The organism is Actinomyces denticolens, assembly GCF_002072185.1.
GTDB classification, from domain to species: Bacteria; Actinomycetota; Actinomycetes; order Actinomycetales; family Actinomycetaceae; genus Actinomyces; species Actinomyces denticolens.
Map to the genome: position 1 here is coordinate 1,264 of NZ_MVIW01000025.1, position 41,639 is coordinate 42,902.

The 41,639-nt window shown below is 70.0% G+C and carries 31 protein-coding genes, 1 tRNA gene and 1 CRISPR repeat array; of the genes, 15 read left to right on the top strand and 17 right to left on the bottom strand.

Annotation, left to right across the window (positions count from 1 at the left end; translation table 11 throughout):
* Positions 1 to 218: hypothetical protein (locus B1H55_RS13100; RefSeq protein ID WP_205635516.1), on the top strand; the 218-nt coding region annotated here is incomplete at its 5' end.
* Positions 219 to 266: 48 nt separating this feature from the next.
* Complete coding sequence (locus B1H55_RS08280; RefSeq protein ID WP_073453812.1) at positions 267 to 1,034, top strand: DeoR/GlpR family DNA-binding transcription regulator; 768 nt, start codon at positions 267 to 269, stop codon at positions 1,032 to 1,034.
* 26 nt (positions 1,035 to 1,060) lie between these two features.
* On the opposite strand, the gene B1H55_RS08285 is transcribed toward B1H55_RS08280, so the two are convergent.
* The 8 genes from B1H55_RS08285 to B1H55_RS08320 form a co-directional block, all read right to left on the bottom strand.
* Positions 1,061 to 1,447, bottom strand: coding sequence for a DUF1304 domain-containing protein (locus tag B1H55_RS08285; protein ID WP_077240375.1), 387 nt, complete (start codon positions 1,445 to 1,447; stop codon positions 1,061 to 1,063).
* Positions 1,448 to 1,542: 95 nt separating this feature from the next.
* Entirely contained in the window at positions 1,543 to 3,339 is a 1,797-nt protein-coding gene (locus tag B1H55_RS08290) for a subtype A tannase (RefSeq protein ID WP_077240376.1), read from the bottom strand.
* 165 nt (positions 3,340 to 3,504) lie between these two features.
* Positions 3,505 to 4,185, bottom strand: a complete 681-nt coding sequence (locus tag B1H55_RS08295) for a DUF1345 domain-containing protein (RefSeq protein WP_231952846.1) — start codon at positions 4,183 to 4,185, stop codon at positions 3,505 to 3,507.
* A 118-nt stretch (positions 4,186 to 4,303) separates the two neighbouring features.
* Positions 4,304 to 5,728 (bottom strand): class II fumarate hydratase, encoded by a 1,425-nt coding sequence (fumC, locus tag B1H55_RS08300; RefSeq protein WP_077240378.1) that lies wholly within the window; start codon positions 5,726 to 5,728, stop codon positions 4,304 to 4,306.
* Positions 5,729 to 5,898: 170 nt separating this feature from the next.
* On the bottom strand, positions 5,899 to 6,615 hold the full coding sequence (locus tag B1H55_RS08305; RefSeq protein ID WP_073453821.1) for a response regulator: 717 nt from the start codon (positions 6,613 to 6,615) through the stop codon (positions 5,899 to 5,901).
* Positions 6,612 to 7,949, bottom strand: a complete 1,338-nt coding sequence (locus tag B1H55_RS08310) for a sensor histidine kinase (RefSeq protein ID WP_073453824.1) — start codon at positions 7,947 to 7,949, stop codon at positions 6,612 to 6,614. Before B1H55_RS08310 ends, B1H55_RS08305 begins: the two co-directional genes overlap by 4 nt.
* Before the next feature lie 273 nt (positions 7,950 to 8,222).
* A tRNA-Met gene (locus tag B1H55_RS08315) sits at positions 8,223 to 8,296 on the bottom strand.
* 173 nt (positions 8,297 to 8,469) lie between these two features.
* A complete protein-coding gene (locus tag B1H55_RS08320; RefSeq protein ID WP_077240907.1) occupies positions 8,470 to 11,868 on the bottom strand; it encodes a UPF0182 family membrane protein in 3,399 nt (1,132 codons plus the stop codon).
* Between the two features lie 166 nt (positions 11,869 to 12,034).
* Between B1H55_RS08320 and B1H55_RS08325 the strand changes: the two genes are divergently transcribed.
* Positions 12,035 to 12,643 carry a PPA1309 family protein gene (locus tag B1H55_RS08325; protein ID WP_073453898.1) on the top strand — a complete coding sequence of 203 codons (609 nt, stop codon included), beginning with the start codon at positions 12,035 to 12,037 and terminating at the stop codon, positions 12,641 to 12,643.
* Between the two features lie 36 nt (positions 12,644 to 12,679).
* On the opposite strand, the gene B1H55_RS08330 is transcribed toward B1H55_RS08325, so the two are convergent.
* On the bottom strand, positions 12,680 to 14,176 hold the full coding sequence (locus B1H55_RS08330; protein WP_077240379.1) for a zinc-dependent metalloprotease: 1,497 nt from the start codon (positions 14,174 to 14,176) through the stop codon (positions 12,680 to 12,682).
* 189 nt (positions 14,177 to 14,365) lie between these two features.
* On the opposite strand from B1H55_RS08330, the gene B1H55_RS08335 reads away from it, so the two are divergent.
* A complete protein-coding gene (locus B1H55_RS08335; RefSeq protein WP_240494183.1) occupies positions 14,366 to 15,586 on the top strand; it encodes a YlbL family protein in 1,221 nt (406 codons plus the stop codon).
* A gap of 112 nt (positions 15,587 to 15,698) precedes the next feature.
* On the opposite strand, the gene B1H55_RS08340 is transcribed toward B1H55_RS08335, so the two are convergent.
* Positions 15,699 to 17,243: a rhamnulokinase gene (locus B1H55_RS08340; RefSeq protein WP_077240381.1), complete on the bottom strand. Its 1,545-nt coding sequence runs from the start codon at positions 17,241 to 17,243 to the stop codon at positions 15,699 to 15,701.
* A 283-nt stretch (positions 17,244 to 17,526) separates the two neighbouring features.
* On the opposite strand from B1H55_RS08340, the gene B1H55_RS08345 reads away from it, so the two are divergent.
* Positions 17,527 to 18,507: a hypothetical protein gene (locus B1H55_RS08345; RefSeq protein ID WP_077240382.1), complete on the top strand. Its 981-nt coding sequence runs from the start codon at positions 17,527 to 17,529 to the stop codon at positions 18,505 to 18,507.
* Here the strand turns inward: B1H55_RS08345 and B1H55_RS08350 are convergent.
* From B1H55_RS08350 to B1H55_RS08380, 7 genes are all read right to left on the bottom strand, one after another.
* Entirely contained in the window at positions 18,462 to 20,576 is a 2,115-nt protein-coding gene (locus B1H55_RS08350; RefSeq protein ID WP_080461680.1) for an ATP-dependent helicase, read from the bottom strand. The genes B1H55_RS08345 and B1H55_RS08350 overlap by 46 nt on opposite strands.
* 64 nt (positions 20,577 to 20,640) lie before the next feature.
* On the bottom strand, positions 20,641 to 21,765 hold the full coding sequence (nudC, locus tag B1H55_RS08355) for an NAD(+) diphosphatase (protein ID WP_080461681.1): 1,125 nt from the start codon (positions 21,763 to 21,765) through the stop codon (positions 20,641 to 20,643).
* 258 nt (positions 21,766 to 22,023) lie between these two features.
* Entirely contained in the window at positions 22,024 to 22,938 is a 915-nt protein-coding gene (rbsK, locus tag B1H55_RS08360; RefSeq protein ID WP_077240383.1) for a ribokinase, read from the bottom strand.
* 3 nt (positions 22,939 to 22,941) lie between these two features.
* Positions 22,942 to 23,988, bottom strand: a complete 1,047-nt coding sequence (locus B1H55_RS08365; protein ID WP_077240384.1) for an aldose 1-epimerase family protein — start codon at positions 23,986 to 23,988, stop codon at positions 22,942 to 22,944.
* 3 nt (positions 23,989 to 23,991) lie between these two features.
* The gene (gene fucP / locus B1H55_RS08370; protein ID WP_077240385.1) at positions 23,992 to 25,413 is read right to left on the bottom strand and encodes an L-fucose:H+ symporter permease; all 1,422 of its coding nucleotides are present in this window, start codon (positions 25,411 to 25,413) and stop codon (positions 23,992 to 23,994) included.
* Positions 25,410 to 26,072, bottom strand: coding sequence for a deoxyribose-phosphate aldolase (gene deoC, locus B1H55_RS08375; RefSeq protein WP_077240386.1), 663 nt, complete (start codon positions 26,070 to 26,072; stop codon positions 25,410 to 25,412). The genes fucP and deoC overlap by 4 nt, the downstream gene beginning before the upstream one ends.
* A 241-nt stretch (positions 26,073 to 26,313) precedes the next feature.
* Positions 26,314 to 27,288: a sugar-binding transcriptional regulator gene (locus B1H55_RS08380; RefSeq protein ID WP_077240387.1), complete on the bottom strand. Its 975-nt coding sequence runs from the start codon at positions 27,286 to 27,288 to the stop codon at positions 26,314 to 26,316.
* 101 nt (positions 27,289 to 27,389) lie between these two features.
* Between B1H55_RS08380 and B1H55_RS08385 the strand changes: the two genes are divergently transcribed.
* The 10 genes from B1H55_RS08385 to cas2e all read left to right on the top strand — a co-directional run bounded on the left by B1H55_RS08385 (position 27,390) and on the right by cas2e (position 38,649).
* Complete coding sequence (locus B1H55_RS08385; protein WP_077240388.1) at positions 27,390 to 28,745, top strand: cysteine desulfurase family protein; 1,356 nt, start codon at positions 27,390 to 27,392, stop codon at positions 28,743 to 28,745.
* Between the two features lie 14 nt (positions 28,746 to 28,759).
* Positions 28,760 to 29,053 carry a type II toxin-antitoxin system Phd/YefM family antitoxin gene (locus B1H55_RS08390; protein WP_197702459.1) on the top strand — a complete coding sequence of 98 codons (294 nt, stop codon included), beginning with the start codon at positions 28,760 to 28,762 and terminating at the stop codon, positions 29,051 to 29,053.
* 415 nt (positions 29,054 to 29,468) lie between these two features.
* Positions 29,469 to 32,432 carry a CRISPR-associated helicase/endonuclease Cas3 gene (locus tag B1H55_RS08395; RefSeq protein WP_080461682.1) on the top strand — a complete coding sequence of 988 codons (2,964 nt, stop codon included), beginning with the start codon at positions 29,469 to 29,471 and terminating at the stop codon, positions 32,430 to 32,432.
* A complete protein-coding gene (gene casA, locus B1H55_RS08400; RefSeq protein ID WP_077240389.1) occupies positions 32,429 to 34,087 on the top strand; it encodes a type I-E CRISPR-associated protein Cse1/CasA in 1,659 nt (552 codons plus the stop codon). The genes B1H55_RS08395 and casA overlap by 4 nt, the downstream gene beginning before the upstream one ends.
* A 182-nt stretch (positions 34,088 to 34,269) precedes the next feature.
* Positions 34,270 to 34,788 carry a type I-E CRISPR-associated protein Cse2/CasB gene (gene casB, locus B1H55_RS08405; protein WP_420866436.1) on the top strand — a complete coding sequence of 173 codons (519 nt, stop codon included), beginning with the start codon at positions 34,270 to 34,272 and terminating at the stop codon, positions 34,786 to 34,788.
* A 1-nt stretch (position 34,789) separates the two neighbouring features.
* The gene (gene cas7e, locus B1H55_RS08410; protein WP_077240391.1) at positions 34,790 to 35,920 is read left to right on the top strand and encodes a type I-E CRISPR-associated protein Cas7/Cse4/CasC; all 1,131 of its coding nucleotides are present in this window, start codon (positions 34,790 to 34,792) and stop codon (positions 35,918 to 35,920) included.
* The gene (gene cas5e / locus B1H55_RS08415; RefSeq protein ID WP_077240392.1) at positions 35,920 to 36,633 is read left to right on the top strand and encodes a type I-E CRISPR-associated protein Cas5/CasD; all 714 of its coding nucleotides are present in this window, start codon (positions 35,920 to 35,922) and stop codon (positions 36,631 to 36,633) included. Before cas7e ends, cas5e begins: the two co-directional genes overlap by 1 nt.
* Positions 36,624 to 37,313 (top strand): type I-E CRISPR-associated protein Cas6/Cse3/CasE, encoded by a 690-nt coding sequence (gene cas6e / locus B1H55_RS08420; RefSeq protein WP_077240393.1) that lies wholly within the window; start codon positions 36,624 to 36,626, stop codon positions 37,311 to 37,313. Before cas5e ends, cas6e begins: the two co-directional genes overlap by 10 nt.
* A gap of 2 nt (positions 37,314 to 37,315) precedes the next feature.
* Complete coding sequence (cas1e, locus tag B1H55_RS08425) at positions 37,316 to 38,263, top strand: type I-E CRISPR-associated endonuclease Cas1e (protein ID WP_077240394.1); 948 nt, start codon at positions 37,316 to 37,318, stop codon at positions 38,261 to 38,263.
* Positions 38,257 to 38,649, top strand: coding sequence for a type I-E CRISPR-associated endoribonuclease Cas2e (gene cas2e / locus B1H55_RS08430; RefSeq protein ID WP_077240395.1), 393 nt, complete (start codon positions 38,257 to 38,259; stop codon positions 38,647 to 38,649). Before cas1e ends, cas2e begins: the two co-directional genes overlap by 7 nt.
* 56 nt (positions 38,650 to 38,705) lie before the next feature.
* Positions 38,706 to 41,602: a CRISPR direct-repeat array (repeat unit 28 nt; unit sequence GTGCACCCCGCGTATGCGGGGATGATCC).
* Positions 41,603 to 41,639: the final 37 nt, after the last annotated feature.

Genomic DNA, 41,639 nt, shown 5'->3' on the forward strand with positions numbered 1-41,639 from the left:
CAGTGGGAGTAGAAGTCACGGGCCTCGTCGAGGTCGGCGACCCAGATGGCGACGTGGTCGAGGTGCGGCATGATCATTCCCTTTCTGATGAGTCAGACGCCGTCAAAGACCAAACGATCATCTTGTCAACGACGGCTTTTCTTAGTCATTTCGACGGATTGGCTACCCGCCTTGCCGTTGACCTTCACGATAGAGGAGCATACGATCATCGTCATTGATCGTTACAGAGCAAAACGATCATCTTGGCGTCTGCATTGCGGGGAAGAATGACTGATACGCCGAACGAGAGGCGCCGCGCCATCCTGAGGGTCCTGAGCCCCACCACGCCCCACAGTGTTCAAGCGCTCTCCCGACTGACCGGAGTCTCAGTGGTGACGATCCGCCGAGACCTGACCGAGCTCGCCCACGAGGGCCTGGTCACCCGGGTCCACGGCGGGGCCCTGCGCGCCCCTCGACGCGGCGCGGCCCGCCCGGCGGCGATGCGTCGCAGGCAGGATGTGGAGATCAAGCGACGCCTGGCGCAGGCCACCGCAGAGCTTATCGACGATGGCGAGGCGGTCATCATGGACTCCGGCACGACCTGCGAGATGGTGGCGGAACAGCTGGCTGGCCGCGACATCCGCGTCCTGTGCCTGTCCCTGGGTGCAGGAGCCGCACTTGCCTCGGTGCGTGGCGCAACCGTCACGATCGCGGGCGGCCCGATCGATCCCGAGTCTCTCTCCCTGTTCTCCGCCGAGGCCGTCGATGCCGTACGGGCCTTCCGGGCCGACGTCGCCGTGCTGTCGACCTGCGCCGTCTCCGTCCACGACGGCCTGACGGTCATGGAGTCCGACGACGCCATGGTCAAGCGCGCCATCATGGCCTCCTCCACCCGGCGCATCCTGCCGACCGCACCGAGCAAGATCACCCAGACCAACACCTACCGCTTCGGCCGCCTCGAGGACCTCGACACGCTGCTGACGACCAGCCAGATCGACCCCGACACCCTCGATGAGCTACGAGGGGCCGGGGTCGACGTCGTGCTGTGTGACTGAGTGCGACGAACCGCGTTGAGGTCGGCTCAGCCGAGCAGCGCCGCAGTGGTAAGGACGACGGCGAGCAGCGGGAAGGCTCCCTGCTTGGCAGCAGCGGCGCGATGGGGCGCCGATGCCAGAGCCAGGACGATGGCCGCCGCCATCATCGCCCCGGTGCCGGCCAGGACTAGGGACGCACCGATCGCCAGGTGTCCCATCGCTACCAGGACCACCCCGATGAGTGCCTGGAGTGCGAGGAAGAGGTTGTAGAAGCCCTGGTTGAAGGCGTAGAAGGCGTGGGGCCGGGCCTCCTCGGGGGTGCCGCCGAAGGTCTTACGGGCAAGCTCCCCCTCCCAGGCGATGGACTCCATGTAGAAGATGAGGACATGGAGGGCGGCGGCCAGGACGGCGAAGACCATGGCGACAGTCAGCATGCGGACTCGATTCGTGAGAGCGGACGGGAACCGGCCCCCTCAACCGACCTGGCGGCGCCTTTATTCCCCGGGCTCGTTCCTGGGGCCTGCCCTGCTCAGGCTCCGGCCCGCTGAGCGACCCAGGCGATGAAGTTCTCCTCCCCGGTTCCGGTCAGCTCGGCCATCGTGTGCCCCTGGCCCCAGATGGTCGCGAAGTCGACGCTGCCGGCTCCGGCCTGCTGGAGCGCCAGGACGAGATTGACCTCCACGGTGGAGGCGGTGTCGCCCTGGGTGATGCCGGTGCGGATACGCCAGGCCGGGGCGACGGTGGAGGTGCCGCGGCCCTTGGAGCCCTGGGTGAGGTAGTAGAGGGGGTCGTACATCGATACGCGCGTCACCATGTCGGTGCCGACCGAGTCCTTCGTGGCCAGGTCCGTCTCGTAGGCGGAGATGCCGTAGTCCTCGCTCCATCCGCTCAGGGACGAGTACCTCGACTGCCCCTTGGAGATGACCTCGCGGCTGGAGGAGGAGAAGTGCAGCTTGTTCTCGCCTGAGCCCATGACGAGGTTCTCGGTCTGGGCACGGTCGACGCCGTCGAAGGCCCCCACGTCCTTGGAGGCGTTCTTCTGGGAGGTGACGAAGCCCTCGAGGCCGGTGATCGTCGCGGTGTTCGTGGACGCATCGTAGGTGACCCACTGCGCGGAGGAGTTGAGAGACGCGATGTACTCCTCCACCGTGTTGTAGGTGACGGACTCGCTGCTGGACTGACCATCCGCTCCGCCGCCCGCGGGTGCGCCGCCGGAGGTGGCGCCACCGCCGCCGGGTCCCATCCCGGCCATCTCGGTGGACGAGGGCGTGTAGGGGAAGGTGGTGGCCGCCAGGAAGTCGTTGAGGGACCTCTGAATGACCGCCACGAGGTGGTCGTAGTAGGAGCCCGCCAGGTAGGTGCCCTTGGAGGAGGGCTCCAGGCTCAGCGGCCTGCCGTCGGAGTCGGTGAGCTTCAGCGCGTTGAGGTAGGTCGGGAAGGCGGCCGCGAGGTCCTGGGAGTAGGCCCTCGTCCAGGTGCCCTCGGCCCGGGTGCCGGAGGAGGCGAACTGCCCCATGTTCCACTCGTAGGCGGCGTTGGCACTGTCCAGGGTGGTGATGGGGCACCAGCACATGGCTCCGGCGACGGCGTCGGACAGGGCCTTGCCGTCAGCGTCGGTGGTGGCGGCGCCCAGGGCGGCCAGGTAGGGGGCGAACAGTCCGCTGTCGCCCGAGGCCCCGGCGACGGCGCTCTGGGCCCCTCCCCCGCTGTGCCCGAAGACGTAGACCTTGGCGGCGTCACCGGGAACGGAGGCCGCGTTGTAGCGCCGGTAGCGCACGGCGGCCTTGAGGTCGGTGACGCCCCAGGGCGCGTTGCCGGAGTAGGTCTGGGAGTTGGAGTCCTTGCCGCGAAGGCCCGCGTGGATGTAGATGAAGCCGGCCTCCATGTAGGCCTTGACGGTGTCGTAGGAGTACTCGGTGGGCGGCTTCTGGGCGGAGTAGCCCGGGGTATTGACCGGGAAGACGGTCGGGGCGGTGGCGGCCGTGAAGCCGCCGACGGCGCCGGAGGCGTTGACGGTGGCGGTGTAGGTGCCGTTGCCGTTGTCGATCGCGCTGAGATAGGCCCCGGGTACGTAGATGCCCAGCGTCTCGTAGTCGGAGGCCTGGGGCGTGGCCACGTAGCTCAGGCCCAGCTGGTAGTAGACGTCGCCCGTGGCGTCATAACGCCAGGCCGCCTTGTCCAGCGCCAGTTTCGAGTCGGTGTGGGCCCGCGATGACGTCGCGGCGGAGGCCTGCGAGGCGGCGCCCCCGGCGGAGCAGGCCCCTAGTCCCAGGAGTCCCGCCGTGGCGGGCAGAGTGGTCAGGATGGTGCGTCGTGGCAGGTTCATGCATCTCCCTCCGGCACGCCTCCGGGCGTGCCTGACTGTGTCGTCGTACGCGACCAGCACATCACTCTAAGGCGAGGAGCGCCCTGTGGCGCGTCTGTGCCGTCTCTGTGAGTACGTGACGCGTCAGGGCCTCGCCGTGTCGGCGGACGCACAGGTCTGGCAGGGTTAGTCGGTGATGAGCTTGAAGGCGATCGCCATGACGATGGCATTGTAGAAGAAGGCCAGGACCGAGTGGACGGTCACCGTCCAGCGCAGACGACGGGAGGTGACATTGACGTCGGAAGTGGCGAAGGTGGTCCCGATGGTCATGGCGAAGTAGACGTAGTCGGTCAGCTCGGGATCCTTGGTTCCGGGGAAGGCGAAGGCCGGGCCGTGGATACGGTTAAGACGCTCATAGTGGCGGGCGTAGCTGAGGTGGAGGAGCGACCAGCCCAGGATCGCCATGAGAACGGTGGTGAGTTTGATAACCTTCCGGACCAGCGCCAAGGCCTCCTCTCGCTCGGTTCCCACAATCGTGGGCAGATTCGTCATCGGCCCTTCCTGCAGACTCAGCTCGAGGAGTGCCCCGAGAACTCCCATGAAGGCTGCAGTAGCCGGAGTCAGCCCCAGCAGGACGATCATCCATCGGCTCAGCCTCAACGCGGGTTTCCGAGTGCCATCGTCGTCCGGAACGGTGCGACGCCTCCAGGCCGCGCCCAGAACCACGGCGACGTAGACCAGTGCCAAGAGGGGCCAGGCGATCACGGAGTAGAAGGCGATGGTGGTGTCGCCGCCGAAAACCGTCGCCGCTCCCAGGACAACGAGCAGGGTCTCCACAATGAGCCCTACAGCGCCGGATCGTGTCATGGGCACAGTCTGCCATGCGAAGGCCACGGCGCCTGACACCACTGCCTCGCACGACGGCGCTGCCCGCCTGATACGGAGGCGGGCAGCGCCGTCGTCGACTGGCAAAGCGGTCCGAGACTCAGTCCTCAGCGACGCTGGGGTGCGTCATGTCCATGGGAACGACCCACTTGTCGAACTCCTCGGCGGTGACGAAGCCGAGCTCCAGGGCGGACTCACGCAGGGACAGGCCCTTGTGGTGCGCGTTCTTGGCGATCTTGGAGGCCTTGTCGTAACCGATGTGGCGGTTGAGGGCGGTGACCTGCATGAGGTTGGTCTCCAGGTTGGCCTCGATCCGCTCGGCGTTGGGCTCGATGCCGTAGGCGCAGTTGGTGTCGAAGGAGACGCAGGCGTCGCCGAGCAGGCGGATGGACTCCAGGACGTTCCATGCCATGACGGGCTTGAAGACGTTGAGCTGGAAGTTGCCCTGGGAGCCGGCAAAGCCGACGGCCGCGTCGTTGCCGAAGACCTGGACAGCCACCATGGTCATGGCCTCGCACTGGGTGGGGTTGACCTTGCCGGGCATGATCGAGGAGCCGGGCTCGTTCTCGGGGATGAGCAGCTCGCCGATGCCGTTGCGCGGGCCAGAGGCGTACCAGCGCACGTCGTTGGCGATCTTCATGAGGGCGTCGGCGAGCACGCGCAGAGCGCCGGAGACCAGGACGAGGGCGTCGTGGGCGCCCAGGGCCGCGAAGAGGTTGGCGGCCTGGGTGAACTCGATGCCGGTCTCCTCGCTGATCTTGGCGGCGCACAGCTTGCCGAACTCGGGGTGGGCGTTGAGGCCGGTGCCGACGGCGGTGCCGCCGATGGCGAGCTCGCGGGCGCGCGAGTCGGCGTAGCGGATGCCGTCGAGCGCGAAGTCGATCTGGGCGACCCACCCGGAGATGACCTGGCCCAGGGTGATGGGGGTGGCGTCCTGGAGGTGGGTGCGGCCCACCATGACGACGTCCTTGTACTCCTCAGACTTCTTGGCCAGGGTGTCGCGCAGCTGGGCGACGCGCGGGTACATGTCCTGCAACTCGCTGACCACGGCGATGTGCATGGCCGTGGGGAAGGTGTCGTTGGAGGACTGGCCGCGGTTGACGTGGTCGTTGGGGTGGACGGGGGTCTTGGAACCCATCTGCCCGCCGGCCAGCTCAATGGCGCGGTTGGAGATGACCTCGTTGGAGTTCATGTTGGACTGGGTGCCCGAGCCGGTCTGGAAGACGACGAGCGGGAAGTGGTCGTCGAGCCTGCCGGCGATGACCTCGTCCCCGGCGGCGGCGATGAGGTCGGCGATGTCCTGGGGGAGCTCGCCGAGCTCGGCGTTGGCCAGGGCGGCTGACTTCTTGAGCACGCCGAGGGCGCGGACCATCGGGCGGCCCCACACGAAGGTGTTGCGGCCGATGTCGAAGTTGTGCAGGGAGCGCTCGGTCTGGGCGCCCCAGTAGCGGTCGGAGGCGACCTCGATGGTCCCCATGGAGTCGGTCTCTGTGCGCGTCGTCGCGCCGGGCTTCTCAGTTGTCATAGTCCCAAGGCTAGCGAAAAGCGGACCCACGCACCCGCGGACTCACGTCCCGCAGGACCTGGTGATCGCCGGTGGGCAGCCGAGCCGCCAGGAGGGCCGGGCGAGGGGATCACCCGGTCAGGGGCGATGGCCCGCGCGGTGGCGCGGGGGCTGTCCTCGGTGGCGCCCGGCTAGCCGGCGAGCACGTTGCCCAGGTCCACCAGACCGGTTCGCAGGGCGAGGAGGACCAGTTGGACGCGGTCGCGGCTGCCGGTCTTGGCCAGCAGATGCGAGACATGCGTCTTGACCGTGGCCATGGACAGCCACAGGCGGTCGCAGATCTCCTGATTGGTCAGGCCCAGGGCGATGAGGCCGAGGATCTCCCGCTCCCGCTCGGTCACCCCGGCGGGGAGGGACGACGGCGCCGCAGCGGTTCCCGCCCCGCCCGGCGTCCCGGGGGCGACCGCCGAGCCTGCGCCCGGAGCCCGGCCGTCCCGCATCGCGCTCAGGAGCCTGCGCGTGGGGCCGGGCGAGATGACGGAGTCCCCCGAGTGCACGGTGCGGATCGCGGCCATGATCTGCTCGGGCGGCGTCGACTTGAGGAGGAATCCGGCGGCCCCGGCGTCGATCGCGCCGAGCACGTAGCCATCAGTGTCGAAGGTGGTCAGGATGATGATGCGGCCAGGATGGCCCCCGGCGACGAATGCGCTCGTGGCCTCCAACCCGTTCATGACCGGCATCTGCACGTCCATGAGGACGATATCCACGGGGTCGGCCGTGCAGCGGCGCAGCGCGTCGGCGCCGTCGACCGCCTGCCAGGCGACCTCGATGTCCTCCTGGGCTCCCAGGATCATGGCCAGGCCGGCCGTGATGAGCCGCTCGTCGTCGGCCAGTCCCACGCGGATCATGTCTGCTCCTCCCCCACCGCCGTGCTCGCCGGGTCTGCGGGCAGTCGGACGGCGACGCGCCATCCGCCCTCGGGCCTCGGTCCCGCGCTGAGGCTACCGCCGAGTGCCTCGACGCGCTGACGCATCCCCGACAGGCCGAGGCCGCTTCCCGGGCCCTCGTCCGGGCCGCCCGCGTCGTTGACGACCTCAACCGCGCACTCGGAGCCGGTCACCCGCATCTGGATCCGAGTGGCGGCGCCGGGCGCGTGACGCAGGATATTGGCCAGGGACTCGCGGGTGACGCGGGCCAGCACGTCGGCCGCGCTCGTCGGCGCCTCGCACTGGGTGGTCAAGCTCAGCGCCACGGGGAGCCCTGCGAGCCGGGCCTCCTGGATGATGCCGAGCAGGCTCGGGCCGCCGCCGGGGGCCTGGGCGCCCACCGCGAGCGGTCCCACTGGCGCGGGCGCTGCGGGAGTCCCGCCCGCCGACGAGCCCACCGCTGCCGCGGACTCGCCGGGATCCGGCGCGGCGGAGGCGATGGTGGCCGGGGAGTCATCATCGCGCAGGACCTCCAGCAGGGCCCTGACCTCCTCGATGGATGCCCGGGAGGTCCGACCGATCACCGCGAGCGCTTCACTGGCCGCTTCGGGGTCCGCCACCATGACGGCCCGGGCGCCCTCGGCCTGCATGGCGATCGCGGACAGGGAGTGCCCGACGGCGTCGTGCACGCCTCGGGCGATGCGGTTGCGCTCGGCGGAGACCGCCAGTCGCCTCTCGGCGTCCTGCTGGGCCTCGAGGACGGCCGCCCGCTCGATGGCCCGCTCGTAGCGCTCGCGACGGCGGCGCCGGGCATCGCCGATGAAGGCGGCGAGCGTGATGACGGTCCAGGACGAGCCGAGCAGGATGTACCAGTAGAGGGGCCCGTAGCCCGTGGGGTCGAGACGATCCCGGAGCCTGAGGCCGTGCGCCGCGAGGAGCACCTCGAGGCCGACTCCGACGTAGACGGACCCGAGCAGCGCCCAGCGCCAGGGCGCGACGAGGCGGGATTGGGTGGTGATGGTGGCGATGAGGGTGATGACGACGGCGAAGGTGGAGATCTGCGTGAACGCGGCGGCATGCGCGGTCATCGCCAGCCCGCTGACGAGCACGAAGGCCAGGGGATGGCGGCGTCTGACCACGAGCGCCGCCGAGCACACGACGAGCAGCCCGAGGTAGATGCTGCGCCCGGCGCCGCTGAGCGGGGGGATGGCCCTGGGCACGCCGGCGGGGCTGCTGCTGCTCCATAGGATGAGGAGGACCAGTGCCAGGCCGACGGGATCAACCTGGGCGCGCAGCCTCGCGATCGCCTTGTTCATGGGGGCAACCGTACGTGGAGGGCGCGGCGGCGGCCTCAGGCCACGGTATGAGGCGCAGTATGGGGCAAGGGCTGCGCCGACTGACGCCGTTCCCACCGGGTGGTGCCGTTTGCGCCCACCGGTGCGTCCTGCCCGCACCGGTGGGCGGGAACGGCACCGGTCAGTACCGGCCCGGTGCGGAACGCGCCGCCGACGGCTCGTGGGTGCCGGCTCCGTACGTGCCCGGGCAGCAGAAGGCCCCGGCACCTGCTGGTGCCGGGGCCTCCGGTCTCGTAGCGGGGACAGGATTCGAACCTGCGACCTCCGGGTTATGAGCCCGGCGAGCTACCGAACTGCTCCACCCCGCGTCGGCGAGTAGAACTCTAGCCCGCGCCCGCGCCCGCCTTCAAGCCGCCAGAGCGTGCCCTTCCTCACCAGGAGCGCGGCCGGACCGCAGACCGCCCGGGCCTCCAGCAGCACCGGGCCGCGAGCGGCGCGGGGGTCGGTCGGGCGGGCGCGCCCGGCCGACCCCCCGGCGCCCCTACTTGCCGTTCAGCTTCCCCTGGGCGTCAACGGCCCGGGAGATCGCCGAATCGAGGCGCTTCTGCGCGTCGCCGTAGGCCGTCCAGTCGCCGGCCTTGAGCGCCTTGTCCGCATCGGTCATCGCCGTCTGCGCGTCGGCGAGGGCGGTCTGGAGGTCCGTCGCCGGATCGCCGGTCGAGCCGGCCGCGGAGGCGCTGGGCGCGGGCGGGGCGGGCGCCGTCGTCGCCGGGGAGCTCGGAGCGGCCGTCGGCGCGGGCGTCGCCGCCGCTGAGGGATCCGCGGCGGGCGCGCCCGCATCCGCCCCACCGGAGTCGATGGGGGCCGTCGAGGTGTCATTGGCGGCGGCCGTATCGCCATCGACCTTCTCCTGGCCCGTCGTGGCCCCGGAGTCGCCGCCGAAGACCTGGTCGAGCGCGCCGGACAGGCTGTCCGCGAAGCCCACCTTGTCGCCGAAGGACACCAGCACCTTGCGCAGCAGCGGGTACTGCGTGCCCGAGGACGACTGGACGTACACCGGCTGGACGTACAGCAGGCCGCCCCCCACCGGGAGGGTCAAGAGGTTCCCCTTGATCACCTGGGAGCCCTGCTGGGACAGCAGGTTGAGCACCGTCGAGGCCTCGTTGTAGGAGTTGAAGTTGCCCTGGACCTGACCGGGCCCCGGGATGTTCGAGGATCGGGGCAGCTCGAGGACGCGTATCTTGCCGTAGTTCGGGTTGCGCACCCCCGGCTGGCCGGAGGAGGTCTCGGAGTCCACCGCCATGAAGGCCGTGAGCACCGTGCGCCCGGGGAAGATGAAGACGCTGGACAGGGAGAAGCTCGCCGCGTCCTGGTCCGGCATCTTCAGGCTCAAGTAGTAGGGGTCCTGCGGGGACTCGCCCTGCCTGTTCGGGTCGGCGTCCCGGGTCGGGTCGTCGGGGACCTGCCAGAAGTCGCCGCCGGAGTAGAAGCTGGCCGGGTCCTGAACGTGGTACTTCGACATGATGGAGCGCTGCACCTTGAACAGGTCCTCCGGGTAGCGCATGTGCGCCATGAGGTCGGCGCTCATCTGACTCATCGGCGTCACCGTGCCGGGGAGCACCTTGGACCAGGCCTTGAGGATCGGGTCGTCCTGGTCCCACTCGAACAGGCGCACCGAGCCGTCGTAGGCGTCGACGACCGCCTTGACGGAGTTGCGCACGTAGTTCGATTCCTCGGGCGCTCTCACCAGGTCGCTCGACCCGGTGGCCGCCGTGAGGGAGTCGTGCTGGGAGTACGGGTAGTTGTTCGTCGTCGTGTAGCCGTCGAGGATCCACAGGACGCGCTTGGGGGTCGAGGGGTCGTCGTCATCATCCACGACGGCCGGATAGGGGTTGCCGTCCAGCGTGAGCCAGGGGGCGACCTTCGCGACGCGCTCGGCGGGATTGCGGTCGTACAGGATCTGGGAGCCCTCCCGGACCTCCTTGGAGAACAGGAGGTTCATCTCCTGGAACTTCACCGCGTACAGCAACCGGTTCCAGTAGTTGGACACGCTCGGGCCCCCGTCACCGGCGAAGGTCGAGTTCACCTGGCCGTTGGGGGCGGTGTCGTCGGGGTAGTCGAGCTCGCGGGGGCTGCCGCCGTCGTCCCCGCCGACGATCGAGTACTCGGGGGAGGACTGGCCGAAGTAGATGCGCGGCTCGTAGGAGCCCAGATCGCCCTGGGAGGGGATGCCGCCCTCCCAGAACGCGGGGCTGCCGTCGGAGGCCACCGTGTTGCCGTAGGCAGTGACGACGCCGTAGCCGTGGGTGTACACGGTGTGATCGTTGATCCAGGTCCTCTGATCCTGCCCGATGCCGTTGAGGTTGAGCTCGCGCACCGCGATGACCGTGTCCCGGCTGCTGCCGTTGATCTGGTAGCGGTCGACGTTCAGGCGGGGCTGGAAGGAGTAGTACTGCTTGTTCTGCTGGACCTGGCGGAAGGTCGGCGAGATCTGGCCCGGGTCGAGCAGGCGGATCGACGCCGTCGACTCCGCGTCCTCCAGCAGCTGGCCCGGCTCTGCCGTGGTCTTGGCGTCATAGGCGGACAGGCTGGCGTCCCCCAGGCCGTAGGCGGCCAGCGTGGCGTTGATGTTGCGGCCGATGTACTCCGACTCCTCGCGCTGCGCGTTGGGCTCGACGACGAAGCGCTGGATGACCACCGGGTAGCCGGTACCGATGACCAGGGCCGAGGCCACCATGACGACGACGCCGATGATGGGCAGCCGCCACGAGCTGGAACGGATCGAGGCGATGAACAGCACCGCGACGACGACGGCGATGGCCGCCAGGATCGCCTGGGCGGGCAGGACCGCGTTGACGTCGGTGTAGGCGGCGCCGTCGAATCTGGAGTTCGAGGAGTACAGCGAGGTGTAGCGGGTCAGCCAGTAGCGCGCGCCCAGCAGGAGGCTGAGGGCCGCCATGAAACCGGTGAGGTGGATGCGCGCGGCGCGGGTGACGTGCTGGGCGCGCGCCACCGCGATCCCGCCGTAGAGGTAGTGGACGGCCACGCTCGCCAGGCCCGCGAAGATGACCACGCGGATGAGGAAGCCGACCACCGCGGTGAGCACCGGCAGGATGAAGACGTAGAAGGAGATGTCCATGCCGAACTGCGGGTCGGTCACCCCGAAGGGCTCGGCGTTGAAGGCCAGGAGGAACTGCTGCCACTTGGGCGCGAGCTCCCAGGCCGCGCCGGCCAGCGCCAGGACCGCCGGGATGAGCCAGGCCAGGCGCCGGCGGAAGGGCTCGATGAGCGTGCGGTAGGCCTCCAGGTTGCGGGTGGCCTCGTCGGTCGGGACCTCGATCTCGCGGGCGCGGTAGGCCGCGGCCATCGCGCCGCCGGTGGCCAGGAACATGATGACGAACCCGACGACGAACAGCGCCCCCGCGCTGGCCCAGTGAGTCCAGAAGACCCGCTGGTAGCCCAACTGGTTGAACCAGAGGACCTCCGTCCACGAGCGCGAGAGGAAGCCGATGAGCGCCGCCGCCCCGGCCAGGATGCCGATCGTCAGGGAGAGCGGTCCCGGGCGCCGGGAGGGGGCGGCGCCGCTGGAGGGCCGGTGGGCACGGCCCCCGTCGCGCCCGCCATTGTCATCAGAGCCCCCGGAGCCGCCGCTTCCACCGCGGGAGCCCCCGTCCCCGTCATCGTCCGACGGGCCGGGGTCATGGGCCTTGAGGGCATCGCCGAGGTGGCGCAGGAAAGCGGCGTCGCCCTCGAAGAACATCCCCGAGCGGACGCGGTCCTCCTTGCTGGGCTCATCGGCGGAACCCGCTGAGCCCCCGGACTTCCTCGGCCCCTTCGACCCCTCCGGCTCCCCGGTGCCCTCGGACGGGGTCCGGGGCGCGTCCTCGGGCCGGTCGGGATCTGGCTGCTCGATGGGATCGTCGTCGGACCTGTTGTTCACGATCACGCTCCGTCACTGGTGCCGCGCGACCCTCGCGCGGACTGGTCGGCGCCGAGGCGCCCGGACCCCATGGTCCCATAGGCGCGAGACGGCGATCAAAGCGGGACGCGCCGGTCGGCACCGGGATCGGCCGGGGGAATGGGGAGGAGGATGCGAGGATAGGCGCATGACGCAGTCGACCGCCCCTGGGGAGAACCCGTCCGCCACTGGGACCGCGCGCCGCCTCGCGCTCGGCTCGCCGCGCCACGTCGCCCTGGCCGATGCTGTCATGGAGCTCGAGGAGCACATGGCGAAGCGGGGCTGGGACACCCCCGTAGCGGTCTTCGCGCTGGTGCGCACCTCGACGGCTCTCCGGGCCGACCCCTCCCTGGCCGACCTCCTGGACCCCGGCGCCGTGGAGGGGGCGAGGAAGAACCCGGAGTCGCTCATGCTCGTCGAGCAGGAGGACCTGCCGCCCTCGTCCACGCTGGAGGACCTGCTGACCCAGCTGGCCTGGCCGATGAGCGTCGACGGCGTGGCCGTGTCCGCTGAGCGCATCATCCTGCCGGCGGAGGCGGAGGCGGAGGCCGCCGCGATCGAGGACGAGGCCGAGCAACTGGCTTACTTGGAGAGCCGGCCGGATCGCGAGGAGGTGCGCGTCGTCGTCGGGGCTCTGCGCTCCAATGAGGCGTGGTGCGCGGTGCGCGCCCGCTCCCAGGACTCCCCCGCCATGGTCGCCCAGGGCCCCGACCTGGTGCCGGGGCTGGCGGAGGCCCTGCGGGCCACCTTCATCTGAGCCTCGTCCGGACCCCGGGCGCCGGGGCTCGGCGTCTCAGTCCTCCTCGCCGGGAGCCCCGGGGCCGCCCGAGTCGGGGTCCTCGTCCCGCTGCCCGCGTCCGCCCTGATCGGCCCTGTCCGCCTCGCGGGCGGCGTCGGTGTAGCCCAGGGTGCCGTCGAGCAGTGAGGCGAGATCGGCGTCCATCTCGGCGTCCATGTCCTTGTCCGCCTGCCGCATCGTCAGGAAGTCCTCGGGGTGGGCGAGCTCGGAGGCGGTGGGCATGACGTCGGGGTGCTGCCAGAAGGCGTCGCGCTCGGCGTCGCCGGCCTCCGCGCCGATGCGCCGCCACAGATCGGCCGCCTCGCGGGCGAGCCGGGGTCGGAATTCCAACCCGATGAGCTGGGCGAAGACCTGCTCGGCCGGCCCCCCGGCGGCACGGCGGCGCCGCATCATCTCGGCCAGCGCCATGCCTCGCAGCAGATGCGGGGCGATGGCCCGCTCGGTGACCACCTGCACCCAGCCCTCGATGAGGGCCAGGAGGGTCTCGAGACGGCCGAGGGCCTCGAGCTGCTCGGGGCTGGACTGCGGGGAGAACATCCCCCCGGCCAGGGCGGCCTGGATCGCCTCGGGGTCATGCGGGTCCACCTGCACCACGGCGGCCTCGACGGCGTCGGTGTCGATGGCGATGCCGCGGGCGTAGGCCTCAACGGCGCTCATGACCTGCCCGCGCAGCCAGGGGACGTGCGCGTAGAGGCGCGCGGTGGCGGCCTCCCGCACGGCGAAGAACATCCGCACCTCCTCCTCGTCCTCCTCCAGCTCGGCGGCGAAGGCACTGATATTGGCGGGGAGGAGAGCGGTACCGGGCTCGCGGGTCAGCGGCAGGCCGACCTCGGTGGAGGCGACGGCCTCCTGCGCGAGCTGCCCGATGGCGTGGCCGAGTTGCATGCCGAAGGCGGCGCCGGCCATGGTGCGCATGATCGCCTCCAGAGCGCCGACCTGCTTGGCGGCCTCACCCACCGCCTCGTCCCCCACGGCCTCGCCCATGTTCCGAATCTGGTGGGTCAGGGCCTCGGAGAGGGCGCGAGTGGCGGCCTGGGCGACGGGCGCGCAGACGTCCTTCCACACGGGCATGGTGCGAGTGACCCAGGCATCGCGGCTCCATGCCTCGCGCCCGCCGGGGGCCGGCATGAGCTCGGTGGCGGTGTCCAGCCAGAGATCGGCGACGGTCAGGGCCTGGCGGACGGCCTGGGCCTGCCCGGCCGTGACGGTGGGGTCCCCGCCCTCGCGCGCCCGCTGGAGGGCGAGGTCACGCCCCATGGTCCAGTTGACGGGCTCGGTTGAGGAGGCGGCGAACATCTGGGACAGCTGTGCGCGCATCGCCATGGCCTGCCCGGGGCTCATGCGCGCGAGCTCCTCCATCCCGCCCATCGAGGCGAGCTGCTCGGGGTCGATGCCGGAGGATCGCAGGGCGGCGACGGCGTCGCGCGCGGTCTGCGGCCCGAGGATCGCGGAGAGGAGCTCCTCAAGGGTCTCGAAGGGGTCCTCGCTCATGGGGTTCCTCCCTGGCGGTGGTGACTGGCTGACGTCGGGGCGGTGCCGGGAGGCGGGCGCAGAAGGAGCGCCCGCGGGGCACAGGACGATCGTGCCATGGGCGCCTGCGCGCCGGGAACGCGCTTCGCCCGCAGCGCGATGACGGAATGGGACGGGGCGGGTGGGCGTGGCGCTGCCCCGTGGGCCATGATGGGGCCCGTGACCGAGCATCCCGACCCGACGCTCCCCGCCCCCGGCTCGCCCGCCGACGCACCGACCGCCGCGGCTCTGGACGCGGGGGCCGCCCCTGAGGCCGCTGCCGGGCGCCGCCCGCGCATCGCCCACCCGTGGCGCTGGCTCCTGGCCGGGATGGCACTGGGGATCCTGGCTTTCATCGCGGCGGCGACGATCCCCGTGCCGAAGGTCATCGAGAGCCCGGGGCGCACCTGGAACGTGCTCGGCACCGTCCAGTCCGAGGGCCGGTCCACCGATCTCATCAGCATCTCCGGTGCCGAGACCCACGGCGCGCAGGGCGCGCTGCGGATGACCACGGTGGCCGTCTCCGGCTGCCCGGGCTACCCGGTGACCGCGCTGGACGTCATCCGCGCCTGGCTGGATCCGGATGAGATCGTGCTCGACCGCGATCAGGTCTGCCCCGAGAGCGTCACCGCCGAGCAGCAGCACGAGGTGGAGCAGGCCCAGATGACGAGTTCGCAGGACGCCGCGGTGACAGCGGCGCTCCTGGAGACCGGGCTGGCGGACTCGATGGTCCTCACCGTGCGGGGGACCTCGGACGAGCGGGGCGACGGCGTGTTCGCGGCCGGGGATGTCATCCGCTCGGTCACCCCCGTGGGCGGGACGACGACCTCCCCGGCCACTTACGCCCAGCTTCAGGAGCTCATGACGACCATCGCGCCGGGCACCGAGGTCCAGGTGGTCGTCAGCAGGGAGGGGCAGGACGTCACCCTGACGATGGCGACCCTCGATCCGGGGCGGGACTCCGGCCGCGAGGGCTCACTCCTGGGCGTCATGCTCGATGTGCGCGCGAACTCGGACGTCAGCGCCACTTTCTCCCTGTCGGACGTGGGCGGGCCGAGTGCCGGATCGATGTTCGCCCTCGGCATCATCGACAAGATCACTCCGGGGGATCTCACCGGCGGCAAGGACATCGCCGGCACGGGGACGATCTCCTCCGACGGAACGATCGGCCCCATCGGCGGCATCGCCCAGAAGATGGCGGGCGCCTCCGACGCCGGGTCGCGCTACTTCCTCGCCCCCGCGGGCAACTGCGGGGATGTCCTGGGCCATGAGCCCGAGGGCATGGAGGTCTACGCGGTTTCCAACCTGCATGAGGCGGTGCAGGCCGCCGAGGGCATCGCCGCCGACGACACCTCCGCCCTGACTAGCTGTCGGACGGCCGCCACCCGCTAGCCCACCCCCTCCCCCTCGCCGAGACCGGTCGAAAACGTCACCGAGACCGGTTCCCTCTCCACAGGCGCCTGAGGCGGGCCACCGCGGCCCGGCCCGTAGCCGGCCTTGTGGTTCACGGCCGGGGCTGGAGCTCCCCGAAGAGCCGGCGCTCGACGCCGTCCCAGGCCGGCGCCGCCGCCGGGTCAGGCGCGTACCGGGTGATATCCGAGGAGGCGCGCACCAGCTCTCGCAGCTGGGCGAGGTCGCCGCTGATGAGCCCGGCGCCCCTGGCGGCCACGACGATGCTGCCCAGGGCCGTGGCCTCCACCGGGCCGGCGACGACGGGCAGCCCGGTGGCATCGGCCGCGAGCTGGCACAGGAGGCGGTTGCGCACTCCCCCGCCGACCAGGTGCAGCGCGCCCACCCGCTTGCCGGACAGGGCCGCGGCCTCCCTCACCGCCCGCCGGTAGGCCAGGGCGAGGGACTCATTGACGCAGCGCGCGTACTCGCCGATGCTGCGCGGCCGCGGCTGGCCGGTGGCCCGGGCGGCGTCGTCGATGCGGGCGGCCATATCACCGGGGGCCACGAAGATCCGGTCATCGATATCGACCACCGTGCGCAGAGGCTCACTGGCCTCGGCGGCGGCGTCGAGCTCGGCCAGGGAGACCTCGAGGCCCTGCTCCCCCCAGGCGCGCACCGCCTCGTCGAGCACCCACAGGCCCATGACGCTCTTGAGGTAGCGCACCGTGCCGTCCACGCCCAGTTCGTTGGAGAAGTTCGCGCGCCGCGAGGCCTCGGTGAGCACGGCCCTGTCGAGCTCGAGGCCGACGACGGACCACGTGCCGCAGGAGATGTAGGCGATGTCCTCGTTCTCGGCCGGGACGGCGACGACGGCGGAGGCGGTGTCGTTCGAGCCGACGGCGACCACGGGCGTGGGGGCGCCGTCGGGGCCGAAGACCTCCAGGGCGTCCCGGCGCACGGGCCCGACGATGGTGCCGGGCTCGATCGTCTCGGGCAGGAGTCCCGCCAGGTCGAGGCCCATCTCGGTGCGCAGGCGCTCGACGAGCGGGCGCGACCAGCTGCGCGTGCGGGTGTCGACGAGCCCCGTGGTCGAGGCGTTGGTGACCTCGGCGTACATGGAGCCGGTGAGCCAGCAGGTGATGAGGTCGGGCAGGAGCAGCAGCGTCCGGGAGGGCAGGCCGTTGCCGGGGGTGGGCAGGCCCCCTTCGCGGTTCTCGGCCATGAGCTGGAAGACGGTGGTGAACTCCTGGACCTGCAGCCCGTTGATCCGATAGAGCTCACTGGCCGGGATCGCCTCGAAGAGCCGCTCGGGCATGCCCTGGGTCCTGGTGGAGTTGTAGGCGCTGACCAGGCCCGCCGGCACGCCGTCGCCGGTGACCAGGCCGTAGTCCATGCCCCAGGCGTCCACGCCGATGGCGGACAGGGGCCCGACGTCGCGCACGGCGGCGAGCAGGCCCTGGCGGATCTCGCTCCACAGCCGCAGCAGGTCCCAGTAGAGGCGCTCGCCGGCCCGGGTGGGGAGGGGGATCGCGCTGTTCGGGAAGCGACGGGTCTCGGTCAGGGTGATGCGCCCCTCGTCGATGGTGCCCACGATGACCCTCCCTGTGGAGGGCCCCAGGTCGATGGCCCCGATGCGGATCGGCCCGCTGCTCGTCATGTCTCCTCCTGCGCTCGGCGCCCCGGGAGGCGTCGACGGTGCCCGAGGCATCGCTCAAGGTACCCGACGCCGGCCCCGCCGTCCCAGGACTCGCCCCGCCCCCTCGCCGAGACCGGTCGAAAACGCCATCGAAACCGGTTCCCGGCCTGCGGCGCCGGGCGGTTTTCCACAGATCCGCCCGGCCCCCTGGCACGGTGCCTCCCGGAGTGCGAGGCTGATCCAGGCCGCCCATCACCGGTTCGCCGGTCCCCCTCCCCAAGGCGGCCGTGAGGAGAGCATCGTCATGCGCTTACGTGGAGCGGCCCCGGTCCTGTGGCGGGGCCCGGGCGAGTGCCAGATCGGAGCCGAGGCGGGCAACGCCGTCGTCCTGAGCGGGATGAGCGCGGCGGAGCAGCGCCTCATCGACCGCCTCGATGAGGGCACTGACCGGCTCTCGCTGTCCCGCTCGGCGCGCCTGTCCGACCTGCCTCTGCGCCGCGCCCATGAGCTCGTGAGCATGCTGCGCGAGGGCGGAGTGCTCTGCGAGGACCCGCTCCCGAGCGCGGAGCGCGACGCCGACGACGTCCTGTACTGGGAGCGCCTCTGCTCCCCCGGCGGCGCCTCGGCGCGCGCCCGCCGCCTGGGCGAGGCCCGCCTGGCTGTGCTGGGGCGCGTCGATGAGGGGGCGCCGGGGGTGATCGCCCGTGAGGCCGTCGCCCTCCTCGCCGAGGCCGGGGTGGGCTCGATCCTGGTCGAGGACCCGTCCCTCGACGCCGCGCTGGGCGAGTCCTTCCCGACGACGGCGCGCCGGGCCCCGCTGCGAGCGCTGCCCGACCTGATGCTCACCGTGGAGCCGCATCTCATCGACCCGGTCCGGGCGCGGAGCCTGGCGCGGGCGGACGCGCCGCACCTGCCGGTGGTGGTGCGGGAGGTGAGCGTGCGGGTCGGCCCGCTCCTGGAACCGGGTCGGGAGCTGTGCGCGGCGTGCCTCGATCTGCATGAGCGGGACGCCGACCCGCGTTGGCCGGCGGTGGCCACGCAGGAGCGGGGCCTGCCCGCGCCGCGCATCGAGCGGCTTCTGGCGCATCAGGCGGCGGGGCTCGTGGCGAGGACGGTCCTGGAGGTGCTGGCCGGCGGGCCGGGGCAATGGGCGGGCCGCAGCCTTGAGATCTCGGGGACCGAGCCCCTGGGGCTGGAGCGACGGTGGCAGCCGCATCCAGAGTGCGCCTGCGCGGCGCTTCAGCCGGTCTGCTCGCGGACGATGGCCAGGACGGCCTCGGAGTAGGCCTCGATCTTGACCGGACCCACGCCGCGGATGAGGGCGAGCTGCTGGCGGGTTCCCGGTTTGACGACGGCGATGGACCGCAGCGTCGTGTCCGCGAAGACCGTGTAGGCCGGCACGGAGCGCCCCTTGGCCTCCTCGGCCCGCCAGGCGCGCAGGGCCTCGAACAGGGCGATGGTGGCCGGGTCGTTCTCCTGCTCGAAGAGGGCGGCGGCCTCCTTGGCGCGGGCGCGCGGCGAGGAGTCGCCGCTCCCCCGACGGCGAGCCCCGGCCCCATCGGCGTCGGCCTCGGTGGGCCAGATGCCGTCGAGGAAGCGGGAGTGGCGGCGGGAGGCGCGGCCCCCGGGGTGACGGGCGCGGGCGTAGGAGATGAGGAGGTGCTCACGGGCGCGGGTGACGCCCACGTAGAGCAGGCGCCGCTCCTCCTCCAGGGCGGCGGGCCCCTCGGCCAGGGAGATCGGCAGGAGCCCCTCGCAGGCGCCGATGAGGAGTACCGCGTCCCATTCGAGGCCCTTGGCGGCGTGGAGGGAGGACAGGGTGACGCCGTCGACCGTGGGGGCGTTCTGCGCCTCGGCGCGCTCGGTGAGCTCGGCGATGAGGGTGTCGAGGCTGGAACCGGGACGGGGGGCGAGCTCGTCCGCGAGGGAGACGATGGCGTTGAGGGAGTCCCAGCGCTCACGCTGGGCGCCGCGGGCGGCGGGGGGCTGCTCGGCCCAGCCCTCGCGGGCGAGGATCTCCCGGGCGTCGCGGGCGACGTCCCCGGTGAGGGTGGCGGCCTCGGTGCGGGCGGCGCCGCGCAGCAGCACCATGGCGCGCTTGACCTCCTCGCGCTCGAAGAACCGCTCCCCACCGCGCACGAGGTAGCCGATGCCGGCGGAGGCCAGGGCCTGCTCGACGGCCTCGGATTGGGAGTTGGTGCGGTAGAGGACGGCGATCTCGGACAGGGGCACCCCGGAGGCGGTGAGGCGGCCCACCTGCTCGACGACGCCGGCGGCCTCGGCGGTGTCGTCCTCGTAGGAGTCGAAGCGGACGGCGGGGCCACTGGGGCGCTGGGCGACGAGCTCGACGGCGCCGGCGGGCAGGCGCAGCGCCCCTGAGCCGCGCCGCGAGCGGGCGAGCACCCGGTTGGCCAGGGAGACGACCTGGGGGGTGGAGCGGTAGTCGCGGTTGAGGCGGATGACGCGGGCGCCGTCGTACCGGGAGGCGAAGCCGGTGAGGAAGTCCGGGGTGGCGCCGGCGAAGGAGTAGATGGTCTGGGAGACGTCCCCGACGACGCACAGCTGGCGGCGCCGCCCGAGCCAGAGGTCCAGCAGGCGCTGCTGGATCGGGGAGACGTCCTGGTACTCGTCGACCACGAAGTGCTTGTACTGGCTCCTCACGCGGGCGGCGATGTCCTCCCGCTCGGCGAGGATGCCGGCGAGAATGAGCAGAACGTCCTCGAAGTCGATGACGCCGCGCTCGCTCTTGGCCTCCTCGTAGAGGTGGAGGACGGAGGCGATGGTGCCGGCGTCGAGCCCGGCGGCGCCGCGCCCGCGCGCGGTGGCGGCCTGGGCGTAGTCCTCGGGGAGGGTGTTGGTGACCTTGGCCCATTCGATCTCCGCGGCGAGGTCCCGGATGAGGGCGCGGTCCGTTCCCAGGCCGAGGCGGGAGGCGGCGACGGCGATGAGGGGGGCCTTGCCGGGCTGGAGGGGGAGGATCTGCCCGCCGATGGCGGTGGGCCAGAAGTAGCGGAGCTGACTGAGGGCGGCGGAGTGGAAGGTGCGGGCCTGAGCGCCCTCGATGCCCAGCGCGCGCAGGCGGCTGCGCAGCTCGCCCGCGGCCTTCTTGGTGAAGGTGAGGGCGAGGAGCTGGTGGGGGTGGTAGGCGCCGACGGCGACGCCGTGGGCGATGCGGTAGGTGATGGCGCGGGTCTTGCCGGTGCCGGCGCCGGCCAGGACGCACAGCGCCCCCTCCAGGTGCTCGGCGACGGCGCGTTGATCGGGGTCGAGGGCGTCGAGCAGCTGGGCGGGGGTCGGCGGCCGCCCGGCCCGGACGGGGCCGGGGGCGTCGGGGGCGGGACTGGGCTTGGTCATCGTGCACAGCCTGCCACGGCCCGCCGACACGCTCCGACGCCGCTTATCGCGATCCGCCCGCCGCTCACGGTCGCTGGGGCGCGGGCGCCCCGGGCGGGCGGGGGCTGCTCCACGTCGGCGCTTCGGGAAGGCCCCCGCCGTACCAGTCCTCGATGAGCAGGTGGGCGATGGAGGTGGGACCGGGAAGGATGACCTCCCCGGCGGCCACGGCCTCCGCCAGCTCCGCGCGGGACAGGGCGACGGCGTCGCTCACCTCCTCGCCGTCGGGGCGCGCGGGGCCCTCGCCGGGGGCGAGGCGGGCGCGGTAGCCGAGCATGAGGGAGCGGGGGAAGGGCCAGGGCTGGGTGGCGACGTGCTCGACCGCCTCGACCCGCAGCCCGATCTCCTCGGCGACCTCCCGGGCGACGGCGGCCTCGGCGGACTCCCCCGCCTCGATGAATCCGGCGACGGTGGAGTAGCGCCGGGGCGGCCAGGCGGCGCCGTGGACGAGGACGATGCGGTCGCGCTCGTCGGTCACCGCCATGATGACGGCCGGGTCCGTACGGGGGAACGAGATGGCGCCGCAGCCGCCGGGTCGCGGGCAGCGGCGGGCCCATCCGGCCTGGCAGGGCTCGGTACGGGCCCCGCAGGCGGCGCAGTGGGGGGCGGAGGCGTGCCAGGCGGCCAGGGCGGCGGCGGCGGTGGCGAGCCCGGCGTCGTGGGCGTCGAGGGCGGCCCCGACGGCGCGCAGCGCGGACAGCGGGTTGGCCGCGAGGATCCGCTCGAGGTCGGCGTGAGGCCGCCTGGCGCCCTCGGCGTCCTGGGGCTCGGCGGCAGTCGTGGCGGGGGCGCCATTGGGGACGACCGCGGCGATCCAGGCGGCGCCCCCGGCGTCCTGCCCCGGCCCGCCCGTTCCCCCCTCGCCCGCTGCGGAGCCGCGCGGGGAACGGCCGAGGTAGATGAGGAGCAGCCCGCTCAGGTCGGCGTCGGTGGCGCGCAGATCGGCCAGGTGCAGATTCTCCGGCGCGGACTCGAAGGGTGTGAGCCCGTCCAGGGGCAGGTCGGGGCGGATGGCGGGGGCCGCGAGCGCGACGCGCCCCCGGGCGTCGGCCAGGACCAGCCGGGTGGCGGGGTCGGCGGCGAGGCGCTCCAGGAGCCCGGGCTCGCTGCGGCGCGCGGCGTCCCGGTCGGTCCGGCTGCGCGACAGCATCGGTAGAGCGAGGGCAGCGGACCGGGTGCGGAGCGCGCGCCGCGCCGTCGGCGCGTCCCGGTCGGTCCCTCGAGGCGCGGCGGGGCGGGGTGCGCTGGGTTGGCAGGTCATGGGCCCACCATGCGCCTTTCCCCGTTCCTCCGCCCAACGGGTCCCACCGGCTGGGGCCCGCGCGGTCGATGGATGCGGGCCCCGGTGCCGGATGAGCCGCTGGTCAGCGCGGGACCGCTCACCGTCGGCCGGCCCCGCGCCCAGCTTCTACTGCGCGCCGCACAGGCGGGCGAACTGCTCGGCGTCGGCGTAGGAGGACTGCGTCCCGGGCTTGGTCACGGAGTCGGCCGCGTAGTGACTGGCCCTCCTCAGGGCCTCCAGGACGTCTCCGTCGGCCACGAGGCAGTGGCTGAAGCAGCCGATGAAGGCGTCCCCGGCTCCGGTGGTGTCGTGGGCGTCCACGGCCACGGCGTCGATGACGCGCTCGCCCTCGGCCGTCAGCCAGAGTGCTCCGCGCTCCCCGAGGGTGACGATGACGTTGGGGATGCCCACGTCCAGCAGGACGGAGGCGGCGTTGCGCACGTCGTCCATGGTCTCGACGGGCATGCCGGTGAGCAGCGACAGCTCGGTCTCGTTGGGCACGATGTACTCGCAGTCCCGGACCCGGCCCAGCACGAGGTCGGGCTGGGCGGGCGCGGGGTTGAGGAGCACGGGGATGCCATGGCGCTTGCCCAGGGCCACGGCCTCGTAGACGGTCTCCAGCGGGATCTCCAACTGGAGGACGATGAGGCGGCAGGCGGCGATGTCCTCCTCGGCGGCGCGCACGTCGTCGGGGGTGAGCAGGGCGTTGGCGCCTTTGACGATGATGATGGAGTTGTGCGATTCCTCATCGACGAAGATCGGTGCGACGCCGCTGGTGGCCTCGGTGGGCATGACATAGGTGGTGTCGATGCCGTTGCGCCTGAAGTTGGCGATGGTGTTGTCGGCGAAGATGTCGTTGCCGACCCTGGTGACCATGCGCACGCTGGAGCCGAGGCGGGCGGCCGCGACGGCCTGGTTGGCGCCCTTGCCGCCGCACCCCATGGCGAAGTCCGGGGCCTCGACGGTCTCCCCCTCGGCTGGCATCCGGTGGATGTAGGAGATGAGGTCCACCATGTTGGAGCCGATGACGGCGATATCCATGTCTCAGCCCTCCTTGAGCCCGGTGGTGACGTGGAAGGATCGGCTCTGGCCGGCGGCCAGTTCGATGAGGGTGCCGGCCTCGCGGGCGGCGTTGCGGCCCTCGGGGCGCGACGTGCCGGGAAGGACGAATGCGGCAACCTTCTGGTCCGGGTTGTGCAGGATCCAGCGGGTGGCCACGGGCAGTTCCTCGGAGGAGAAGCGCGTGGCGAAGACGCGCCCGTCGGGCGAGGCGAGCTCGAACTCGAGGTCCTTGCCGTAGCGCGGCAGGTCGTCGGCGAAGTAGACGATCTCGGGGTCGAAGGCCTCAGCGCCCTCCAGGGAGTCGGCGTTGAGGCGCCCGGCGAGGATGTCCTCGTTGAGGGCCCTCCACTCCGGGGTGGGGGTGACGTGCGCGGGGATGGTGCGCCGCAGTTGGAAGGCGCCGTCGGGAAGGGTCTGGCGCATGGCGCCTCCGGGCACGAAGGCGTAGTTCATGTGGCACATGTACTGCAGGGGCATGGGCGCGTAGGCGGACAGGTTGGTCACGTCCAGGGCGATGTCGATCATGGTGGCGCTCTCGGCGAGCGCGACGGAGGGGCGGGCCCGGTAGTGGGCGCCGAATCCCATGACGTACTCGTAGGAGGAGACGACGCGCATGACGGCGCCCGCGCCCTCCCCGCTCCCGGGGGCGTCCTCGATCTCGATCCAGGCGGCGTCCATGGGCGCGCAGGGGAACTCTCCGTGGAGGGGGTGATCATCGTCGGGCGCGGGGCACCCGGCGGCGAGCAGGCCGGAGTGGAAGGCGAAGCAGCCGTAGGTGGCCGCGATCTCGGTGGCGGGCCGGGGCCGGCTGAACATGTTGTCCATGCGCAGGCTGATGCCGTCGAAGACCAGGTCCCAGATGATCTGCCCCATGTAGGGCAGCACCTCCACGCTGCCCCGCTCGTTGGCAATGGTGAGCGAGGCGATCCCCGAGGGGTGGACGGTGGCGGTGGCGCGCAGCGTCCCCGCCTCGACGATGTTGGTGGGGGTGGCGGTGAAGATCTCGCGGGACAGCGGGATGGTGATCATGTCTCAGTCCTCCTTGCGGGTCGCGTTCGTGGGGGTGCTATTCCGCTCATCCCGTTCGTCCCTGTGACAGCGCAGGAAGTACAGGAGGATGACGGCGAAGCACGCGATGTTGATGGCGAATGAGCGCTGCATCGATCCGAGGGCGTCGGAGATGAGGCCCTGGAGCGCGGGGACGACGGCGCCGCCGACGATGGCCATGACGATGATCGCGCCTCCGGTCTCGGTGAATCTCTTGTCCTCGATGGAGTCCAGGGTGCGGGCGTAGATGGTGGCCCAGCACGGCCCCATGCACCCCGAGACGAGCAGGGCGCACCACACCGCGCTCATATTGGGCACGAAGGACACGTACACGAGTGCGGCCATCCCGACGGCGCAGTACCCGACCAGGACGAGGTCGTGGTTGAAGCGCGCCATGAGGACATTGGCGAGCATCTTGCCGGCGAAGAACATGATGAATGTGCCGATCATGAAGTTCGAGGCGGAGCGCTCGTTGAGGCCGGCATCCATGTTGAGGGCGAGTCGGATGGTGAAGGACCACACGGCCGTCTGCAGCCCGACGTAGAGGAACTGGGCGATGATCCCCTGGGCGAAGCGCCTCCGGGTGCGCAGGTAGGCCAGGGTCTCCCCGATGGAGGCCCGCTCCTCGTGGTGGTGGGAGTCCAGTGGTTTGCAGCGGGGGAATCGGGTGATGGCCACGAGCACCACGAGCACCAAGAGGACCGCGATGATGACCTTGTAGGGGCCGAGGGTGCGCTGGAGCGCGGCCTCGGCGACGGCGCGGGCGGCCTCGTGATCCAGGCCCTCCATCTGCTTCTCGAGGGACTCCCCCTCGGAGAAGATGAGGTACTTGCCCAGGACGACCCCGGCGAGGAATCCGATCGGGGTGAAGGTCTGGGAGATGTTGAGGCGCAGCGTGGCCAGGCGCTTGGGGCCGATGAGCGAGGAGTAGGTGTTCGCGGAGGTCTCCAGGAAGGACAGGCCGATGGCGATGGAGAACAACGAGGCGAGGAACACCTGGTAGGTGGCCATCCGGGAGGCCGGGAAGAAGAGGGTGCATCCCAGGATGTAGACGCTCAGGCCGATGAGGAGGCCCGTCTTGTAGCTCGTGCGCCGGATGACGCGCGAGGAGGGGATGGCGATGAGGAAGTAGCCGCCGTAGAACGCGGACTGGACGAACGCCGAGGCGAAGTCGGACAGGTCGAAGACGGATTTGAACTGGGTGATGAGGATGTCGTTGAGGCTGGCGGCCGCGCCCCACATGGGGAAGCAGATGGACAGCAGGATGTACTGGAAGACCGGGGTGCGGTCCAGGTAGCCGTCGTCGAGCTGGCGGGTGGGGTCGGGGATGATCCCGATGGAACGGTGGTCCGGGACGGCCTCGGGGGCGGCGTCGGGGCTGGCGGTGGTCTGGTCGGTGGCGCTCATCGTTCGGCCTCCGGATCCGCCTCCAGCAGGGCCCTCCCGGCGGAGGCGCCGATGCGGGTGGCGCCGGCGGAGACCATGGCGGCCAGGTCGGCGGCGGAGCGGATACCGCCGGAGGCCTTGACGCCCATGCCCTCCCCCACGCATTCGCGCATGAGGGCGACGGCGTGGGCGGTGGCGCCCCCGGTGGAGAAGCCGGTGGAGGTCTTGACGAAGTCGGCCCCGGCCGTCTTGGCGGCGGCGCAGGCGCGGCGGATCTCGTCGTCGGTGAGCAGGCAGGTCTCGAGGATGACCTTGGTCAGGGCACTGCCCGAGGCCTCGACGACGGCGCGGATGTCGGCCTCGACGGCGTCCCAGTCGCCGTCCTTGACGGCACCGATGTTGATGACCATGTCGACCTCCTCGGCGCCCGCGGCGATGGCGGCGCGGGTCTCGGCGGCCTTGGCCCCGGTGAGGGTGGCGCCCAGGGGGAATCCGATGACGGTGCAGAGGGTGATGCCGCTGCCCGCCAGTGCCTCGCGGCATTGGGGGACCCGGGATGGGTTGACGCAGACGGCTCCCATGCGGAGGTCCTTCGCCTCCTGGCATAGGGCGTCGATCTGCTCCGCGGTCGCGTCAGGGGCGAGCAGGGTGTGGTCGATGATGCGGGAAACAGATGTCACGAGAACTCCTTCGTCCGTGGCGGTGACCACACGAAGGTAACGCCGTCGCGCTGCGGCGGTAACCCTTCACGGCCATCGAAGCCAGGGGCGCGTTTTCCTCGCCATTTCAGTTGTTTGTCAGTGTTTCCAGCTGCGGGACCGACGAATGTCGTCGCATTCTCTCCGCAGTGGAACATTTGTTCCAGAGCGTCGCCGGCCGTCGCCGGCCGATGTGGACGGGGAACCGCGCTCGTCGGCGGTCTCAGGCGGCGAGCCGATCGTCGTCGATGGCGATGATCCGGCGCGCGGTGGCCACATCGGTGATGAGGCGGTTGGCATATCCGCGTCTGAGCGCCGCGCGCAGGGCGGCGGCCTTATCCGCTCCCCCGGCGATGATGACGCGCTGCTCGAGACGGCGGATCTCCGGCAGGGACAGGCCGACCATGCGATTGTTGAGATCGGGAGCGCAGATCCGGCCCTCGACGTCGATGAACCGCGATCCGAGGTCGCCGACGGCCCGCTCGGAGAGGATCCGGCGCTCGGCGGCGGCGAGCTGGTCATGGCTCAGGCACTGGGACCATGCCTGCGTCCCACCGACGGTGAGGATGCCGATGCGGGCCGAGCGGGCGAGGTCGAGGGCGCGGCGGACGTCGGGGTCGCGGTGGATGGCGTTGCGCTCACGCACGGTGGGCACGATGAGCGGGGCGCCCAGGATGTGGAGGCGGGCGCCGAGGGCCTGGGAGAGACGGTGCACGCCGATGTCCTCGTAGGAGGATTGGTCGGGGCGGATGAGGGCCCGGGCCATCTGGACGAGGTCGAGGTCGTAGTGCGTGACGGTGGGCAGGTGCCGGGCGAGCTCGGCGATCGTGCGCGAGCCGATGGTGGCGATGCGGTCCCCGTCACGCACGAGGTCGGCCAGGAGGGCGGCGCCCTCGCGCCCGAGGGCGTGACGCAGGAGGGCGGGGCCGGGGCCTGCGGGGCTGACGAGGCGCACGTCGAGGAGGCCGAAGCGCTCGATGAGGGTGTCGAGGAGTCGCGGGTCGCGCTCGCGCGGGTCGTAGACCTCGATGCGCACGAAGCCGCGGCGCTCGGCGTGGGCGAGGAGCTTGGAGACGGTGGAGCGGGAGACGTGGAGGCGCTCCGCGACCTCCCGCTGGGCCAGGCCGGAGTAGTAGAGCTTGGCGGCGTCGAGGGATTGGGCATCCTTGGGGGTCAGTCCGGGGTCGTCGTGCTCCATCCCTCTCCCCTTTCCTCCGCGCTGCCTCGGCCCGGGATTGGCGAATGTTATCGCGCCGGGACCAGGGGCGCCTCCATCGGGCGATCCTCTAGGGTTCCCCCATGCGGACCTACCTCGATCATGCGGCGACGGCGCCGATGCGCCCCGAGGTTGCCGAGCAGGTGGCGCGGGATGCGGCTGAGATGGCCGCCGAGGCGGGCGGCCAGGCGGGCGGGGTGCCGGCGAATCCGGCGGCGCTGCATGGCTCGGGCCGCAAGGCGGCGGGGCTTCTGGCAGAGGCGCGGGGCCGGATCGCGACGGCCCTGGGGGTGGACGCGCACGAGGTGATCCTGACCTCCGGCGGGACGGAGTCCGATGGGCTCGTCGTGGCGGGGCGGGCCCTGGCGGTCCCGGGCGGGGTGCTGGCGGTCTCGGCGGTGGAGCACCCGGCGGTGCTGGACTCGGCGAGGACGGCGCAGGCGCGCTTGGGGGCGCGCCTGCGGGTTCTGGGGGTCGACGGCGCGGGGCTGATGCGGCCGGAGACCGTGGCCGCAGTGGTGCGGGAGGCGCAAGAAGCGTGGGAGGCGCGGGAGTCCCGGGCTGACGGGGGGCCTGCGGATGGGGGCCCGGCCCGTCTCGAGGGCGGCGGCGCGCCGGTCCCCGTGGCGCTGGTGAGCGTCATGGCGGCGAACAACGAGACGGGGGCCGTGCAGGATCTGGCGGGGATCGTCGCGGCCGTGCGTGAGGCGAGCGGCGAGCGGCGGCCGGGGCGGCCGGGGCGGCCGGGGTACGTGCCGGTGCACTGCGACGCGGTGGCCGCCGTCGGGCGGGTGCCGCTGGATATCCGTGGCTGGGGTCTGGACGCGGTGAGCATCTCCGGGCACAAGCTGGGCGCGCCGGTGGGCGTGGGGGCGCTGGTGGCGCGGCGCGATCTGGAGCTTGTGGCGCCGATGGGCGGGGGCCGCCAGGAGCGAGGCCTGCGATCGGGCACGCAGGATGTGGTGGGCGCCCGCGCGCTCGCACTGGCCCTTGAGCTGGCGGTGGCCGAGCGGGAGGCGGAGGCGGCGCGCCTGGAGGGGCTGCGGGAGCGTCTGCTGGCGGGGGCGCTGGCGATCCCGGGCGCGCATGCGACCCTGCCGGAGGGAGTGCCGCATCTGCCGGGGACGGCTCATCTGTGGTTCGAGGGGGTGAGCGCGGAGGCGCTGCTCATGGCCCTGGATATGGCGGGGATCGACGCCTCGTCGGGCTCGGCCTGCCATGCGGGGGTGAGCGGCCCGAGCCATGTGCTGCTGGCGATGGGCCTGGGCGAGGAGGCTGCGCGGGGGACGCTGCGCTGCACGATGGGCACGGGCACGTCGCCCGACGACGTCGAGCGCCTCCTGGCGGCCCTGCCCGCCGCGGTGGAGACGGCGCGGCGGGCGCGAGCGGGCAGGGGTTCTTCCACGCGGCGCGGTTCTTCCGGGCGACAACCCTTGTAGCTACACGTGTGGCCATGACGATCGTGTCCCCTCTCGCCCTGCGCGACGCGAAGAACCGCCTTTCGGAGGTGGTCGATCAGGTGGCGCTCACGCATGATCGCGTGACGATCACTCCCCATGGCCGGCCCGCAGCGGTGCTGCTGAGCGTCGATGATCTTGAGGGGCTTCTCGAAACTCTTGAGATCATGTCGGATCCTGCGGCGATGGCCGGGATCCGCGAGGGGCTCCAGGAGCATGCCGAGGGGAGGACCCGCCGCATGTCGAAGGACGAGGCCCTGGCCATGGTCAACATGGTCGAGCACTCGTGACCGTGTACCACGTTGCATGGGAGCCCCGGGCCGTGCGGATGCCTACAGGTGAGCACGGCGTTGACCGACGCGTGGACACTGACGGCCCGGATCGGGTCAGCGCTTGCGGTCAGCGGTTCGCTGATCCTCCGGGCCGTTCCTGCGGCCTGAAGGATGCGGTGGCCTCTCGGCCCGCCCATGACCCTCACCTCCTCCCTGGCCCCCGTTTCTTCTCCGGCAGGACGCTGCGTGTTCCGGAAGAAGATGCCGGAGGAAGCAGGGCGAGCCCATCCGTGAGAGGTGACAGGGACCGCGCCGCAAGACACCCCCGGCGGGCGCAACGGTTCGGTCACGGGGGAACTTCAGGACGTGAGCGCCGCCATTCGTGTCAGCGCTTCGTTCTAGTCTGTTCCCGCCTCCAAGGAAGGAGCCCCCCGTGCCCCTGTCACCTGCCGCCCAGCGCGTGTGGGCAAAGTCCGGCTATGACCCGGAGCGCCGGCGCTGGCTGCCCCTATGGCTCCACCTCCTCGACTCCGCTGCCGTGGCTGAGCACTTGGCTCGCGAGTGGGTAGGGCCCACGATCTCCGATCTTCTGGAGAGGGAGTTCTCGGGCTCAACCTCGGGTCTGGAACCCGCCGAGGAGTTCCGCCTCCTCGTCTCGTGGCTGGCAGGCATTCACGACATCGGCAAGTGCACGCCAGCGTTCTCCGTTCAGGTCCCGGGCCTCGACGACCAGATGAAGGAGGCCGGTCTCACTCACGCGCCGATCGACCCTCTCGAGCGTCGCAAGGTCCCTCATGCCCTGGCGGGCCAGCACATCCTCGAGGGCTGGCTCACCGACGCACGCGGGTGGACTGGCAGGAGCGTCCAGGCGCTGTCCTCGGTCGTGGGCGCGCATCACGGCATCCCGGCGAACACGACCATGCTCAACGATCTACCCGGCCGGGAGCCGCTCCTGGGCGATGAGCGGTGGACCGCCGTGCAGCACGAGCTGCTCGACCTCGTCACGTCCCGTACGGGCGCCGCCCCGTACCTGGAGCACTGGTCCTCGCGTCGATGGTCTCAGCCCTTCCTCGTCGAGCTGTCCGGGCTCGTCATCGTTGCCGACTGGATCGCCTCCTGCGAGGACTACTTCCCCTTGGTCCACCTCGACGAGGACGGCCTGACCTGGTTGGGCCCCGAGGCCCACACACGACGGGCCGCCCAGGGCATCGCCCGCCTGGAGATCCCCGAGCCCTGGCGCCCGCACGACGACGGCCACTCCCCCGACCACCTGCTGACGTCGCGGTTCTCGCTTCCCGAGGGCTCCCGGGCCACAGATGTGCAGGCCAAGGCAGTTGAGGCGGCCCGCACCATGGCCCTGCCCGGCATGCTCGTCATCCAGGAGTCCACCGGAGGCGGGAAGACAGAGGCGGCGCAGCTGGCCGCCGAGGTGCTGGCGGCGAGGACGGGGCGGTCAGGGGTGCTGTTCGCCCTGCCCACCCAGGCGACGACGGACGCGATGTTCGCCCGGGAGCTGGACTGGTTGGAGCGCATCGAGAAGTCATACGCAGCCGATGGCGCGCCGTCCACCTTCGCTGTCGCGCTCCAGCATGGCCGAGCCCGTCTCAACCGTGAGGCAGGCCGCTTGCGCCGGCGGGGCTGGGAGATCCACGACCGGCTTCTGGGCAACTTGGGTGGGGACGACTCTGATGTTCCCGGACCCCGCCCGTCCGACGTCGGCCGCGACGAGGACACGGCGTCAAGGAGGAGCCCGTCGGTCGAGGAACGCCGTCGTGCTGACCTGGCGATCCTGGCGTGGTTCAGCGGGCGGAAGAAGTCCATGCTCTCCGACTTCGTCGTGACGACCGTGGACCACCTGCTCTTCGGCGCCATGCGGGCACCCCATCTTGCGCTGCGGCACCTGGGCCTGTCCCGCAAGGTCGTCATCGTCGACGAGGTGCATTCCTACTCCACGTACATGAACGTCTACCTGAACCGGGCGCTGACCTGGCTCGCCTCCTACGGAGTCCCGGTCATCCTGCTGTCGGCGACGCTGTCGGAGGCGCGCAGCGCCCAGATGGCCGACGCCTACCGTCGCGGCCTGGACCTGATGTCGGGCCGGAAGCCGCCGAAGACCCTGGCCCCCGAGCCCGTGAGCACGCCATTCCCCTGCCTGGTCAGTGTGGACGCCTCGGGCGCCCAAGTGGAGGCGGTCTCCTCCTCGGGGCGCTCCAGCGAGGTCCATCTGCGACGACTGGGGAGGGAAGCGGGTCTGGCGCAGCTGCTGGGCGAGGCGCTGGTCGACGGCGGCTGCGCGCTCGTGGTCCGCAACACCGTGCGCCGCGCCCAGGAGACCTATGAGGAGCTGCGGCAAGTATTCGGTGAGGAGGTGAGCCTCACCCATGCCCGCTTCACCATCGCCGACCGCCAGGCCAAGGACGCCGACCTGCTGCACCGCTTCGGTCCGCCCCGGTCGCAGCCACGGCGTCCGCACCGGGCGATTGTGGTGGCCACGCAGGTGGTGGAGCAGTCCCTGGACGTGGACTTCGACCTGCTCGTCACCGACCTGGCCCCCATCGACCTCATTCTCCAGCGCATGGGCAGGCTCCACCGGCACGACCGGCCGCGTCCCTCGCGCTTGACCGTGCCGACGTGCTACATCGACTACCTGCCAGAGCCTGCGAATCCTAAGCCATGTCTCGAGCACGGAGCGAAGACGATCTACGGCGAGCAGGACATGCTCCTGACCGCTGCGGCCCTCGAGCGGGTCCTAAAGGGCTCGGGCACGGTCCGCACGCCGCAGGATGTCCACCAGCTCATCGAGGCCGTGTACGGGGCCGATGCACAGGTACCTCCCGCCTGGGGCGAGGCCCTTGAACGGGCACGCGCGACAGCCGCTCAGGAGGCCGCGTCCAAGCACGACGCCGCCAACGGCTTCCTGCTGTCCGAGCCCAAACGGGCGGGAGCACGGGCGGACCTCGTCGACTGGCTCCACACGACAGCCAGCGACAGCGAGGAGATGGCGCGTGCCCAGGTACGCGACGGCGAGGACTCTCTGGAGGTCATCCTCATTGAGCGCAGGCTGGTCGGCGGCCAGGAGGAGTTGCGGACACTGCCCCCAGCGTCCGGAGAGCCCGGCAGCATCCTCCCAACGGACCGGGCTCCCGACCGCGACGTCGTACGCACGCTGGTCATGTCCTCGGTCCGGCTTCCTGCCGGGCTGACGAAGGGCCGTCGGATGGACCAGGCCATTGACGAGCTCGAAGAGATCGGAATTCGTGTCGCACACGCCTGGCAGGATGACCGTGACCTGAGGGGGCAGCTGTTCCTGCCCCTGACGGACGGCCGTGCACAGCTGCTCGGCAAAACCCTGGAGTACGACTCGTCCACTGGACTCAAGGAGGTCCGCGAACCATGACAGCCACCTTCAACCTGCTGGACGAGCCCTGGATCAAGGTGACCCGCCTCGATGGCTCCCCCGACGAGGTATCACTCCTCACGATCTTCCATGACTCTGATGACATCGAGGGTATCCATGGGGAGATCGCGACCCAGGATGTGGCGATCCTGCGACTGCTCCTGGCAATCTGCCACCGCACCATGGGAGGCCCCGAGGATCTGGACACCTGGGAGGAGTACTGGGATGAGCCGGCGCGTCTGGGGCGGGACGCCGTCGCCTACCTGGAGCGGTTCCGGGACCGCTTCGACCTGCGTCACCCCGAACGGCCGTTCTTCCAGGTTGCAGGGATCCACGCAGCATCCGGGAAGACCTCGGCGCTCACATCCCTGATCGCGGACGTCCCCAACGGAGAACCCTTCTTCACCACGCGGATGGCCACGGGCCTTGAGCGGATTACCTGGGCGGAGGCGGCACGCTGGCTCATCCACGTTCATGCTTTCGATCCTTCCGGAATCCGATCCGGAGCTGTCGGGGACCCTGCGGTCAAAGGTGGGAAGGGATACCCGATCGGTCCGGGATGGGCCGGGCAGATCGGAACTGTGTTCGTCTCCGGCGACACCTTGGCACGAACTCTACTGCTCAACACGGTCGTGACTGAAGAGGTACCTGATCTTGAGGGCGTCGATCCCGAGCAGGACACAGCCCCCTGGGAGCGGGATCCGGACGGCCCGGCAAGCTCGAGCAGCACGGATCCCACAGGGCCGGTGAGTTGCTACACCTGGCAGACCCGACGCGTCCTTTTTCATGGAGATGAGGACTCCGTCGTCGGGCTATTCCTGGGCAACGGGGACAAGGCCACTCCTCAGAACCGCTACTCGGTTGAGCCGATGACCGCTTGGCGGTACTCCGAGCCTCAGACCAAGAAGCTCGGCGGAACGGTCTTCATGCCGCGCAAGCTGCCGACCGACCGCGCGTTCTGGCGAGGGCTGTCGACCGTGATCGCCCAGCTGAGCCCGTCGGTGGCTGTCAAGGGAGTCGGTGAGATCACTCGGTACAGGGCACCCGCTGTCGTCGTCTTCTACCAGCATCTCATGCGCAGTGGCGTTGTGCCGAGAACCGGCCTCATCCCCCTGCACGCGGTCGGTATGGAGTACGGAGCGCAGGAAGCTGTTATCTCCGAACTCGTCAGCGACACCCTGTCGCTGCCAGCGGGCCTGCTGGATCCCGAGAATATGCGCATGGTCGCCATCGTCCATGACGTCATGGAACAGACCGAGCAGGTGGCCGGTCACGTGCGCAACCTCGCTTCCAACCTGGACCGCGCCCGCGGAGGCAGTCCGGATACTGCGACAGCGGCACGCGAACGTGCCAGTGCCGTGTTCTACCGGGTCATTGACGCGGAGTTCCCCCACTGGCTTGCCTCACTCGACGGTGCTGTCCCGGAGACCGCCCGAGACCAGTGGCGCGAGTGGCTGCGGCGCGAGGCCTGGAGGCAGCAGGAGGTCCTCACGGCTGCGGTCCCGAGCACGGCCTTCGCCGGCCGCGGTGAGGGATCCAGCCGGATGGACGTCAGCCGTGCTCTGTTCTTCTTCAACCGGGCCCTCAGCACATCGCTCCCTCGCCCTGATCATCAGGACTCCCCCGTCGACGACGGAGAAAGGACACCAGCATGACCGCCTCACAGACCACCACTCCCTCAGACACGGCGGGGACGGCGCCTCCGCCCACCCGACCGTTCCGTCGGCTCCGCGTCGCGGGGAGAACCGTCGACACGCGTATCGGAGGGCCGCGCGGGCTTCAGAGTCGGCACCTGCCTCCATGCGATGAGCCGCGCGCCAGAGGCCAGCTCGCCGCACTGCGCAAGGCCGTCAGCCAGGCCCCGGGCGAAAGTCCCGAGATCTGGGACCTCACCGAGGTGAAGGTCCCCGAGCACGCCGGAGACGCCCCTACCCGGGAGGAGCTCGCCGTCCACACGGCGATGACGCTCTACGCGATCCACCAGCAGTCGCGGATCGAACCCATGTACGTACCCGGCCGTGGATTGGGACGCGCCGCACGCACCCTGATCAGGGTCGGGGAGGAGGAGAACCCTTCAGCCCGAGCACGTTTCAACGCCCTGGTCACCTCGACGAGCATCACCGAGCTGCAGCACCATCTCAGGGGCTTCATCTCCCAGCTGCGAGCGAAGAGCATTCCGCTCGACCACGCCATGCTCGCCGACGACCTCGTCACCTTCCAACAACCGGACGGCGCCAAGACCGTCCGCCTGCGCTGGGCCCGCCAGTACGCCTCCCTGCGCGCATCAGAGGATCCCAGCAGGTCCTCAACCCCTTCCACTTCCTCACCCTCGACCCCGTCTACCCCGGAGAACTGACATGAGCACCTTCGTCGACATCCACGTCATCCAGTCCGTCCCGCCGAGCTGCGTCAACCGTGACGACTCCGGCTCGCCGAAGTCCGCCGTCTACGGAGGGGTCAGGCGCCTGCGGGTCTCCAGCCAGTCCTGGAAGCGGGCCACTCGGCTGCACTTCATCGATCATCTTGACGCCTCTGAACTGGGCACGCGTACCAAGCGCGTCGTCAAGGTCCTCGCCGACGCCATCACGTCCCAGGCCCCGGACCTGGAGGACCGGGCCACTGCTCTGGCGGAGGACGTGTTCAAGGCCGCCAAGATCAAGCTCACGGCCCCGCGAGGAAACAAGCAGGGCGCTTCTCAGGAATCCGGTTACCTCCTATTCCTCTCTCGAAGCCAGGTTGATCGGCTTGCCGACCTCGCTATCGCCGCTGAGCGTGACGGTGCCAGTCTGGAGGCCAAGGAGGTCAAGAGGATCTTCAAGGAGGAGCACGCTGTCGACGTCTCGCTCTTCGGCCGTATGGTCGCCGACGATGCCGACCTCAACGTCGACGCCGCCTGCCAGGTGGCCCACGCGATCTCTACCCACGCCGCAGAGAATGAGTACGACTTCTTCACCGCCGTCGACGATGAGAAGAACCGCTCCGAGGAGGAGGACGCGGGCGCCGGCATGATGGGCACTGTCGAGTTCGCGTCGGCCACCATGTACCGCTATGCCACGGTCAACATCGACATGCTTAAGAAGAACCTCGGAGACGGCCAGGCGGCGCTGCGCGCGCTGGAGGCCTTCGTCTCCGGCTTCTGCCTGTCGATGCCCACCGGCAAGCAGAACACCTTCGCCAACCGGACTCTCCCGGAGACGGTCGTGGTCACCGTGCGCGAGGACCAGCCGGTCTCTCTGGTGGGTGCCTTCGAGACTGCCGTTCCCGCGGACGCTTCCGACGGGTATCTCGGTCGCTCTGTTCAGGCCCTGGCCCAGTATGCGAGCAGCATTGAGGACGCGTACGGGATGAGGCCGGCTGCGAGCTTCGTCATGTCCCTCATCGACTCCGACGCCGTGATCTCTCTTGGCGAGCGGGTCGCCTTCGCCGAGCTGCCGGCACGGGTCAGCCAGGTGGTGGCCTCCCGTGTCCTGGACGAGGAGCCGGCCTGATGACCGTCCTCCTCCTGCGACTCGCAGGGCCGATGCAGGCATGGGGGGTGTCCTCACGATTCACGGTCAGGGATACTGAGCCTGCACCGACGAAGAGCGGGGTCATTGGCATGCTGGCCGCCGCTGTCGGACGACGCCGCACTGACCCCATCGAGGACCTGTTGTCGCTCAGCTTCGGCGTCCGCAAGGACCAACCCGGCAGCGTCATCCGGGACTTCCACACCGCCCGCACCCTGGACGGCAAGACCTCCATGCCGTTGTCGAACCGCTACTACATCGCCGACGCCGTCTTCCTGGCCGGCATCGAGGGGGATCGTTCGCTTCTGGAGGGCCTCGACGCGGCGCTCCGACACCCTGTGTTCCCCTTGTACCTGGGGCGCAGGTCCTGCCCACCGACACAGCCGGTATCACTCGGGCTACGCGAAGCACCACTGTTCACGGCGCTTCAGGACGAGTCCTGGCAGGCCTCGGAGTGGTTCCAGAGGCGGAAGCACGGTGCGTTCAGGGCGGAGGTTCTCATCGACCAGGACGCTGTTCCCACGTCGGAGCGCCGTTCCGCCTACGGCAGCCGTGATGTGCCGGCATCCTTCGACCCACGGCGCCGTGACTACGGATTCAGGAACGTCGAGCGCCAGTGGGTGGAGCTCGGCATTGCCTCCCTTGACCCTCACGATCCCATGACCGAGCTGGAGGAGGCACAGCAGTGTTCTTGACGAAGATCGATCTGGATCCGGGGCGGCGACTAGCACGCAAGTACTTGGGCTCGCCGCAGGCGATGCATGCTGTCGTCATGAAGGCCACAACCCCCTTGGGGAGCACTTCCATCGAAACTCGGGGACGTGTTCTCTGGCGGGTGGACCGGGGGGCCTTCGGCACTGCCCTTTATATCGTGTCCCCCACAGAGCCGGCCATGGCTCAGCTCATCACAGAAGCCGCTCCAGCCGGAGCAGACGCTCTCACTCGTGACTACGAGCCTTTCCTCTCCCGCCTGGCGATAGGACAAGTCTGGGCGTTCCGCCTCGCAGCGAATCCGTCACATGCGGCACCGCAAGGGCCTGGACTTCGCGGTAAAGTCTACGGACATGTGACGGTGGAGCAGCAGCGCCAATGGCTCCTCAACAGGGCCGACGTTCATGGCTTCGCCCCTCTTTCCACAAGTGGAGATGACGGGGATGATTCGGTGGTAGTGGTTCATAGAGAGCGCCCTGAGTTCGGGAGGAATGATCCTCACTCGAATCGCCGTGCACGTGTGACGATCAATCGAACTGTCTATGAGGGGCTTCTGAGAGTGACCAACGCCGACAAGTTGCGGACGGTACTGGTGTCTGGGATCGGACGCTCGAAGGCCTATGGCTGCGGGCTCATGACGCTCGCCCGGCCTCACGGGAGCTGATCATGGCAAGGATGCTGCCCGTTCCCGTCACGGCGCTCCCTCGCGTTCAGGACCGGATGTCCTTCCTCTATCTGGAGCACTGCGTGGTCCACCGAGAGGATGGCGCCCTTACAGCCCGCAATGACCAGGGAACCATTCGAGTTCCAGCGGCTTCCCTAGTAGCTGTCCTTCTCGGCCCGGGAACCTCGGTGAGCCATCAGGCGATGAGTCTCTTGGGCGAGTGCGGGACCACCGCCGTATGGGTCGGGGAACGTGGCGTGCGATACTACGCGCACGGACGTTCCCTGGCCACCTCGACGCGGCTGCTCGTTGAGCAGGCAGCACGCGTTTCCTCGCCCCAGAAGCGCTTGAAGGTCGCGAGGCAGATGTACTGCTGGCGTTTCGAGGGCGAGGATGTCAGCGGCCTGACGATGCAGCAGTTGCGTGGACGGGAAGGAGCCCGCGTGCGCGAGGTCTACAGAGAAAACTCCCGCCGCACTGGTGTGCCGTGGACGAGACGGGATTATCGACCTGACGATTTCGAGGCCTCTGATCCGATCAATCAAGCGCTGTCCGCTGCGCATGCCGCCTTGTACGGGGTGGTGCATGCGGTGATCGTGTCGCTCGGCTGCTCGCCCGGGCTTGGATTCGTCCACACCGGCCATGAGCGCTCCTTCGTCTACGACGTCGCCGACCTGTACAAGGCGGAGACGACGATCCCGATCGCTTTCGATGTTGTCGCAGAAGGAATGGAAGACCTCACGGGTACGACCCGGCGAAGAGTACGAGATCGGATCTTCGAGATGAAGGTGATTGAGCGCGCGGTCCGCGATATCCACACGATGTTCGGCACGGAGGAGGCAGAAGACCTGACCATCAACGTGGTCTCCTTGTGGGACTACCAGAGGAAGGCCGTCTCCGGCGGAGCGAACTACGCCGCGATCGAAGCAGAGGAGGCAGGTAGATGGTAGTCCTGGTCCTCACCGCCGCTCCCGCACAATTGCGCGGCTCGCTCACGCGTTGGCTGATGGAGGTCTCTCCCGGAGTGTTCGTCGGGCATCTCGCCGCCCGGGTGCGCGAGCAACTATGGGATCTGGTCAGGGCTTATATCGGGGATGGCCGCGCGCTCCTTATTTGGTCCACGAGGTCGGAGCAACATTTCTCTGTGGCCTCGCTCGGCCACGACCGGGAACCTGTGGACATCGAGGGCTGCCTGGTGATGCGGACTCCGTATCGGGCGATCGAAGGGTCGCAGGCGATCCCCGGGGTTGTGAGGCCGGCGAAGGAGTCCTGGTCCGTCGCCGCTCGTCGACGCCGCTACAGGAACTCGGCGGAACGGGCTCTAGGTAGGGAGTGAAGGCAGAAGGTTTCAGATAGGTTACGATGCTGTTGGGATCCCAAGGATCACCAAGTGTGCACCCCGCGTATGCGGGGATGATCCGGCCCGCGCTATCAGCGCCGAGCTCCGCTCCAAGTGCACCCCGCGTATGCGGGGATGATCCCGGGCCCCGCGACCTCTCAGTCGTGGGGCCCGTGTGCACCCCGCGTATGCGGGGATGATCCGACCCTAGGGGCGGATCTGGCGTGGGTAGAGATGTGCACCCCGCGTATGCGGGGATGATCCCTGTTACCGCGATCGAGGCCGCCCGTCGCTCGGGTGCACCCCGCGTATGCGGGGATGATCCGGTCCTCAAATCGTCGGGAATCAGACAGATACAGTGCACCCCGCGTATGCGGGGATGATCCCGCAATCACATCGCCGGGCTTGGTCATCAGGTAGTGCACCCCGCGTATGCGGGGATGATCCTACGGCTCGATTCTCATCACCCGATGAATAACTGTGCACCCCGCGTATGCGGGGATGATCCCGTCCGCCGAGGCTCCAAGCGCTTCGAGGACAAGTGCACCCCGCGTATGCGGGGATGATCCCTCACACCCCCGTGCCGTAATCCCGGTCACAGCGTGCACCCCGCGTATGCGGGGATGATCCTGAATGTCATTTGCATTACCCATTCGAGTAGGGGTGCACCCCGCGTATGCGGGGATGATCCGGCGACGCGACCATCACGGGGCGCACGCGTCATGTGCACCCCGCGTATGCGGGGATGATCCGGGGGGCGCTGAGACGGACGTCACTCCGGGCCGGTGCACCCCGCGTATGCGGGGATGATCCCATGGGGCGTCACTGCCGCCGTCATCTTGGTTCGTGCACCCCGCGTATGCGGGGATGATCCACCCCCCCGCCTCCCTCGACGCCGGGGCGCTGGAGTGCACCCCGCGTATGCGGGGATGATCCGAATCTTACTGTCCATTGCTCCTCACTCTCCCCGTGCACCCCGCGTATGCGGGGATGATCCCCCGACGAACAACTCAACAGAGAGGAGGCCCATGTGCACCCCGCGTATGCGGGGATGATCCCGACGACTCGGCGCTCCGGGCCGGCCTCGGCATGTGCACCCCGCGTATGCGGGGATGATCCGCACCACCGAACCGAAACTCGCCACCCGCCCCGGTGCACCCCGCGTATGCGGGGATGATCCCATCCCCACCAGCAGAACGGAGCCCCCCTCATGGTGCACCCCGCGTATGCGGGGATGATCCCTGCGGCGCCTCCAATGGGTCGACGACTATCTGGTGCACCCCGCGTATGCGGGGATGATCCTGCGGGCGGCGACCGCATCGAGATCTCCTCGTCGTGCACCCCGCGTATGCGGGGATGATCCCAAGAGCGCCTACCTCGCCGTCGCGCGAGCCAAGTGCACCCCGCGTATGCGGGGATGATCCGGTCCGACCTGCCCGACGATGTTCGGGAGCATCGTGCACCCCGCGTATGCGGGGATGATCCTTGCCGGAAAGGCTGTTCTCATACCGCAGGATAGTGCACCCCGCGTATGCGGGGATGATCCCACCACGCCAGAAAGTCCTCGTGAACATCAAGAGTGCACCCCGCGTATGCGGGGATGATCCGATCGGGCAGACGTCGGAGAAAAGCCTCCGCAAGTGCACCCCGCGTATGCGGGGATGATCCCACGGCGACGATCAACGGCGGGTCCATGCGTGCGTGCACCCCGCGTATGCGGGGATGATCCCATCGTCGTTGGTGAGCCAGCCGCGTGCGCCCAGTGCACCCCGCGTATGCGGGGATGATCCATCGTATGGTGCCAAGAAGTTGGCGATCCGGAAGTGCACCCCGCGTATGCGGGGATGATCCGGTCGACGGGGCCGGGCAGGGGAGAGGTCGAGCGTGCACCCCGCGTATGCGGGGATGATCCGATCGCCCCAAAGAGTAAGGAGAAAGCGCTTGGGTGCACCCCGCGTATGCGGGGATGATCCCCGGGGGGGGATTCTGGGAACGCGGAGAACGAAAGTGCACCCCGCGTATGCGGGGATGATCCCCGCTCCCTCATGCGGACCACCGCCCTGCAGCCGTGCACCCCGCGTATGCGGGGATGATCCCGGCGTGATGTTCGTGATGCGCGATACGGGCGGGTGCACCCCGCGTATGCGGGGATGATCCGGACGCCCGGGGTCTATCAGGCGCCGTAATCGAGTGCACCCCGCGTATGCGGGGATGATCCCATTAGCGGGTATTTTCAGTTGACCCGTATTCGGTGCACCCCGCGTATGCGGGGATGATCCTTCGGGTCGCCTCACGAATTGGAGGTCTCTTGCGTGCACCCCGCGTATGCGGGGATGATCCTGAAACTCGGCAGGCCCGTACCGTTGTATCGCTGTGCACCCCGCGTATGCGGGGATGATCCCAGGCGGTCCACCCGCCCCAGGGCGGCGATCTGGTGCACCCCGCGTATGCGGGGATGATCCCAGCCAGGCGCCTGACCACCCGCCACGTCGTGCGTGCACCCCGCGTATGCGGGGATGATCCCCACTCGGGGTCCCAGACGCCGACCTTCTCAAGGTGCACCCCGCGTATGCGGGGATGATCCCCTGGATATCAAAGTCCGGGGGCACGGCATCACGTGCACCCCGCGTATGCGGGGATGATCCGGAGACACCATGAACCGCGTCATCCGAGAATCCGTGCACCCCGCGTATGCGGGGATGATCCATGGGCGGCACAAAAGACGTGACAATCAACCGCGTGCACCCCGCGTATGCGGGGATGATCCGTCGAAGACCGGGGAGGTTCGCATCAAGGTCACGTGCACCCCGCGTATGCGGGGATGATCCCCGCTCCGCAGTCACTACAACTTGCAGGATGTCGTGCACCCCGCGTATGCGGGGATGATCCCCGCGTATACCGGTAACCGCATATCAACATACAGTGCACCCCGCGTATGCGGGGATGATCCTTCTGTGCGCTGTCATCCCCGCTATCGCAGAAGGTGC

Bases quoted from the DNA above. Each gene is read 5' to 3' on its own strand.
- B1H55_RS08330 (WP_077240379.1), bottom strand. From the start codon at position 14,176: ATGAGCGAGGACCCCTTCGAGACCCTTGAGGAGCTCCTCTCCGCGATC.
- B1H55_RS08285 (WP_077240375.1), bottom strand. From the start codon at position 1,447: ATGCTGACTGTCGCCATGGTCTTCGCCGTCCTGGCCGCCGCCCTCCAT.
- cas5e (WP_077240392.1), top strand. From the start codon at position 35,920: ATGACCGTCCTCCTCCTGCGACTCGCAGGGCCGATGCAGGCATGGGGG.
- B1H55_RS08325 (WP_073453898.1), top strand. From the start codon at position 12,035: ATGACGCAGTCGACCGCCCCTGGGGAGAACCCGTCCGCCACTGGGACC.
- B1H55_RS08365 (WP_077240384.1), bottom strand. From the start codon at position 23,988: ATGATCACCATCCCGCTGTCCCGCGAGATCTTCACCGCCACCCCCACC.
- B1H55_RS08305 (WP_073453821.1), bottom strand. From the start codon at position 6,615: ATGATCCGCGTGGGACTGGCCGACGACGAGCGGCTCATCACGGCCGGC.
- fumC (WP_077240378.1), bottom strand. From the start codon at position 5,728: ATGACAACTGAGAAGCCCGGCGCGACGACGCGCACAGAGACCGACTCC.
- B1H55_RS08340 (WP_077240381.1), bottom strand. From the start codon at position 17,243: ATGACGAGCAGCGGGCCGATCCGCATCGGGGCCATCGACCTGGGGCCC.
- B1H55_RS08290 (WP_077240376.1), bottom strand. From the start codon at position 3,339: ATGAACCTGCCACGACGCACCATCCTGACCACTCTGCCCGCCACGGCG.
- B1H55_RS08390 (WP_197702459.1), top strand. From the start codon at position 28,760: ATGACGATCGTGTCCCCTCTCGCCCTGCGCGACGCGAAGAACCGCCTT.
- fucP (WP_077240385.1), bottom strand. From the start codon at position 25,413: ATGAGCGCCACCGACCAGACCACCGCCAGCCCCGACGCCGCCCCCGAG.
- B1H55_RS08350 (WP_080461680.1), bottom strand. From the start codon at position 20,576: ATGACCAAGCCCAGTCCCGCCCCCGACGCCCCCGGCCCCGTCCGGGCC.
- B1H55_RS08310 (WP_073453824.1), bottom strand. From the start codon at position 7,949: ATGAACAAGGCGATCGCGAGGCTGCGCGCCCAGGTTGATCCCGTCGGC.
- nudC (WP_080461681.1), bottom strand. From the start codon at position 21,765: ATGCTGTCGCGCAGCCGGACCGACCGGGACGCCGCGCGCCGCAGCGAG.
- rbsK (WP_077240383.1), bottom strand. From the start codon at position 22,938: ATGGATATCGCCGTCATCGGCTCCAACATGGTGGACCTCATCTCCTAC.
- B1H55_RS08280 (WP_073453812.1), top strand. From the start codon at position 267: ATGACTGATACGCCGAACGAGAGGCGCCGCGCCATCCTGAGGGTCCTG.
- B1H55_RS08345 (WP_077240382.1), top strand. From the start codon at position 17,527: ATGCGCTTACGTGGAGCGGCCCCGGTCCTGTGGCGGGGCCCGGGCGAG.
- B1H55_RS08385 (WP_077240388.1), top strand. From the start codon at position 27,390: ATGCGGACCTACCTCGATCATGCGGCGACGGCGCCGATGCGCCCCGAG.
- cas2e (WP_077240395.1), top strand. From the start codon at position 38,257: ATGGTAGTCCTGGTCCTCACCGCCGCTCCCGCACAATTGCGCGGCTCG.
- cas1e (WP_077240394.1), top strand. From the start codon at position 37,316: ATGGCAAGGATGCTGCCCGTTCCCGTCACGGCGCTCCCTCGCGTTCAG.
- B1H55_RS08295 (WP_231952846.1), bottom strand. From the start codon at position 4,185: ATGACACGATCCGGCGCTGTAGGGCTCATTGTGGAGACCCTGCTCGTT.
- B1H55_RS08380 (WP_077240387.1), bottom strand. From the start codon at position 27,288: ATGGAGCACGACGACCCCGGACTGACCCCCAAGGATGCCCAATCCCTC.
- B1H55_RS08335 (WP_240494183.1), top strand. From the start codon at position 14,366: ATGGGGCCCGTGACCGAGCATCCCGACCCGACGCTCCCCGCCCCCGGC.
- cas7e (WP_077240391.1), top strand. From the start codon at position 34,790: ATGAGCACCTTCGTCGACATCCACGTCATCCAGTCCGTCCCGCCGAGC.
- casA (WP_077240389.1), top strand. From the start codon at position 32,429: ATGACAGCCACCTTCAACCTGCTGGACGAGCCCTGGATCAAGGTGACC.